The organism is Actinomyces ruminicola (assembly GCF_900103885.1).
In the GTDB taxonomy this organism is placed as follows: Bacteria; Actinomycetota; Actinomycetes; order Actinomycetales; family Actinomycetaceae; genus Actinomyces; species Actinomyces ruminicola.
Window position 1 is genome coordinate 1 of sequence record NZ_FNIM01000007.1, and the last position, 57,671, is coordinate 57,671.

Annotated in this window: 44 protein-coding genes (1 of these 44 running past the window's edge); 27 read left to right on the forward strand and 17 right to left on the reverse strand. The window is 69.2% G+C overall.

Annotated elements, in window-relative coordinates:
- Positions 1-585 precede the first annotated feature (585 nt).
- Together pyrE and BLR49_RS07000 are read left to right on the forward strand one after the other, a co-directional pair.
- Positions 586-1,152, forward strand: a complete 567-nt coding sequence (gene pyrE, locus BLR49_RS06995; RefSeq protein WP_092535812.1) for an orotate phosphoribosyltransferase — start codon at positions 586-588, stop codon at positions 1,150-1,152.
- A complete protein-coding gene (locus BLR49_RS07000) occupies positions 1,145-1,840 on the forward strand; it encodes a TrmH family RNA methyltransferase (RefSeq protein ID WP_245690534.1) in 696 nt (231 codons plus the stop codon). Before pyrE ends, BLR49_RS07000 begins: the two co-directional genes overlap by 8 nt.
- Before the next feature lie 123 nt (positions 1,841-1,963).
- Here the strand turns inward: BLR49_RS07000 and BLR49_RS07005 are convergent, their stop codons facing one another.
- Positions 1,964-2,401 carry an Hsp20/alpha crystallin family protein gene (locus BLR49_RS07005; RefSeq protein ID WP_092535539.1) on the reverse strand — a complete coding sequence of 146 codons (438 nt, stop codon included), beginning with the start codon at positions 2,399-2,401 and terminating at the stop codon, positions 1,964-1,966.
- A gap of 244 nt (positions 2,402-2,645) precedes the next feature.
- Here BLR49_RS07005 and fbaA point away from each other — a divergent pair, with 244 nt between their 5' ends.
- The 13 genes from fbaA (at position 2,646) to BLR49_RS07070 (ending at position 19,701) form a co-directional block, all read left to right on the forward strand.
- Positions 2,646-3,695: a class II fructose-bisphosphate aldolase gene (fbaA, locus tag BLR49_RS07010; protein ID WP_092535542.1), complete on the forward strand. Its 1,050-nt coding sequence runs from the start codon at positions 2,646-2,648 to the stop codon at positions 3,693-3,695.
- Between the two features lie 217 nt (positions 3,696-3,912).
- A complete protein-coding gene (locus BLR49_RS07015; protein ID WP_092535545.1) occupies positions 3,913-4,944 on the forward strand; it encodes a LacI family DNA-binding transcriptional regulator in 1,032 nt (343 codons plus the stop codon).
- Between the two features lie 356 nt (positions 4,945-5,300).
- Positions 5,301-6,932 carry a type 2 periplasmic-binding domain-containing protein gene (locus BLR49_RS07020; protein ID WP_092535548.1) on the forward strand — a complete coding sequence of 544 codons (1,632 nt, stop codon included), beginning with the start codon at positions 5,301-5,303 and terminating at the stop codon, positions 6,930-6,932.
- A 108-nt stretch (positions 6,933-7,040) separates the two neighbouring features.
- Positions 7,041-10,034, forward strand: coding sequence for a glucodextranase DOMON-like domain-containing protein (locus BLR49_RS07025; protein ID WP_092535551.1), 2,994 nt, complete (start codon positions 7,041-7,043; stop codon positions 10,032-10,034).
- Positions 10,035-10,173: 139 nt separating this feature from the next.
- Positions 10,174-11,988: an alpha-glucosidase gene (locus BLR49_RS07030; RefSeq protein ID WP_092535554.1), complete on the forward strand. Its 1,815-nt coding sequence runs from the start codon at positions 10,174-10,176 to the stop codon at positions 11,986-11,988.
- A 16-nt stretch (positions 11,989-12,004) separates the two neighbouring features.
- Positions 12,005-12,943: an ABC transporter permease gene (locus tag BLR49_RS07035; RefSeq protein ID WP_092535557.1), complete on the forward strand. Its 939-nt coding sequence runs from the start codon at positions 12,005-12,007 to the stop codon at positions 12,941-12,943.
- A 12-nt stretch (positions 12,944-12,955) separates the two neighbouring features.
- The gene (locus BLR49_RS07040; protein WP_092535560.1) at positions 12,956-13,906 is read left to right on the forward strand and encodes a carbohydrate ABC transporter permease; all 951 of its coding nucleotides are present in this window, start codon (positions 12,956-12,958) and stop codon (positions 13,904-13,906) included.
- Entirely contained in the window at positions 13,906-14,592 is a 687-nt protein-coding gene (locus tag BLR49_RS07045) for a YesL family protein (protein WP_092535563.1), read from the forward strand. The genes BLR49_RS07040 and BLR49_RS07045 overlap by 1 nt, the downstream gene beginning before the upstream one ends.
- A 188-nt stretch (positions 14,593-14,780) precedes the next feature.
- Complete coding sequence (locus tag BLR49_RS07050) at positions 14,781-15,008, forward strand: hypothetical protein (protein ID WP_092535566.1); 228 nt, start codon at positions 14,781-14,783, stop codon at positions 15,006-15,008.
- 774 nt (positions 15,009-15,782) lie between these two features.
- Positions 15,783-17,132, forward strand: a complete 1,350-nt coding sequence (locus BLR49_RS07055) for an ABC transporter substrate-binding protein (RefSeq protein WP_092535569.1) — start codon at positions 15,783-15,785, stop codon at positions 17,130-17,132.
- 147 nt (positions 17,133-17,279) lie between these two features.
- Positions 17,280-18,125 carry a carbohydrate ABC transporter permease gene (locus BLR49_RS07060; protein ID WP_092535572.1) on the forward strand — a complete coding sequence of 282 codons (846 nt, stop codon included), beginning with the start codon at positions 17,280-17,282 and terminating at the stop codon, positions 18,123-18,125.
- A gap of 44 nt (positions 18,126-18,169) precedes the next feature.
- Positions 18,170-19,030 (forward strand): carbohydrate ABC transporter permease, encoded by an 861-nt coding sequence (locus BLR49_RS07065; protein WP_176760762.1) that lies wholly within the window; start codon positions 18,170-18,172, stop codon positions 19,028-19,030.
- A gap of 20 nt (positions 19,031-19,050) precedes the next feature.
- Complete coding sequence (locus BLR49_RS07070; protein ID WP_092535576.1) at positions 19,051-19,701, forward strand: MusI family membrane protein; 651 nt, start codon at positions 19,051-19,053, stop codon at positions 19,699-19,701.
- A 105-nt stretch (positions 19,702-19,806) separates the two neighbouring features.
- Here the strand turns inward: BLR49_RS07070 and BLR49_RS07075 are convergent, their stop codons facing one another.
- Positions 19,807-21,117, reverse strand: coding sequence for a hypothetical protein (locus tag BLR49_RS07075; protein ID WP_245690535.1), 1,311 nt, complete (start codon positions 21,115-21,117; stop codon positions 19,807-19,809).
- A gap of 490 nt (positions 21,118-21,607) precedes the next feature.
- Here BLR49_RS07075 and BLR49_RS07080 point away from each other — a divergent pair, with 490 nt between their 5' ends.
- The gene (locus BLR49_RS07080; protein WP_092535579.1) at positions 21,608-22,894 is read left to right on the forward strand and encodes an adenylosuccinate synthase; all 1,287 of its coding nucleotides are present in this window, start codon (positions 21,608-21,610) and stop codon (positions 22,892-22,894) included.
- 141 nt (positions 22,895-23,035) lie between these two features.
- Here BLR49_RS07080 and BLR49_RS07085 read toward each other — a convergent pair whose 3' ends face one another.
- Both BLR49_RS07085 and BLR49_RS07090 read right to left on the reverse strand, forming a co-directional pair.
- Positions 23,036-24,037 (reverse strand): hypothetical protein, encoded by a 1,002-nt coding sequence (locus BLR49_RS07085; RefSeq protein ID WP_092535582.1) that lies wholly within the window; start codon positions 24,035-24,037, stop codon positions 23,036-23,038.
- Between the two features lie 126 nt (positions 24,038-24,163).
- Entirely contained in the window at positions 24,164-25,009 is an 846-nt protein-coding gene (locus BLR49_RS07090) for an LppM family (lipo)protein (protein WP_245690536.1), read from the reverse strand.
- A gap of 159 nt (positions 25,010-25,168) precedes the next feature.
- On the opposite strand from BLR49_RS07090, the gene BLR49_RS07095 reads away from it, so the two are divergent.
- From BLR49_RS07095 to BLR49_RS13035, 5 genes are all read left to right on the forward strand, one after another.
- Positions 25,169-27,013, forward strand: a complete 1,845-nt coding sequence (locus tag BLR49_RS07095) for a phosphoenolpyruvate carboxykinase (GTP) (protein ID WP_092535585.1) — start codon at positions 25,169-25,171, stop codon at positions 27,011-27,013.
- A 449-nt stretch (positions 27,014-27,462) separates the two neighbouring features.
- On the forward strand, positions 27,463-28,248 hold the full coding sequence (locus BLR49_RS07100; protein ID WP_245690537.1) for an endonuclease domain-containing protein: 786 nt from the start codon (positions 27,463-27,465) through the stop codon (positions 28,246-28,248).
- A 123-nt stretch (positions 28,249-28,371) separates the two neighbouring features.
- Positions 28,372-28,998 (forward strand): isochorismatase family protein, encoded by a 627-nt coding sequence (locus BLR49_RS07105; RefSeq protein ID WP_092535588.1) that lies wholly within the window; start codon positions 28,372-28,374, stop codon positions 28,996-28,998.
- 166 nt (positions 28,999-29,164) lie between these two features.
- Entirely contained in the window at positions 29,165-30,031 is an 867-nt protein-coding gene (locus tag BLR49_RS07110; protein WP_092535824.1) for a glutathione S-transferase family protein, read from the forward strand.
- A gap of 710 nt (positions 30,032-30,741) precedes the next feature.
- Complete coding sequence (locus BLR49_RS13035) at positions 30,742-31,419, forward strand: hypothetical protein (protein ID WP_143013720.1); 678 nt, start codon at positions 30,742-30,744, stop codon at positions 31,417-31,419.
- Here the strand turns inward: BLR49_RS13035 and BLR49_RS07120 are convergent.
- The 5 genes from BLR49_RS07120 to BLR49_RS13650 form a co-directional block, all read right to left on the reverse strand.
- On the reverse strand, positions 31,397-31,906 hold the full coding sequence (locus BLR49_RS07120) for a GNAT family N-acetyltransferase (RefSeq protein WP_092535594.1): 510 nt from the start codon (positions 31,904-31,906) through the stop codon (positions 31,397-31,399). The genes BLR49_RS13035 and BLR49_RS07120 overlap by 23 nt on opposite strands.
- Complete coding sequence (locus tag BLR49_RS07125) at positions 31,903-32,208, reverse strand: type II toxin-antitoxin system TacA family antitoxin (RefSeq protein WP_092535597.1); 306 nt, start codon at positions 32,206-32,208, stop codon at positions 31,903-31,905. Before BLR49_RS07125 ends, BLR49_RS07120 begins: the two co-directional genes overlap by 4 nt.
- A 61-nt stretch (positions 32,209-32,269) precedes the next feature.
- On the reverse strand, positions 32,270-33,610 hold the full coding sequence (locus tag BLR49_RS07130; protein WP_092535600.1) for a DUF4921 family protein: 1,341 nt from the start codon (positions 33,608-33,610) through the stop codon (positions 32,270-32,272).
- Positions 33,611-33,705: 95 nt separating this feature from the next.
- Positions 33,706-34,275 carry a cyclophilin-like fold protein gene (locus BLR49_RS07135; RefSeq protein ID WP_143013721.1) on the reverse strand — a complete coding sequence of 190 codons (570 nt, stop codon included), beginning with the start codon at positions 34,273-34,275 and terminating at the stop codon, positions 33,706-33,708.
- Between the two features lie 214 nt (positions 34,276-34,489).
- Positions 34,490-35,236: an excalibur calcium-binding domain-containing protein gene (locus BLR49_RS13650; protein ID WP_245690538.1), complete on the reverse strand. Its 747-nt coding sequence runs from the start codon at positions 35,234-35,236 to the stop codon at positions 34,490-34,492.
- A 409-nt stretch (positions 35,237-35,645) separates the two neighbouring features.
- Between BLR49_RS13650 and BLR49_RS07145 the strand changes: the two genes are divergently transcribed.
- The 4 genes from BLR49_RS07145 to BLR49_RS07160 all read left to right on the forward strand — a co-directional run bounded on the left by BLR49_RS07145 (position 35,646) and on the right by BLR49_RS07160 (position 37,938).
- Positions 35,646-35,888: a DUF4244 domain-containing protein gene (locus BLR49_RS07145; RefSeq protein ID WP_092535606.1), complete on the forward strand. Its 243-nt coding sequence runs from the start codon at positions 35,646-35,648 to the stop codon at positions 35,886-35,888.
- A gap of 187 nt (positions 35,889-36,075) precedes the next feature.
- Positions 36,076-36,405 carry a TadE family type IV pilus minor pilin gene (locus tag BLR49_RS07150; RefSeq protein WP_092535609.1) on the forward strand — a complete coding sequence of 110 codons (330 nt, stop codon included), beginning with the start codon at positions 36,076-36,078 and terminating at the stop codon, positions 36,403-36,405.
- Between the two features lie 113 nt (positions 36,406-36,518).
- A complete protein-coding gene (locus BLR49_RS13655; RefSeq protein WP_281241804.1) occupies positions 36,519-36,923 on the forward strand; it encodes an Rv3654c family TadE-like protein in 405 nt (134 codons plus the stop codon).
- A 139-nt stretch (positions 36,924-37,062) separates the two neighbouring features.
- Positions 37,063-37,938 carry a prepilin peptidase gene (locus BLR49_RS07160; protein WP_092535615.1) on the forward strand — a complete coding sequence of 292 codons (876 nt, stop codon included), beginning with the start codon at positions 37,063-37,065 and terminating at the stop codon, positions 37,936-37,938.
- A 145-nt stretch (positions 37,939-38,083) separates the two neighbouring features.
- Here BLR49_RS07160 and BLR49_RS07165 read toward each other — a convergent pair whose 3' ends face one another.
- The 5 genes from BLR49_RS07165 to BLR49_RS07185 all read right to left on the reverse strand — a co-directional run bounded on the left by BLR49_RS07165 (position 38,084) and on the right by BLR49_RS07185 (position 46,196).
- A complete protein-coding gene (locus tag BLR49_RS07165) occupies positions 38,084-40,621 on the reverse strand; it encodes a DEAD/DEAH box helicase (RefSeq protein ID WP_092535618.1) in 2,538 nt (845 codons plus the stop codon).
- A 934-nt stretch (positions 40,622-41,555) separates the two neighbouring features.
- Positions 41,556-43,046, reverse strand: coding sequence for a DASS family sodium-coupled anion symporter (locus tag BLR49_RS07170; protein ID WP_092535621.1), 1,491 nt, complete (start codon positions 43,044-43,046; stop codon positions 41,556-41,558).
- Positions 43,043-43,762 carry a L(+)-tartrate dehydratase subunit beta gene (gene ttdB / locus BLR49_RS07175; protein WP_092535624.1) on the reverse strand — a complete coding sequence of 240 codons (720 nt, stop codon included), beginning with the start codon at positions 43,760-43,762 and terminating at the stop codon, positions 43,043-43,045. Before ttdB ends, BLR49_RS07170 begins: the two co-directional genes overlap by 4 nt.
- On the reverse strand, positions 43,759-44,709 hold the full coding sequence (gene ttdA / locus BLR49_RS07180; protein WP_092535627.1) for a L(+)-tartrate dehydratase subunit alpha: 951 nt from the start codon (positions 44,707-44,709) through the stop codon (positions 43,759-43,761). Before ttdA ends, ttdB begins: the two co-directional genes overlap by 4 nt.
- A gap of 380 nt (positions 44,710-45,089) precedes the next feature.
- Positions 45,090-46,196, reverse strand: coding sequence for an AraC family transcriptional regulator (locus BLR49_RS07185; protein WP_176765807.1), 1,107 nt, complete (start codon positions 46,194-46,196; stop codon positions 45,090-45,092).
- A gap of 229 nt (positions 46,197-46,425) precedes the next feature.
- Between BLR49_RS07185 and BLR49_RS07190 the strand changes: the two genes are divergently transcribed.
- Positions 46,426-48,219 (forward strand): SWIM zinc finger family protein, encoded by a 1,794-nt coding sequence (locus BLR49_RS07190; RefSeq protein WP_143013722.1) that lies wholly within the window; start codon positions 46,426-46,428, stop codon positions 48,217-48,219.
- A gap of 169 nt (positions 48,220-48,388) precedes the next feature.
- Entirely contained in the window at positions 48,389-48,568 is a 180-nt protein-coding gene (locus BLR49_RS07195) for a hypothetical protein (protein ID WP_092535636.1), read from the forward strand.
- 91 nt (positions 48,569-48,659) lie between these two features.
- On the opposite strand, the gene BLR49_RS07200 is transcribed toward BLR49_RS07195, so the two are convergent.
- The 3 genes from BLR49_RS07200 to BLR49_RS13865 all read right to left on the reverse strand — a co-directional run.
- Entirely contained in the window at positions 48,660-49,595 is a 936-nt protein-coding gene (locus tag BLR49_RS07200; protein ID WP_092535639.1) for an Abi family protein, read from the reverse strand.
- A gap of 232 nt (positions 49,596-49,827) precedes the next feature.
- Complete coding sequence (locus BLR49_RS07205; protein WP_092535642.1) at positions 49,828-52,329, reverse strand: UvrD-helicase domain-containing protein; 2,502 nt, start codon at positions 52,327-52,329, stop codon at positions 49,828-49,830.
- A gap of 1 nt (position 52,330) precedes the next feature.
- Positions 52,331-57,671: the 3' portion of a DEAD/DEAH box helicase gene (locus tag BLR49_RS13865; RefSeq protein ID WP_092535645.1), read on the reverse strand. Its footprint extends 1,214 nt past the window's final position; 5,341 of the gene's 6,555 nt are visible here — the last part of the coding sequence; its start codon lies beyond the right edge, outside the window — the gene reads right to left on this strand; its stop codon occupies positions 52,331-52,333.

Here is a 57,671-nt window from a genome sequence, read left to right on the forward strand (position 1 = left end):
GCCCAGATCGGTAGCTATAACCGCCGAGATCGGTAGAAGTCACGTGCCCAGATCGGTCGTTGTGGTGGCTGGCCCCTGTTTGTTCTTGTGGTAGTCGTGCCGGTGGGTCGCGTGGAGCCTGTCCACGGTGTGGGGTCGTCGGCCTGTCCGGGGCGCGTGCCGCCTTTTGCTGTCTGTGACCGCCCCTGCCGGCGGCCGGTGGGCGTAGGGCGTGGTCGGGGACGTCACGAACACGCGTTGGCGTCATCAACACGACTTCTTGGAGGTTTGCACGGCTAATACCCGTGCAAACCTCCAGGATCTCGTGCGCCTGAGCCTTACTCGTGTTCCCGAGGACAACTCGTGCGCTCGAGCCCCGCGGCGGGACGCCGCCCCGCCCCCGGGGGCGGGCGGCCGGGGACGACCGCCGGGGTGAGGGCGCATCCACTCGCGACGACGGTTCGTACCCCCGGGTGCCGAACCTTCAACACGCGCACCGCGGGCGCCCGACCATGACGCCTACAGCCCGCTCCGCGCCCGGGAGTCAATCCATCCTGCAGCGTTCGGCACGGCCGGGTTAGCCTTGGCGGCGTGAGTACCGACGTCATCACCAACGACTCCCACCGCGCCCGCCTGGCCGAACTCATCCGCGAGCTCGCCGTCGTGCGCGGGAAAGTCACCCTCGCCTCCGGGCTGGAGTCCGACTTCTACGTGGATATGCGCCGCGCCACCCTGCACCATGAGGCGGCCCCCTTGATCGGGCACGTCATGCTGGACATGCTGGAGGAGGCCGGCCTGAGCACCGAGGACGTCGACGCCGTCGGCGGGCTGACCATGGGCGCCGACCCCGTGGCCACCGCCATGCTCCACGCCGCCGCCTCCCGGGGGCTCGATCTGGACGCCTTCGTGGTGCGCAAGGCGGCCAAGGACCACGGCATGAAGCGCCGCGTGGAGGGGCCCGACGTCGCCGGCCGTAACGTAGTCGTCCTGGAGGACACCTCCACCACCGGCGGCTCCCCGCTGGAGGCCGTCGCCGCGCTGCGCGAGGCGGGCGCCAACGTGCTCGCCGTCGCCGTGATCGTGGACCGCGCCACCGGGGCCCGGGAGCGGATCGAGGCCGCCGGCCTGCCCTACTACGCCGCCCTCGGACTTGCGGACCTGGGACTTGACTGACCTCACAGGCCGCCCCGGGCCGGCCGATCCGCCCGAGGCCACCGATCCGAATGCGACGTCGGCGCATGCGCGCGAGGTCGGGGTCGGGCCCTGGCCCGGGGGGCCGGCCGCCTGGCCCGACGACCCCCGCTACGACCCGGAGCTGCTGGCCGACGGCGACCGCCGCAACGTGGTCGACCGCTACCGCTACTGGACCATCGAGGCCATTCGCGCCGACCTGGCCGGACGCGCCCACGCGCTGCACGTAGCGGTGGAGAACCTCTCCCAGGACCTGAACATCGGCTCGATCGTGCGCACGGCAAACGCGTTCAACGTCGCCGCGGTGCACATCATCGGGCGCCACCGCTGGAACAAGCGCGGCGCCATGGTCACCAACCGCTACCTGGACGTGCGCCACCACGCGGAGCCGGACGAGTTGCTGGCCTGGGCCGCCGACGCCGGTTACGAGGTGATCGGCATCGACAACGGCCCACGGGCGCAGCTGCTGGAGGAGGCGGAGCTGCCGGAGCGCTGCCTGATGGTGTTCGGCAGCGAGGGGGAGGGCATCAGCCCCGAGCTGCTGGAGCGCTGCTCACGGGTGCTGCGGATCGGCCAGTACGGCTCCACCCGCTCCATCAACGTGGCCGCGGCGGCCGCCGTCGCCATGCACGCCTGGGTGTGCCAGCACGCCGGGCCCGCACCCGACTGAGCGGGTACGGGCCCGGGGAGACGAGGCGACGACGGATCTGCCGCCTCCGCAGCGCCGGGTGATGCGGCGACGCAGGTGCGGCATCCCCCGCCGGGGTGGGCTCCTGTGGGGATGCGTGCCGTGTCAGCTCTGCTCGGCCTCAATGACCGGGTGGTTCGCCGGGGCGTGGGTGACCTCGATCTTGCGCGGCTTGGCCTCCTCGGCCACCGGGATCGTGAGCGTGAGCACGCCGTCGGTGTATTGGGCGGAGATGCGGTCCAGTGCCAGCCCATGGCCCAGTGTCAGCTGGCGGGCGAAGGTGCCGGTGGGGCGCTCGTGGGCGAGCCACTGCACGCCCTCGGCCTCATGCGCCGGGCGCTCGGCGCGCACGGTCAGTGTGCGGTCCTCGACGTCGACGTCGATCGTCGCGGGGTCCACACCGGGCAGGTCGATGCGGGCCACGAAGGTCTCGCCCTCGCGGTACAGGTCCAGGGGCATGCCCACGGACGCGGGAGTGCGTACCAGTCCGCCGGTCAGCCAGCGGTCCAGGTCGCGGAACGGGTCGAAGGATGTTGTTGCCATGTAAACCACCTCCAGTGGTTACGGCCTCGGACGGTCCGAGAGTCGAGCGGTGGGGCGTCCTTGCGCGTCCGACCGCCTGCACTCCAATTGTGGCACCCGCCCCAGCGGAGTGATCAGGGTCATCGCCAACGGTGAAACGGCGTCTCGGAGCCAAACAGGACCATGATCCGGTTCACGCGCGCGTGAATCCGTGACAGAATCAGCACCGCACCACTGACTATTCACTTTCATCAGGAGGCACCCAGTGGCCATTGCAACCCCGGAGTCCTATGCCGACATGCTTGACCGCGCCAAGGCCGGCAAGTACGCCATCCCCGCGATCAACGTCACCTCCTCGCAGACCCTGTCCGCTGCGCTCAAGGGTTTCGCCGACGCCGAGTCCGACGGAATCGTCCAGATCTCCAACGGCGGCGCCGCCTACTGGTCCGGCTCCTCCCGCCTCGACCGCGTGAAGGGCTCCATCGCCTTCGCGGCCTACGCCCGCGCCGTCGGTGACCTCTACCCGGTGACGATCGGTCTGCACACCGACCACTGCCCCAAGAAGATGCTCGAGCCCTGGATCCTCCCGCTGCTCGAGATCGAGGCCGAGCAGGTCAAGCGCGGCGAGCTGCCGATGTTCAACTCCCACATGTGGGACGGCTCGGCGGAGTCCCTGGACGACAACATCGACATCGCCGTGGACATGCTGGCGCGCGCCAAGGCCGCCAACACCGTCCTGGAGATCGAGATCGGCGCCGTCGGCGGCGAGGAGGACGGCATCTCCGGCGACGAGAACGCCAACCTCTACACCACGGCCGACGACGCCTGGCGCGCCATCGAGGCCCTGGGCCTGGGTGAGAACGGCCGCTACATCACCGCGCTGACCTTCGGCAACGTGCATGGCTCCTACAAGCCCGGCCACGTCAAGCTGCGCCCCGAGATCCTCGGCGACATCCAGAAGGACGTCGCCGCCCGCCTGGGCGACCGCCTGTCCACCAAGGTCGGGGACACCGGCTCCCCGTTCGACCTGGTCATGCACGGCGGCTCCGGCTCCACCGACGAGGAGATCGCCACCGCAGTGCGCAACGGCGTCATCAAGATGAACGTGGACACCGACACCCAGTACGCCTTCACCCGCCCGGTTGTTGACCACATGTTCAAGAACTACGACGGCGTGCTCAAGATCGACGGCGAGGTCGGCAACAAGAAGACCTACGACCCGCGCGCCTGGGGCAAGGCCGCCGAGGAGGGCATGGCCGCTCGCGTGGTCGAGGCTTGCGAGCGCCTCGGCTCCGTCGGCTCCGCCAAGCGCTGATCGGCCCGACGCCGACGGCGTGCTCGCAGGCAGCAGGCACGTCGTCGTCCGGCTCGGGCGGGCCGGGAGCGCCCGCGCACAGGTGCGGTGACGCTCCCCGGTGCTGCCTGACCGCGCTGTGAGCACCGGCTGCGGCTCCGGCACCCACGTGGTGTCGGGGCCGCAGTTGTGTGCGGGAGGGTGTATATACTCGCCGAACCTTCTCAACGAATCGGAGATGACGGTGGCAACGCTCGCGGATGTGGCCCAACGAGTCGGCGTCAGTCAGGCGACCGTGTCCCGCGCCATCAACGGCAAGCCGGGCGTATCGGACAGGACTCGCCAGGCCATCCTGGAGGCCATGCGCGAGTTGGGGATGGTGGGTGACTCCCTGCAGCGGGGCACGCCCAGGCAGGTGGCCCTGGTCGCGCCCGACCTGTCGAACCCGATCTTCGCCGCCTTCGTGACGGCGATCAGCACCTACCTCGCCCGCAACAACATGCTGCCGGTGCTGTGCACCTACACGCTCACCGGCGCCTCGGAGAGCTCGCTGCTGGAGATGGTGCTGAAGCAGCAGCCGACCGGCGTCATCTTTCTGGCCGGACGCTACGACACCGAGTTCGCCGACCACAGCGACTATGCCATGCTGCGGGAGCGCCGCCTGCCCACCGTGTTCATCAATGCCGCTGCGCCGCACTTGCCGGGGCACTGCGTCATGACCGACGACGCCGTCGGCACGCGCATGGCGATGCGTCACCTCGCCAGCCAGGGACACACGCGCATCGGCCTGCTCCTGGGCGATCCGCACCACTACCCGAGTCTGATCAAGCACGAGGCTGCGCTCGCCTTCGCGCAGGAGGCGGGACTGGAGCTCCCGGAGGAGGCCACGGCCTGGACCACCTACGGCTTCGAGTCCGGGCGCGATGCGGCGCTGCGCCTCGGCGAGCAGGGCATCACCGCGCTGCTGTGCGCCAGTGACCAATTGGCCCTGGGCGCCATCCGTGCGCTGAAGTCCCTGGGGCTGTCGGTGCCCGACGACGTCTCGGTGATCGGCTACGACGACTCTCCCTGGCTGCCGTACACCTCGCCGGCGCTGACAACGGTGCGCCAGTCGGTCGACGCCATGAGCCGAGCCGCCGTCGCGGCCCTGCTGCGTTGCACCGAGGACCCGGCGCTGCTGGACGTACGCCGGGACCTCCTGTTCGAACCCGAGTTGGTGGTGCGCGAGTCGACGGGGATCTGCCCGACGTGGCGCTCGGGCACCGAGTGACCCGATTGAGTGAGACATCACGCAAATCGGTGCGCAAGGAGTTGCGTAAACGGCTGGCGGTGAGAGCCTGACCGGGTGGCGACGGGCGGGTTCTCCGGGCCTGGTGCGGTGGTGTCCCCGCCCCGCTGCCGCACTGAGCGAACTCGGCACGTAACTTCTACCGATCTGAGCACGTAACTTCTACCGATCTCGGGGAGGGGCGGCGTCGGGAGTGGGGCTGCGGGGGCGTTTACGCAAGTCTGGGCGTAAGTGTTGCGCAAAACTTGTGCTCGCTATAACCTTCTTCTCGACAGAACCGGGGGCTCGCGCAGGAGTCGGGCCCGACGGGAAGCACTCGGCTCGACGAGGAGTTTGGAATGATGAAGACGTCTCGACGCGGTTTCCTGGCACTGGGCACGGTGGCCGCCGCCGCCGGCTTGGCCGCCTGCGGAAGCGGCGGCGGCAGCACCACCGCCGACGGCAAGCCGATCGTCAAGGTGCAGGTGGTCAAGGACTCGCGCACCGCCAAGATGTCCGACCTCGCCTGGACCAAGTCCCTGGAGGAGGCGGCCGGCTGCTCGATCCAGTGGCTGGAGACGCCGTCGGCCTCCTGGGACCAGCAGAAGAAGGCCTCGCTCGCCGCGGGCGACGTCGCCGACATCACCATCGGCGGCTTCGGCTCGGGTGACATGGCGGACTTCGGCAGCCTGTTCATGGACCTCAAGCCGGAGCTCGGCTCCCTGCCCAACGTGCAGGCCATGTTCGACGCCGAGCCCTACGCCCAGGTGGTCTCGACCACCACCGACGGCAAGATCCTCGGCACCCCCACCGTGGCACGCTCCATCACCGCCCGCTCCTCCAACCACATGTTCATCAACAAGCAGTGGCTGGACAACCTGGGCCTGGAGGTCCCCACCACCTGGGCCGAGCTGGAGACCGTGCTGGAGGCCTTCAAGGACGGCGACCCCACCGGCACCGGAGCCGCCGTAATCCCGCTGGACTTCAACGCCCCCGGCACCGACGGATTCGGCCTGTTCAACCCCAACCTGCTGCTGTCCTCCCGCGGCATCACCGTCTCCTCCGGCGCCCTGGGCATGTACGCCAAGGACGGCGTGGTCAAGAACTACCTGACCGACCCCGCCTACAAGGAGCTGATCGTCTTCCTGCGCCGCCTGTGGGAGAAGGGCCTGATCTCCGAGGAGGCCTTCACCCACGACTGGTCCGCCTACACCTCCACCGCCAAGGGCGACGGCGACGTCGCCAAGGTGGGCGTGAGCTGGATGTGGACGCCGTCTGACATCTTCGGCTCCACCCTCGGCCCCCAGTACGTCACCATTCCCGCGCTCAAGGCCGAGGCCGGCCAGAGCGAGAGGACCGTGTGGACCTACAACGGCGACGACCTCGCCTACCAGGCCAACCGGGCCGTGGTCTCGGCCAACCCCGGCAACAAGGAGGCCACGCTCGCCCTGGTCGACGCCTTCTACAGCGCCGACATGACCGTCCAGATGCGCTACGGCGCCTTCGACACCTGCGTCACGCGCAACGGCGACAACGACTACACCGTGCTGGAGCCGGCCGACTCCACCAAGAACGCCTCGGACTGGCAGTTCACCAATGCACTCGCCGACGGCGCCCCCGGCTGGATCCGCCCCGACATGGTGCTGAACCTGCCGGCAGAGCACACCGAGTACCGCGAGGTGGACGCCGTCTACGAGGACAACTACGCCAACATCGACCTGAACCAGGACGTGCTGTACTCCAACATGCCCACCACCCCGGAGCAGTCGCGCACGCTGTCCAAGAACGCCACCGGCATCAACCAGAACGCCATGAGCAAGTTCGCGCAGTGGATCACCCAGGGCGGTGTCGAGGCCGAGTGGGACGACTACGTCGCCAGCCTGGAGGCCAACAACCTGGCCGAGTCGATCGCCGTCCAGCAGGAGATCTACGACGCCTACAAGGCCCAGATGGACGAGCTGGGAGTGGACCTGAACTCGCTGAGCGAGTGAACCGCCCTCCACTACACAACACCTGAAGGCGGGCGGCGCGCGGTCGCGCCGCAGACCCATGCACGCCGTGCACGCGTGCCGCCCGCCTCCCTGGCCGAGGAGAGACCCATGCAGCACCAACGACTCACCCCCGCGCGCGCGGCGCTAAAGGCCTGCGTGATCGCCCTTGCCTGCGCCACTGCACTCACCGGCTGCGTGAAGCCGCACCCGAATGCCGGCAACCGGCCGGCGCCCTCGCCCGCCGCCTCCGCCGCACCGGCCGACGGCGCATCCATCCTCAATCCGGAGGACGCCGCCTCGGCCGCGCCGGTGGACGCCCACACCGGCGCCGTGCACACCTGGGGCCACGAAGGCGCCGTCAAGAACGCCGCGGGCACCATCGCCGACGACCAGGTGCGCCAGTCGCCCTACTACACGGTGCGGGTCGCCCCGGCGCAGTCCCCGCAGGACGCCCAGGAGTCCTTCACCTACCTGTCCATCCCCCGCAACGGGGAGGGCAAGCGCGGCTACACCAGCTCCGACGGCGCCGAGTTCGCCGCCGACGCCGGGGCCAGCATGTCCTGGTCCACCTTCGAGTACGCCACCGACGTCGTCGTCGACGTCACCCTGAACACCGGGGCCACCATCGCCTCCGCCGACGAGGTGACCATCCGCCCCACCTCCCTGAACCTGGGCAAGACGCTCGTGGATGAGCGCACCGTCCGCGTGACGGTGCCCGCCTCCGCGGAGGGCCTGCGCTTCTCGGTGGACTTCGATCCCGAGCTCATGACGGTCTACGCCAACGCCTCCGGGCTGACCACGCAGGCGGACGGCAACACGGTGATCGAGACCGAGCCGCGCAACTCCCTGGTCATCTTCGCCCAGCCGCCCGCGCCCGCCGACACCATCCCCACCGCGGCGGACGGTGCCATCGAGTACGTCGAGCCCGGCGAGGTCAAGGACCTGGACTCCACGACGGCGGAAATCCTCTACTTCAAGCCCGGCACCTACTGGATGGGCTCGGATTACCGAGCCATGCTGCCCGAGAACGTCCGCTGGGTGTACCTGGCGCCGGGCGCCTTCGTCAAGGGCGCCTTCCGCTTCACCGACCCCACCGAGGCCGACGGCGGCCAGACCGACTACCGGGTCACCGGCTACGGGGTGCTCTCCGGGGAGCAGTACCCCTACGAGTCCGACACCGCCAACAGCTACCGGCGCAAGGCCGAGGACGCGGACAACTGCCACGCCACCTGTGTGAAGATGCTGCAGTTCGGCTCCTCCGACGCCGAGCAGACGCTGCGGCTGCAGGGCGTGACCATCAAGGAGCCGCCCTACCACTCCTTCGTGGTCTACGGCAACGAGGACACCTTCCGCATGGACGTGTCCAACTACCAGCAGGTGGGCGGCTGGTACTGGCAGACCGACGGCATTGAGCTGTACTCCGGCTCCACCATGCGCAACACCTTCTTCCACGCCAACGACGACGTCCTCAAGCTCTACCACTCCCAGGTGTCGGTGCGTGACACCGTGGTGTGGAAGAACGAGAACGGGCCGGTCATCCAGTGGGGCTGGTCGCCGCGCAGCATCGACGGCGTGGACGTTGACGGCACCGCCATCATTCACAACCGCATGTACTCCGGCGGGGTCGGCTACAACACCTGCGTGTTCAACTCCTCCTCGCACTGGCAGGACATGAACGCCACCAACACCGCCGATCCCGCCACCACGGTGCGCAACCTGCGCTTCACCAACACCACCGTTGAGGGCGCCGTCAACTGCGCCATGCGCATCTACGCGCTGTCCAACACCGAGAACATCGAGATCGACGGCTTCCACATCGACGCCTGGGGCGGCCAGGACCCGCACCTGCAGCAGAGCGTGCTCAGGCTGCTGACCAGTGCCGACGGCGACCGGGTCACCCTCGGCAACGAGATCACGGACCACAACGGCCTGTACCTGCACAACTACACGGTCGGCGGCGAGGCGATCCTCAAGGCCGGCGACAACTGGGCCAGCTACGAGACCGGCAGGCTCAACTTCGACGCCGAGACCTGGGACGGGTGGAACGCCGAGGCCGACGGCCAGCCCCAGGGCCCTGCCCCCGCGCTGGCCGTGAGCGGCCTGACGGACGGCACCACCCTCGCCTCGCGGCAGGTGGAGCTGAGCGGCACCACCGACGCCGCCCGCGTCGTCGTCACCGTGAACGGCCAGGCGCAGGACGTGCCCGTCACCGCGGGGGCCTTCGACGCAGCGGTGGAGCTGACCGGGATCACCAACACGGTGCGCGTCGCCGCCTACTCCGACGCCGGGGTGGCGAGTGTCGAGCGCTACGTGGTGCAGGCCTACGGCGAGGCCGTCGGCTTCCTGACCGACCCCCAGGGGGACGACCACGGACCCGGCAGCTACACCTACCCCACGGACTCCGCCTTCACCCCCGGCGGCTTCGACCTGACCGCCATGGACGTATACCGCGACGGCGACACCGTCCGCTTCGTGACCAGCGTCGCCAGCGAGGTCACCAATCCGTGGGGCGCCAACGGCATGAGCACCCAGCGGCTGAACCTCTACCTGCGCGCGGCCGGAGCCGCCGACGTCGCGGGCACCGACGAGGTGACGGCGCTGCTGCCGGGAACCAACACCTTCGCCGCGGGCGCCTGGGACTTCGCGATCGTCGGCGACGGGCGCAACGAGGGCGCGGCCTACGGCCCCGGCGTGTACGACGCCGAGGGCACGCGGCTCGGGCCGGTCGCCCTGACGGTGGTGGGCAACCGCATCATCCTCAGCGTCGACGCGGGACTCCTGGGCGATCTGGACCTGGCCCGGGCGGGCTACCAGGTGTCCATGTACTCCTCGTCGGAGGACGGGGAGGCGGTCGGCAACGTCCGGCCCGTCTACTCGCCCGCCTGCTTCGCCGGGCAGACCTGCGAGAGCTGGGTCGCCCAGTACCGCATCGGCGGCGGCAAGGGAGAGCTCACGGGTCAGTCCCCCTACGACACCGATCTGACCGACTCCAATGCGATCGACATGATCACGGGGGACGCCGACCAGGCCGCGGTGATGGACCTGAACCAGGAACGCATCGTCGCCCCCTACGTGACCCTTTCCGCACCCAGCGCCGGGTGACGGGCCTGTGCGGGCGGGGGCTCCTCCGCCCCGCCCGCAGTCACCCGGAGAGCGGCCCGCCCGGCCACGGGCGGGCCGCCGCCGGCCGCGCCGTCGGCCCGTGCATTCGCAAGCAGCACAAGAAAGACAAGCAGACTCAATGACCACCATCCAACGCGCACCGCTCCCGCAGGGACACTCCAACGGCGCCGACCCCCACCCCTGGTGGGCCAACGCCGTCGTCTACCAGGTGTATCCGCGCTCCTTCCAGGACTCCAACGGTGACGGCTACGGCGACCTGCCCGGCCTGATCTCCCGCCTGGACTACCTGGCCGAACTCGGCGTCGACGTGCTCTGGCTCAGCCCGGTGTACGTCTCCCCGCAGGAGGACAACGGCTACGACATCGCCGACTACCAGGACATCGACCCGATGTTCGGCACGCTGGCGGACATGGACGCGCTGATCGCCGCCGCCCACGCGCGGGGCATCAAGATCGTCATGGACCTGGTGGCCAACCACACCTCCGACGCGCACGCCTGGTTCCAGGCCTCGCGCGCCGGCGACGCCGAGTATGCGGACTTCTACTGGTGGCAGCCCGCCCGCGAGGGGACCGTGCCGGGCACGCCCGGCGCCGAGCCCAACGACTGGGGCTCCCTGTTCGGCGGACCCGCCTGGACCTGGGACCCCCAGCGGGGGGCGTACTACCTGCATCTGTTCTCCCCCAAGCAGCCGGACCTGAACTGGGAGAACCCGCGCGTGCGCGAGGCCATCTACCAGATGATGAACTGGTGGATGGACCGGGGCGTGGACGGCTTCCGCATGGACGTGATCACCCTGATCTCCAAGCGGCTCGACGACGCCGGCCGCCTGCCCGGCACGCCCGGCGCCACCATCGCGGCCCTGCCCGCCGGCGGTGACGGGTACTCGTCCGCCATCCCCTTCAGCGCCGACGGGCCGCGGCTGGAGGAGTTCCTGGCGCAGATGCGCCGCGAGGTGTTCGCCGACCGGGACGGCTTCCTCACCATCGGCGAGGCGATCGGCGTCGACTCCGCGCGCGCCGGGCAGATCACCGACCCGGCCCGTGGCGAGCTGGACATGCTGTTCCTGTTCGACCACACCGGCATCGACCAGGGCGGGCCCGCCGGCAAGTTCAGCCTCGCCCCCTGGAAGGTGTCCGACCTGCGCGGCGTGTTCGAGCGCTACGAGCGGGACACGGCCGCAAGCGGCTGGCCCAGCCTGTACTTCTGCAACCACGACCAGCCGCGCGTGGTCTCCCGCTGGGGCGACGACTCCACCCCGCAGCTGCGCGCCCGCTCCGCCAAGGCCCTGGCCCTGCTGCTCCACCTGCACCGGGGCACCCCCTTCATCTACCAGGGCGAGGAGCTGGGCATGACCAACGCCGGCTACACCAGCCTGGTGCAGTACCGCGACGTGGAGTCCGTCAACCTCTACGGCCAGCTGGTGCGCGAGACCGGGGTGGTCGGCCACGAGGAGATGATGCGCGGCCTGGCGGCCATGAGCCGGGACAACGCCCGCACCCCCATGCAGTGGGACGGCTCCCGGTTCGCCGGCTTCACCGCCGCGGGCGGTGCCGGCCCGTGGATCGACGTCAATGACAACCATGTGGAGCTGAACGCCCGGGCGCAGGTCGGTGACCCCGACTCCGTCTTCTCCTTCTACCGGCGCCTGATCGAGCTGCGGCACACCGAGCCGGTGGTGGTGCTGGGGGACTGGCAGGTGGTCGACCCCGAGACGGAGGTCTACGCCTTCACCCGCCGCCTGGGGCAGGAGGGGCTGCTCGTCGTCGTGAACCTCTCCGGCCAGCGCGTGCAGCTGCCCGCGGCGAGCGCGGCCCTGATCGGGCAGCCCTCTCCCGAGCGGGTGCTGATCGCCAATGACGCCCCGGACGACGTCGTCGCCGCCCTGCGGGCCGGACGGCTCGAGCCCTGGTCCGCGCTCGCCTACCGGATCTGACAGGAGGAACGTGCCAATGACCACCCTTCCCCAGACGACGCCGACGCGTGCGCGCCTCGGCCTGTGGGCGCGGCTGCGCCACCACCTGTCCCGCTACTGGCAGCTGTGGGTGATGGTGGCACCGGCCATCGCCTTCATCGCCGTGTTCTGCTACGTGCCGATGTACGGCGTCCAGCTGGCCTTCCGCGAGTACGACATCACCAAGGGGCTCACCGGCGGGGAGTTCGTCGGCCTGGAGTACTTCCGCCAGTTCTTCCGCGACCCCATGTTCACCAGGATCATCGGCAACACGCTGCGCGTCAGCCTGTGGACGCTGGTGATGGGCTTCATCGCCCCGATCGTGCTGGCGCTGCTGATCAACCAGATCGGCTCCAAGCGCACCAAGAGCGCGGTGCAGACCATCACCTACATGCCCCACTTCATCTCCACGGTGGTCATGGTCTCCATGATCAACATCTTCCTGGCCCCGGGCACAGGGCTGGTGGGGCGGCTGCTGGGCGGCACCAACCTCATGGGTGAGGCCTCGGCCTTCACCGGCGTGTACTGGGTGACCGAGGTGTGGCAGCACGCCGGCTGGAACTGCATCATCTACCTGGCGGCCCTGTCCTCGGTGGACCCGGCCCTGTACGAGGCGGCCAAGCTCGACGGCGCCGGACGGCTGCAGCTGATCCGCTACGTGGACCTGCCGGCCATCCTGCCGACGGCGGGAATCCTGCTGATCCTGAACATGGGCTCCGTGCTGGGGGTCGGCTTCGAGAAGGTCTGGCTGATGCAGAACGCACTGAACATCACCTCCTCGGAGGTGATCGCCACCTACACCTACCGGATCGGCATCCTGGGCAGCCAGTTCTCCTACTCCACCGCCATCGGCCTGTTCAACAGCGTCGTGAACTTCATCTTCCTCGTCGTCGCCAATGGCGTGGCCCGGCGCACCAGCAACACCAGCCTGTTCTAGAAGGGATGAGACATGAGCAACACAGCATCTGTGCCGGCTCCCAAGGTCAGGGTTCCGCTGCCCGTAGGCGGGCGGCGCGGCCGCGGCTACCGCAAGCAGCCGATGGACCGGATCATCGACGCGGTCATCGCCCTGATCATCGCGGTGATCGTGCTGGCCGTCGTCTACCCCGTGTGGTTCATCGTCATCGCCTCCTTCTCCGACCCGACGCTGGTGTCCACCGGGCAGGTAACGCTGGTGCCGCGTGGCATCACCTTCAAGGGGTATGAGCAGATCCTGGCGGACTCGCGCATCTGGACCGGCTACCGCAACACGCTGCTGTACTCCTTCCTGGGCACCGCGGTGAACCTGGTGGTGACGCTGCCGGCGGCCTTCGCCATGTCCCGGCGGGAGTTCCGCCCGCGCCGGGTGATCATGTTCTTCTTCGCCTTCACCATGTTCTTCTCCGGCGGGCTCATTCCCAGCTACCTGCTCATGCGGCAGCTGGGGCTGCTGAACTCCATGTGGGTGTTCATCCTCCCGGGAGCCTTCAGCGTGTTCAACATGATCATCGCCCGCTCCTTCTTCGAGAACTCCATCCCGGAGGAGCTGCGCGACGCCGCCCAGGTGGACGGGCTGTCCTACTTCGGCTTCTTCTTCCGCATCGTGATCCCCCTGTCCGGGGCCATCATCGCGGTGATCGGCCTGTACTACTTCGTGGGCCACTGGAACGACTACTTCACCGGCCTGATCTACATCCACAACCAGGAGCTGCAGCCCCTGCAGAACGTGCTGCAGATGATCCTGCTGGCCAACCAGACCCAGGCCGGCTCGGCGGGCATGAGCGCCCTGCAGTCGCAGAACTTCGCCGACCAGATCAAGTTCGGGGTGATCATCGTCTCCACGGTGCCGCTGCTGATCATCTACCCGTTCCTGCAGAAGTACTTCAACAAGGGCGTCATGATCGGGGCGGTGAAGGGCTGATGGGAGGGGTGGCACTCGGCTACGAGCGACTGTGCCGGGTGATCATGCTGGTGGCCACCATCAACGCCGCCTTCGTGGCGCACACGCTGGCTGGGGCGGTGGTGATCGGATTCTTCCCCTCGGTGGGCGCCGCCTTCACCACCTACCGCACCTGGATGCTGGACCAGGACCACGCCTGGAGGGCCCGGCGCGCCTGGCAGGTCTTCCACGCCGCCTGGCGCGCCGAACTGCGCGGGGCCAACCGCTTCGGCTGGGCGCAGGCGGCCGTGGGTGCGCTGCTGGCCTGGGACTACTACCTGGCCAACTGGAACCTGCTGGGCGGGGCCGTGGGCATCGGCGTGTCCGGGCTGCTGCTGGTGATCAACGCCGTCTACGCCGTGGTGGCGCTGGCGGCCTGGGCGGTGCGCGCCCACGCGGAGGCGCCGCTGGGCTGGATACTGCGGGCCGCCGTCGCCGTGGTCTGCCGGGCGCGCTGCGCGCTGAGCATGGTGGTGCTGCTGGGCGTGTCGGCCTGGGTGTGGAGCCGCTGGCCCGGCGTGTTCGTGGCCTTCGGACCGTCCATGGTCGTGGGCGTGGTGGCTGCGTCCGTGTACACCTTCGGCGGCCTGCCGGGGATGGGGGTGTCGGTCCTCGGCGGGCGGCGCAAGGTATCGGCGGGACATCCGGCTGCGGCGTCGGCGCTGTAGGCCTGGAACCACCCCTGCCCTTTGCTACGAGCTTTTGCGCTCTGATCCGATGGGTATACCCGCACACCAGGGTGCAAAAGCTCGCAGGAGGACGCAAAGTGTCGGGGTACATCCGAGTGGTGGGAGCGCCCGCATGTGGTGGTGAGTCGCCGGGTACACTGTGGTGAGCCCGGCCTAAGGAGAGTCCCATGAGCGTCACCGGTGAAAGCGCACGGCGTCGTCGGCCGACGGCTCGGCAACTGGCCGCGCAGTTCCTCTGGAGCCTGCTCGTCGCGCGAGTCCTCCTGGGGCTGGAGAACGGCAACTTGCTGTCTATCGAGGCCTGGCTGACCCCGCGCGTCTGGCTTTACCCGCTCTTCTTCGGGGTCATGGGCGTGTACTCCTACCTGTACTGGACGCGCCACCGGGACGACTGAGACCTCAGCTTGCTTGGACGCGGCCGTGGCGGCGTCCGGATCATTAGGGCTGCGCGGCGCGAGTCCCTGGCCGCGATCGGGCCCTTGGTGGGCTTCTTTGTCATAGCCTGGTTCGGGCATCCGGCGGGCGCGCCTGCGTCGTGGAACTGGGGGCAGGCGCCGGTCACCGAGGCGGGCTCCTGGGTGGTTGCCGTCGCTCTGTTGACGGCGGGGCTTTTCACGTGCGCTCGACGCTGGCGCGGGGAGCTCGGACTGCCGCGTCCCTGACGCAGGAACACGTCCTTTACCTCTGGTACGAGCTTTTGCACCCTGATCCGATGGGTATGCCCGCACACCAGGGTGCAAAAGCTCGTAGTAGGAGACAAAGGGTCGCAGCAGGGCTCGCATTCTGGCATCGCCGCGCTCAAGCGCCAGCAGCGCCCCGGTGTCCAGGGTCAGGCCCATGACCTCGCCGTCCGTGTTCAAGCCAGGTGCGGTACAGGGGAGGGTGGGCCCGGGCGGCGCTGCACACACCCGTCGGCCTGCAATGGGGGCCGTCGTCTTTGCAAAAGGGTTACAGGACTGTGCCGCGAGCCTGCACAAAACCCCGCATAAATCCGCGAATTGCCCGAATCGGGCTTGCAAGGCTTGCAAGGAGGTGGGGCGTCGTGTGTAATGGGGAGGCCAATGCTGCCGTCGCGCGTGGGGCCGCTCCGTGGCTCATGACTCACGATTGGCAGTCGCTCTCTACACGGGCCCTAGGCTCTACAACTCCACGTCCAAGGGAGGACATTCATGCGACCCATTACCCGTCGCTCCATGCTCGGTGGCTCCGCGGCGGTCGCGCTCGCCGCGACGCTCGCCGCCTGCTCCAGCGGGTCCGGCTCCGGCTCAGGCTCCGGCGACTCGGGCACCGGCTCGGTCTACTTCCTCAACTTCAAGCCCGAGGCTGAGGACGCCTTCAAGACCATCGCCGCCACCTACAAGGAGAAGACCGGTGTCGAGGTCAAGGTGGTCACCGCCGCCTCCGGCACCTACGAGCAGACCCTCCAGACCGAGGTCGCTAAGTCCAACCCGCCCACGATCTTCAACATCAACGGCCCGGTCGGCCTGGCGAACTGGCAGGACTACGCGCTCGACATTTCGGACACTGACTTCGTCAAGGACCTCACCGACCCCTCCATGGCCCTGACCGACGACGCCGGCACCGTCTACGGCTCCCCGCTCGCCACCGAGGGCTACGGCCTGATCTACAACGGCGAGATCCTGGACAAGTACTTCGCGATGGACGGTGCCAAGGCCTCCTCCATCGACGAGATCAAGGGCTTTGACAAGCTCAAGGAGGTCGTCGAGGACATGCAGTCCAAGAAGGACGACCTGGGCATCGACGGCGTCTTCGCCTCCACCTCCCTGTCCCCGGGTGAGGACTGGCGCTGGCAGACCCACCTGTCCAACTATCCCGTCTACTACGAGTTCAAGGACAAGGGCGTCACCGACACCCCCGACCTCGAGCTGACCTACTCGGACAACTACCGGCAGATCTTCGACCTGTACCTCAACAACTCCACCGTCGAGCCCTCCGCGCTGTCCTCCAAGAACGTCTCGGACTCCATGGCCGAGTTCGCCCTCGGCAAGGCCGCCTTCGTCCAGAACGGCAACTGGGCCTGGTCCCAGATCTCCGAGGTCGACGGCAACGTCGTCAAGGAGGACCAGATCCACTTCATGCCGATCTACATCGGCGTGGACGGCGAGGACAAGTCCGGTATCGCGCTGGGCACCGAGAACTACCTCTCGATCAACTCCCAGGCCTCCGAGGCCGACCAGCAGGCCTCCATCGACTTCCTCAACTGGCTGTTCATGGACGCCGAGGCGGCCAAGCTGCTCACCGACAACTCCGTGGTCTCCGCCGCCCCCTACGCGGCCTTCGCCGAGCTCGCGCCGGCCGATCCGCTCGGCGCCGAGATCGTGGAGTACCTGAACAACGACGAGCTCTACCCGATCAACTGGGTCTTCCAGACCTACCCGAGCCAGGACTTCAAGGACCAGGTCGGCCAGCACTTGGCCCAGTACGCCGCGGGCAATGAGTCCTGGGACGACGTCAAGACCTACTTCGTCGAGGAGTGGAAGGCCGAGAAGAGCTCCTGATCTCCTGCAGGTGGCCGCTGACTGGCCCCTCGCCTGAGCGAGAAACGACGACGGCGGCGCCCGGTGACACTGCCGGGCGCCGCCCGCCGTCACCAGTCGGCGGCTCGGTGCCGCAGCTCCAGACCCCGTGAACCCCTCGAGACACTCATGACCAAGTCACTCAAGAAGTATTTCCTCGTATTCACCGGCCCCACACTGATCGCCTTCCTGATCGCCTTCATCGTGCCCTTCTTCATGGGCCTGTACCTGTCGCTGACCAAGTTCACCACGCTGACCAACGCCAAGTGGGTCGGCTTTGACAACTACCAGACGGCCCTGACCGGCAACACCGGGTTCGTCAAGGCCCTCGGCTTCACCGCCGTCGTCTCGGCCATCTCGATCATCACCGTCAACCTGGGCGCCTTCGCCCTGGCCTACCTGCTCACCCGCAAGCTGCGCGGCACCAACCTGTTCCGCTCGGTGTTCTTCATGCCCAACCTGATCGGCGGCATCGTGCTGGGCTACACCTGGCAGGTCATGCTCAACGCGATCCTGCGCCACTGGGGTCAGACCATCGTCAATGACTGGCGCCTGGGCATGGCAGGACTGGTGCTGCTGATCAACTGGCAGCTGATGGGCTACATGATGATCATCTACATCGCCGGCCTGCAGAATGTGCCTCCGGAGCTGATCGAGGCGGCGCAGATCGACGGCGCCGGCAAGTGGGGGACGCTGCGCAACGTCACCATCCCCATGGTCATGCCCTCCATCACCATCTGCCTGTTCCTCACCCTGGCCAACACCTTCAAGATGTACGACCAGAACCTGGCCCTGACCAACGGTGCGCCGCTCAAGCAGACGCAGATGGCGGCACTGAACATCGTGGACCTGATGTACAAGCAGGTCGGCAAGCAGGGTATCGCCCAGGCGCAGGCCGTCATCTTCTTCATCATCGTTTCCGTCATCGCCGTGCTGCAGCTGCGCGCGACCCGCGCCAAGGAGGTTGAAGCGTGAGCACCGAGACCCTCGCCCCCATGGGCCCCACCGCCATCAAGCCGATGCGGCCCTCCAAGCCCGCCCGGCGCAAGCAGACCGTGGGCCAGAACCTGCTCACCGGCTTCCTCACGGTGCTGACGCTGATCTGGATCATTCCGCTGCTGTTCATCCTGATCAACTCATTCAAGGGCAAGTTCTACATCTCCGACTCGCCCTTCTCACTGCCCACCGGCGAGACCTTCGCGGGAGTCGCCAACTACATCACCGGTCTGCAGCTGTCCGGCTTCGCCCGGGCCCTGGGGTGGTCGCTGTTCATCACCGTCGGCTCGGTGGCCGTGATCGTGCTGCTGACCGCCATGACCGCGTACTACATCACCCGCGTCAAGACCTGGTGGACCTCCCTGATCTACTACCTGTTCGCGTTCTCCATGATCGCCCCGTTCCAGCTGGTCATGTTCCCGACCGTCAAGATCGCCGACATGCTTGGCCTGGCCACGCCCTGGGGCATGATCGTCCTGTACCTGGGCTTCGGCGGCGGCCTGTCGGTCTTCCTGTTCGCCGGCTTCATCAAGTCCGTGCCGCTGGAGATCGAGGAGGCCGCCTACATGGACGGCTGCTCCCCGCTGCAGAGCTACTTCCGCGTGGTGATGCCGCTGCTCAAGCCGACCGCGGTGACGGTCGCAGTGCTGAACGCCATGTGGGTGTGGAACGACTTCCTCCTGCCCAACCTGGTCATCGGCCAGGACGAGCGCTACAAGACGATCCCGATCGTCATCCAGATGCTCGTCGGCTCCAACGGCAACCGCGACATGGGCGCGCAGATGGCCATGCTGGTGCTGGCCATTGTCCCCATCGTCATCTTCTACGCCTTCGGCCAGAAGTACATCGTCGAGGGTGTTGCCGCCGGCGCCGTCAAGGGCTGACGGCCCCGCCTCCCGTCGTCGTGCCCAGCTTCCTCCGACCCGACTCGGCCTTCTACCGGGCCTGGTCCGCAGCCGCGGACCTCGTCGTCATCAACCTGCTCACCCTGCTGGGGTGCCTGCCGGTGGTGACGGCGGGGTCCGCGCTGACCGCTTGCGCCCGGGTGGTGATGGAGATGGCTCGTGATGAGGACACCTACACGGTGCGCACGTGGTGGCGGTCCTTCCGCACCAACTTCCTGCAGTCCCTGGCCTGGTGGCTACCGGCGCTGGCCGGTGGCGCGCTGGCGGCCTGGATGAACCTGTCGCTGTCTCAGCTCGGTGGCGGTGCCTCGGCCATGACCGGGCTCGTGAACGCCGGGGTACTGGTCGGCGTTGGGGTTCTGGTCTGGCTGGTGCCGCTGGTGGCCTTCTTCGACAACACGGCGTCCGCGCACCTGGCCAACGCCCTCCGCCTGGCCATCGGTGGACTCGGCCGCACCGCCGTGTGCGTGGCGCTGGTCGCCGCCCCCACCGTCCTGGCGCTGGCCCTGCCGGGCGCGCGTGCCGCAGTCGGATGGTTCATGGTGCTGCTCGGGGTGGCCTTCATCGGCTATCTCATGGCGCTGGTGCAGCGGCCCGTCATCGACCGCCTGCGTGAGGCCGCCCGGGTGTCCACGGACGAACAGTCGTAGCCGCCCTTCTCCTCGCCGGACCGGCACTAGCGACTCACCGAGACCGGCACTAGTAGCCGCCATTTCGGGGCGCTACTAGTGCCGGTCTCGGGGGAGGTGCTGTGCTCAGTGCCTCAGTTCGGCGTCGATCACCGTCATCTCGTTGGGCACCACCGACAGGTCCAAGCTGGAGAGCAGCGAGCCGGTGGAGATCTGCACCAGGTGCAGCTTCTGGGTGGCGGGGTCGGTGACGTAGGCGAAGTCGCCGGCCGTCTTCACGTTGGGGCCGGGCTCCTGCCAGTTCTCGTTCTCCGTCCACGGAGTCACCACATCCACCTGCTTGGTCACCGCCGCGGAGGCCGTGTCGATGATGTTGAGCCTGCCGTCGTAAGTCAGCACCACGCCCTCGCCGGCGACGCCCCGGCCGAAGGAGCGGAACCAGTAGGACGAGCCCAGGTCCAAGGTGGTGGTCGTGGCGTCGGCGGTGTTGATGATGCCGACCTTCGTGGGGTGCTCCGGCTCGGCGCCGTCCACGGGCTCCACGGTCTTGTAGTCCGTGAGCACGTAGGGGGAGTCGTGGGAGCCGAACTGGTTACCGCTGCGCTGGTACTCCTCCGGCACCGGCACCTTGTGGAACTGCCCGTCGCGGAACACCACCGACCCGTTGGTGCAGCCGAAGCTGACCACGTCCTCGCCCTGCGCGGTGGCCTCGCCGTGGACGCCGGGGCAGTCGGTGGACTCGGCGCCGATGGAGCCGTCCGCCTTGCGCTCGTGCACCGTATGGCGCTCGTCCTCGGTGCCCTCGGTCACCAGGACGCTGCCGCTGGCCAGGGGGACCGCGACGCCGTGGTGCGGGTTCTCCGTCTGGAAGGTGGTCAGCTCCTCGGCGTCGAGTCGGCCGTCCTCCAGAGCGGCCAGCTCGAACATGGTGACGGTGCCGGTGCCGTCGTCGAAGACGGCGGTCTTACCGGCATTGGTGACGACGTGCCCGGGCTTGTCCGCCTCGATCACGGAGCCTGTGAGTCCGGGGGTGGTGGTGTAGTAGTGGTTGTGGTCTCCGTGGGGCTTGACGATCATGCCCAGGTCCAGGACCTCGAAGCCCGCGGAGGAGGAGACGAGCACGTGCCGCCCGTCCCCGGCGGGGTTGAGGCGGAGGAAGCCGTCCTTCTCGATGTCTGCGACCACGGTGCCGTCGGCGGTGTCCACGATCTGGATGCCGCCGTCGTAGGCGATGGCGGCGCGCGGATCCACGTCGCTGACCTCCATCGGCTTCTCGGACGGCGCTGCGGCGGTCTGTGAGTCAGAGGTTGCCGCTGTCTGTCCGCCTCCGGAGGCGGCGCTGCTCGCGTCGGTGGGGCCGCCGCAGGCGGAGACGGACAGTGCCAGGGCCATGGCGCCGGCAAGGGTGAACACGCGGAGTGGGAAATGGGTTCTCATGCCGCGAACGGTAATGATTATCATTAGAGAGCGCAAGTCCTCGTCCTGGGTAAAGCGTGGGAGCGCCTTCCCGTCGGGCGTCCGAGCGGTGTTGGTCGGCCTCATCATGCGTAAAGCGCGGGAGACGTGGGTCCCTTGCGGTTCGCGGCTCCGGGCTGTGGCTGGTGGGCCGCGAAGGATGGGCGACCTGCCGGCGCGCTGCGAGCTGCGTGGCACCCGGAGCCGCGGCGGCGCCTGTGCCACGGCGGCGCCGTTTCTACCGATCTCGGTACGTGACTTCCACCGATCTCAGCACGTGACTTCTACCGATCTCGGCACGTTACTTCTACCGATCTCGGTGCGTTGACGGTGCTGCCACCGACCCGCGTCCCCGGGGCGTCCGCTAGGCGGGCTCGCCCCGGGGCGGTGCCGGGCACGGGGTAGGCTGACGCGCGGCGCGCCCGCAGGCCGCGCCTGTCCTACGGGGCACTCACTCAGCCAGGGAGTAGCAATGCCAGCCGTCGTCGTCGTCGGAACTCAGTGGGGAGACGAAGGAAAGGGCAAGGCGACCGACCAGCTCGGCCAGGGCGTCGACTACGTCGTGAAGTTCAATGGCGGCAACAACGCCGGGCACACCGTCGTCATCGACGGGGAGGCCTTCGCCTTCCACCTCCTGCCCGCGGGCGTCCTCACCCCCGGGGTCACCCCGGTCATCGGCAACGGCGTGGTGGTGGACCTGGAGGTTCTGTTCCAGGAGATTGATGAGATCACCTCCCGCGGCAAGGACGCCTCCGCACTCAGGATCTCCGCCAACGCCCACCTGATCCCGTCCTACAACCGAGTCATGGACCGCACCACCGAGCGCTTCCTCGGCGCCCGCCAGCTGGGCACCACCGGCCGCGGCATCGGCCCCACCTACGCCGACAAGATGAACCGCGTCGGCCTGCGCGTGCAGGACCTGTTCGACGAGTCGATCCTGCGCCAGAAGGTCCACTCCGCCCTCGCCCAGAAGAACAGCCTGCTGCTGAAGGTCTTCAACCGGCCCGCCATCGACCCCGACGCCGTCGCCGACGAGCTGCTGTCCTACGCCGACCGCGTGCGCCCGATGGTGGTGGACGCCTCCCTGATGCTCAACCAGGCCCTCGACGCAGGCAAGACCGTCCTGTTCGAGGCCGGGCAGGCCACCATGCTCGACATCGACCACGGCACCTACCCCTTCGTCACCTCCTCCAACCCGACCGCCGGCGGCGCCTGCACCGGCACCGGCGTGGGCCCCACCCGCATCGACGCCGTCGTCGGCGTGGTCAAGGCCTACACCACCCGCGTCGGCGAGGGGCCCTTCCCCACCGAGCTGGACGACGCCATGGGGGAGCGGCTGCGCGCCGAGGGCGGCGAGTACGGCGTCACCACCGGACGTCCGCGCCGCTGCGGCTGGCACGACGCCGTCGTCACCCGCTACGCCGCCCGCGTCAACGGCCTCACCGACCTGGTGATGACCAAGCTCGACGTGCTCACCGGCCACGAGACCATCCCCGTGTGCGTCGCCTACGACGTCGACGGCGAGGTCACCTCCGAGATGCCGCTGACCCAGACCGACTTCCACCACGCCAAGCCGGTCTACGAGGAGCTGCCCGGCTGGAGCGAGGACATCACCGGCGTGCGCGACTTCGCGGACCTGCCCGCCGCCGCCCGCGACTACGTGCTGCGCATCGAGGAGCTCGCCGGCTGCCGCGTCTCCGCGATCGGGGTCGGCCCGGGCCGCGAGGCCACCATCACCCGGCACCGGCTGCTCGGCTGAGCCGAGGGCGCCGTGACGCGCAGGCGGCCCCGGTGTGGGGCGTGCCCGACAACTGAATGAACGACGACGGCGGCCGGCTCTCACCAAGGAGACCGGCCGCCGTCCCCCGCTCAAGCGCCTGCGCGCCGCGGGTCGGTCGGGTCAGTACTGGCCATTCGGGCTGTTGGGCTGCTGGCCCTGTCCCGGCTGGGGCTGACCGGGCTGCTGCGGGTAGCCGGGCTGCTGGTACGGCTGCTGCGGAGCACCGTACGCCTGCGGGCCCGGTTGCTGGTGAGGCTGGGGCTGACCGGGCTGCTGCGGGTATGGCTGTGCCTGGTAGCCGGGCTGGTATCCGGTGGGGTAGCCCAGCGCCGGCGCGGCGGCCTTCCGCCTGCTCCTGGCAACGACCGCGGCGATGATGCCGCCCAAGATGGCGACGAGAACCGCCAGGGTGAGGATGATCCACGGCAGCAGCCCCGAACCGGATGACTCATCGGTCTTCGAGTCCTCGTCGGCGGCCTGTGCCGCGGCCGGCTCCGTGGCGGCGGGGCTGCTGCTGGGCTCCGCGGAGGCGGACGGCGTGCTGACAGGATGATCGGCGGAGTCCCAGCCGGTCGCCTGAAGCGAGTCGAGCTCGGCGATGTTCTCCCAGCTGGCCTCTTTGCCTGAGACCTCGGCGTTCTCATCGGCCTCAATGACCTCTCCGGGGAAGGTGATGGTCATGGTGCTGCTGTCATATTCGGCGAAGTCGGTGAATCCGGCGATCTTGACGATGTAGGTGCCGTCCTGGTGCTTGACCGTGAAGTCCTCATCGGTGGAGCCGACGACGGGGAGATCGCTCATGGTCAGGACGCAGCTGTTGCCCTCGGCGGCGAGCGTCACGGCTATGTCGTCGTCGGCGTCCTCGATGTATTTCAACTCGCTGATCTCGAGGACGTCCTCCGTGCAGTAGAGGTCCGGGGTGATGCCGTCGATTCCGATGGACATGATCATGTCGGCGGTCTTGTCCTCGTCCAGCACGAGGTCTATGTGGACGCTGCTGTTAACACCATCGTCGATGTCGGCGACGGCGGCGGGGCCGAGGGCAACGGAGCCGAGCAGGAGCGCGGAACCGGCTACGACGGCGCCGGAGCGGCGCAGCAAGGCGGGGGAGGGGATGCTCATGGCTCGAAGTGTATGAAAACCACTCACCGCGAGTACGCCGGTCTGGAGCGCGTGCTCGGCGCTATTCGGGTGTCCTGAGCGGTTGTCCCGTGTGCTCGACGGACCCGTGTGCGCCCGGGGTCGGGATCAGCGCCGCCCTGGGCGGCGCCGGTGCCGCCGCAGCACGGCCGCGCCCACCGCCAAGCCGGCGGCGGCCACCCCGGCCGCGATCCACGCCCCGTACCGGTCCCAGGCGGACAGGCCTGCTCCCGCGGTGGCACGGCCCGAGGCGGTCACGCCGTCGTACAGGGCATCGGCATCGTCCCAGGTGACGGTGGTGCCCGAGACTCGACCGCCACCGGCGTCGACGACGGCGCCCGGGAAGGTGATCGACAACCTGGCGTCCACAACCGTGTTCAGCGACTCCTCCGTGGCGGCGTCGGTCGCGGGGGAGCCGCCCCCGGCCGCCTCGGCGGGCGCGTCTCCGGCCCCTTCGCCCCCCGCGCCCTCGGAGTCGGCGGTGGCGGCTTGGCCGGCCCCTTCGGGCCCCGCCGCCGTGCTCCCGTACCCGGCGATGCGCACCACGTACAGGTCGCCGTCGCGCACCACCAGCAGATCGGAGGCGTCCCCGGAGTCCGAGGCGGCGGCGTCGGGGATGGGCACGCCGGTCACGTGCACCTCGCAACCCAGGCCGTCGGCGTCGTCGGCGGAGCCCACTGGGGAGGCGGTGACCGTGACACCCTCACCGGTTCCGACCAGGGACTCGGCGGCGAGCTCCTGGCAGTCGGTGTCTGCCGTGAAGACCGTGCCGGTGGTGTCGCGCATGACCAGGTCGACCTCGTAGCTGCCGGAGGCGTCCAGGCGCATGTCCATGTGAGCGGTGCAGCCCGACAGCGCCAGCGCAGCGGTTCCGGCGGCGACCGCGAGCAGGCGTGCCCGAAAAGCGCGCCCGGGTGCGGAACGGTGGCTGAGGATGCGGGTGTCGGCGGCCATGCCTCGACGCTACACGGCGCCGGGTGTGGCAGGAAACACCACCCCGGACGGGCCAAAACGTGCGGACGAGGGACCTTCGGACGTGACCTTCGGCGCCGGATGAGGAAGGATAGGACTTGACCCCGTTGAGTCACGAGAATCGAAGAAAGAAGGACTCACATGACCGTGTCTGAGCAGGATGTCCGGGCGGCTGCACCGGCCAACGCCCCCGAGGACGTCATTGCCTTCGCCGTCCGTCTCGCCGAGCTCGGCAAGCCGGAGGACGTCTACTTCTGCGACGGATCCGATGAGGAGTGGGACCGCCTGACCACCGAGATGGTCGAGTCGGGCATGTTCGTCCGCCTCAACCCGGAGAAGCGCCCCAACTCCTTCCTGGCGCGCTCGCTGCCCAGCGACGTCGCCCGCGTCGAGTCCCGCACCTTCATCTGCTCCGAGAAGGAGGAGGACGCCGGCCCGACCAACAACTGGTACGACCCGGCCGAGATGAAGAAGATCCTCAACGAGAAGTTCGACGGCACCTACGCCGGCCGCACGATGTACGTGATCCCCTTCTCCATGGGTCCGCTCGGCGGTCCGATCTCCCAGCTGGGCATCGAGATCACCGACTCCCCGTACGTCGTCACCAACATGCGCATCATGACGCGCATGGGCGCCAAGGCCATGGACCTGATCAACGAGGGCCGCACCTGGGTCCCCTGCGTTCACTCCGTCGGCGCTCCGCTGGCCCCCGGCCAGGAGGACACCACCTGGCCCTGCAACGACGAGAAGTACATCACCCAGTTCCCGGAGACCAACGAGATCTGGTCCTACGGCTCCGGTTACGGCGGCAACGCCCTGCTGGGCAAGAAGTGCTACGCGCTGCGCATCGCCTCCACGATGGCCCGCCGCGACGGCTGGATGGCCGAGCACATGCTCATCCTGCGCCTGACCGACGAGAAGTCCGGCAAGCAGTACCACGTCACCGCGGCCTTCCCGAGCGCCTGCGGCAAGACCAACCTGGCCATGCTCCAGCCGACCATCCCCGGCTACAAGGTCGAGACCGTCGGCGACGACATCGCCTGGATGCGTCAGGGCGAGGACGGCCGCCTGCGCGCCATCAACCCCGAGGCGGGCTTCTTCGGCGTTGCCCCGGGCACGTCCTACAAGACGAACCCGGTCGCCATGGACACCATGAAGGCCAACACCATCTTCACCAACGTCGCCCTGACCGACGACGGCGACGTCTGGTGGGAGGGCATTGACGCCGAGCTGCCGGAGCACCTGATCGACTGGCAGGGCAACGACTACACCCCCGCCGACGCCGAGGCCGGCAAGAAGGCCGCGCACCCGAACTCGCGCTTCACCACGCCCGCTTCGCAGTGCCCGATCATCTGCCCCGACTGGGAGGCCCCCGAGGGCGTCGCCATCGACGCCATCCTGTTCGGTGGCCGCCGCGCCACCAACGTGCCGCTGGTGGCCGAGCAGTACAGCCCCGCGCACGGCGTCTTCATCGGCTCCTCCGTGGCCTCCGAGGTCACCGCCGCCGCCACCGACGTCAAGGCCGGCTCGCTGCGCCACGACCCCTTCGCCATGCTGCCCTTCTGCGGCTACCACATGGCCGACTACTGGGGCCACTGGCTGGAGATGCAGGAGCAGCTGGGCGAGAACTTCCCGAAGGTCTACCAGGTCAACTGGTTCCGCAAGGACGCCGACGGCAAGTTCCTCTGGCCCGGCTACGGCGACAACTCCCGCGTGCTCGACTGGATCGTGCGCCGCTCCGCCGGCGAGGTCGACGCCATCGAGGGCGTGACGGGCCTGTACCCGAAGTTCGAGGACTTCAACCTCGAGGGCCTGGACATCGACGAGTCCGTCTGGAACCAGATGTACGACATCGACCCCGACGCCTGGGCCGCCGAGATGGACAGCACCGAGGAGTACTACGAGCAGTTCGGTGACAAGGTCCCGGCCGCCATCCGTGAGGAGCTGGCCAAGTTCCGCGAGCGCATCGCCGCCGCCAAGGCCTGAGCGCTAAGCGCTTAGCCGAGGGGTCCCCGGTCCGCTGGGCCGGGGACCCCTCGTCTGTGACGGACGGGTGTCAGAATCGATGACAAACGACGGTACCGACGTCTGAGTCGTCCGGTAAAACGTTGGAATTATGCGGTAGCAGACCTGGCTCCGGCGGGTGCTAGAGGTGTTTGTCATCGTTTTTGACACCCTGCGGGATGTAGGCGGCCGGTCTCCACAGGCGGGGTTCGTGCAGGGTGAATCCACAGGTCTCGTTGGGGCGGGTGGCAAGGCGTCGTCCGCCGACGCATTCTCTGCGCATGGAACGGGATGATGACGACATTCTCGCGCGGGTGCGGGCTTGCCACGGTGCCGTGCGGATACGGGACCTGCATCCGGATCGGACCGAGCGGCGGCACATAGAGAGGCTGATCGATGCCCGTGAGTTGATTGCGCACCCCCATGGAGTGGTGAGTGTTCCTGGCGTGGGCTGGGACTTGGTCCTTGCGCGTATCCATGGCGGGGTGATCACCTGCCTGCACGCCGCCAGTCATTACGGATACCCATGCCCGCGGCTGTGGACGCCGGTGCATCTGGCGGTTCCCCGTGGCAGACCGGTGCCTTCGGTCAAGGGTGAGGTGCTGCACGTTGAAGGCCAGCTTGAACCTCCTCCCCTCACTCGGTTCCCGGTGGCGCCGGTGCCGCTCATGCTGGCTCGCTACCTGCGCTGCGCCCCCGGCCGTGAGGCGCCGCTGATGGCCTGCGACGCGGCCCTGCACCAGGGACATACCGACGCAGACGTCATCGCGGCGCTGCTGCGGGGCCCGGGTTCTCGGCGGGCACTTCAGCGGTTGTCTCTGGCGAGTCCGCGGGCGCGCTCGCCGCTGGAGACGCTGGCCCGCCTGCAGCTGCACGATGCCGGGGTCCCCTTCGAGGACGGTGTGGTAATTCCGCATGTGGGGGAGGTGGATCTATTGGTTGACGGCCGCCTGGTAGTGGAACTGGACGGTTACACCTACCACGAGGACGACTTCCAGTTCGCCAAGGACCGCACCCGCGATCGGGAGCTGGTCCGACAGGGCTATCGGGTTGCCCGTTTCACCCGCAAGGATGTCCACCTCGGAAAGGTAGGCGCGGAGGTCCGGGGTCTGCTGGCCGCACACGACGATCTGCTTGGACGTCCGAGCGGGGACGATGCTCCCATGGTTGTCAAAATCGATGACAAACGGGGCGGTCGACGTCTACAGCGCGTCTAGAAACGGTGAAATCATGCGGGTGCCGAGTCGGTGTACGCGGGCGCTGGCGGCGTTTGTCATAGATCTTGACACCCGCGCCGTTCAGTCTTGTGTCAAGACACCAGGGTGGCTAGGTTGGGCGCCATGACAGCTGCCAACCGCCGCGCCCTGATCATCGTCGACGTCCAGCCCACTTTCTGCGAGGGAGGGGCCCTGCCGGTGCCCGGCGGCAACGCCGTTGCTGAGCGGGTGGCCGCCTACGCCGCCGCTCGCCGCAGCGACTACGAGCTCGTGGCCACCACCCAGGACTGGCACATCGACCCCGGCGACCACTTCTCCGAGACCCCGGACTTCGTGGACACCTGGCCACCGCACGGCGTCGCCGGCACCGCCGAGGCCGAGCTGCACCCCGCCCTGGCGGAGCTGGACCCTGACGTGAGCGTCAAGAAGGGCCAGTATGCCGCCGCATACTCCGGCTTCGAGGGCGTGGACGCCTCCGGCGCCGCCCTGGACGAGCTCCTGCGCGCCCGCGGCATTGAGGCGCTGGACGTGGTCGGGCTCGCCGAGTCCCACTGCGTGAAGGAGACGGCTCTCGACGGCGTACGCGTCGGCTACCGGGTGCGCGTGCTGACAGACCTGACCGCTCCCGTCAGCCCCGAACAGGGGCAGGCGGCCCGCACCGCCATGGTGGAGGCGGGGATCGAGCTGGCGCCCTCCGGCGTCGTCGCTTCCGCTGACGACGGCGCCCGCACCGCCGCTGGTGGTGAGTGAATGGGCGTCGAGGCTGGGCGCGCAGGGCACGCTGCGGGGAGCACAGCCCGCGGCAAGTTCACAATGCGGGTTCGCCTCCGGTGAAGGGGCTGACGGGAGCCCGGTGCAGGGGTCACCATAGGTTCGAGCCCACATGACGTTCGTTTCCATGCTCCGGGAGGCACCCATGGCTATCGCCCACTCGCACCGTTTCACTGAAGGAGACCTGCCAGTAGAGGCGGGCCGCTATCGCCTGGTTGCCTCCGGCTCCTGCCCCTGGTCTCGGCGCGTCCTCATCGCCCGTCGCCTGCTGGGCCTGACGGAGGCGATCCCTGTCTCTTGGTGCTATGGGCGCGGCGTCGACGGCTTCTGGGAGCTGACTGGTCCCGACGGCGAGCCCGGGCCCGACCCGGCCCTGGGGAATGCGACCTCCATTGCCGAGGTCTACGCCGGCACCCCGGGTTACACGCCTCCGCCCACGGTCCCGGCCCTGGTGGACACCACCACCGGGCACGTCGTCGTCGACGACTCCGGGGACCTGCTCTTCGACCTGGCCACCGCATGGAAGCCGCTGCACCGCGCCGGCGCACCAGACCTGTACCCACTGGACCGGCGTAACTCCACTGACGCCTGGGACAAGTGGATCGGCGAGCACATCAACCAGGCGCACGCCACCGCCACCCACTCCAAGAACGCCGAGGAGGCGGCGGCCGCCGCCGACGGCGTGCTGGTCGCCTTCGACGTCGTCGACACCCTGCTGGCCCGCGCCACCAAGATGGAGGCCTCCCGGGAGGCGGCCCTGACCGTGCAGGACGTGCCGCCGCTGTCGGCCGTGGTCTCCGTGGAGCAGTTCCTGTGCGGCGCCGCCCCCACCGGCAGCGACATCCGCCTGTTCACCACCGTGCAGGCCTACGAGTACGGCGGGCGCGCCTACTACCCCGGTGGCGAGGCTCCGTCGATCTCCTTCTGGCCGGCGCTCGCCCGCTGGTTCCGTGCCCTGGAGGGGCGCGTCGGCTGGGTCGGCACCGAGGAGCGCAGCGCGCTCGGGCTGTAGCGCGGATGCCCCTGTAACCACCTGTGTGGAGGGTCTCGCTTTAGAGAGAAGAGCATTTCTTGGTCCCTGGAGGTGCAGGACATGACCCTCGATAAACTTGCCGAGTTTATCGATAACGCTCGCAGAGGCTGTGCTGCCGATGGACACAAGAGTTGTGGAGGCAGTGGCGCATGCGAGACTGCGCGAGCGCTGGTATTGGGGGACTTCAACGGTTTCGATGCTGGTCGAATCGGGCTGGTTCATCGCGACGGCTGGCCATGCCCCTCATGGCCGGCTGCGGCGTTGCTGCGTATGATCAAGGATGATGTTGATGATATAGCGGCGGCCTCTTCACGATATAGGGCAATGCGGTTGACGGAAGCGCTGAGCGAGCTTGCGATGAGGGGCCTTAGTCCTGATGCAGTTATGCGAACCTGGCTAGGGCCGCGCCTAGTTCGACGGGCCCTCGAATCGATTGTCTTTTATTGTCGGGGTGGGCGTGGCCTTGATCAAGGTGAGGCGCCGCTTCGGCTTTGTGCAATGAGGTTTCTCGACGAGTTGACGGAAGATGAGGGCTCAATGCGAGTATTCCTGAACTTATGGTAAGAGTCAATGAGTCCGAAGTTTTTCGTGCGGTGCGCGAGTGGTGTGAATCGGCTTCGGTCGCGGATCTGGTTGACTTTCGGGTCGAGGGGTATCGACGAGCTGAGGTGTTGGATGAGGATCTTGTAGTGGCTGCCGGGGAGGATGCAACGGTCTGGCTGTGTGAACGTCTGGCATCGACCCATCTTGAATCATGGTCCGGCTCGTCGTTGGCATGGGAGCTGGCTTACCTTGATGATCCTGATGGGACCGCTGAGCTCATGGGCGTGAAGAAGGATGTGATTCAAGAGAGAGCAGTGGGATTGGTGCCGGTGCTTGATGAGATTACGCGGCGTCTCCGTGATTTCGGTGTTATCGAGTCGGTTATTGACGGACTAAGTAACAAGCAGGTGGTAGATAGTGTTGTAAGCCTGCTCAGGGGTGGCCTAATTGGGGATGCAGTAGACTTGGCTCGCCGCGCGTTTCGTCGCTCCCCGGGGGATTCGCGGTTGGCTGTGGTTCTGGCGCGTTGTCTGATGGCTGTGGACCCCGAATACGCGCGCTTGATCTTGATGAACATGCTGCACGATGAGGTGCCGCAGGCGGTGCTTGTCGACTTAGCTACGCTGGAGCTGTCCGAGGGTAATGTAATGGACAGTATGCGTTATCTTGGACCAGTAGATGTCGATGATGTGGACGGCTGGTATTGGGATCCGCTCGACTACTGCGAGCACCGTATGCAGTTTAGATACTTTGCGGGGAATGAATGGTATGAGCGGGCGGCCCCCGCCTTAGAAGGTGCGGCTAGCCGGTTGGCAGATTCCTGATCGCCTTCATGGGCAGCAGCAGTTGCATGTCGTCTACGGGCGAGGGGACAAAGTCTCCGTTGGCCAGGTAGAAGGACCTAGCCACATCGTCTCGGCAGTGGATGAGAAGCGCGCGAGCCCCCACGATCTCGCTGACCTCAAGGCTTCTCGCTAGAGCGTCTCTCAGGAGCGCCGCGCCGATGCCCAGTCCTTGCGCACGCCGATCAACCGCGAGACGTGCGAGCAGAATGCAGGGAACCTCGCGCGGTGCCTGCTTGGCAATACGCGTCGGCGCATCCGTTCGGGCGATGCAGGCGGTCGCGAGTGCGTAGTAGCCGAGCACCTGACCGTCCAAGACGGTCACGTAAGTCACCGCGTTGTCCGCCTTCTGGTTCTGCCATGCGAAACGATGCAACCAGTCATCCAGCTCCTCGGCACCGCTGCGGAACTCGCTTCGGGCGTCTCCGCGGGCAAGGCGCCGAGGAGCCTCCAGGATGCCGGTGCTCACGCCTCCCCCGGATCCTCTGAAAGCACGATAGGAGTTCCGAAGGGAGAGGGGCGGTTCCAGAGCCGCTCGAAGCGTGAGGTGTCAGCCAGTGGCGCGTCAAGCACCTGCATGACGCGCTCGAATGTGGCGTCATCAACGGTGAACCAACGACGGTTTGTCATGACTCGCTCGGCTTCCATGGTTGCTGATGAGAGTATGAACTCGCTGACGGTGCGGTCGGTCTGGGCGGCGGCTTGCTGGATCAGTGCCTCTTGGCGCGGCGTGGCGCGCAGGTCGATCCGCCGGGTCTTGGCGGGTGGCATGATGTCTCCTCCTCGTACGGATAATGTACGTACGATGGCGCCGGAGCGCAAGTGCTGTGCCTCACCGCCCCAGCACCGGGTTGTACAGCAACCGGTTCGGCGTCGTCGGGCACTCCTCGCCCACGGCCATCGGCGCGATCAACCGGTCGGCCCGCAGATCCTCCAGGCTCGCCACCACCCGGTCGCGCAGCGTCCACGGGTCGATCGTGTTCAGGTACACCTTGGTGCCGCCCTCAAAGCCGGCCAGGGTGGACACCCGCCACTTCAGGGTGATGTGCCAGGGCATCGGCTGGTCGACGTCGATCGGCTTGTGGTGCCACTCCTCGTTGCTGGGCACATCCGCGCCCGTGGCCGCGTGCAGCGCGTGCACCAGGTCGGAGACGGCGTCCACCTCGTCGCGGCTCATCAGCCACGGCTCGCAGGTGGCCGACGTCGAGTACACCTCCAGCGTCGGGTAGCGGTGCCCGAAGCCGGCGAAGGCGACGGCGTGCTCGTTGGAGGCCACCAGCAGCCCCCGGTAGGCGGCGTAGTCCACGCCCATCTCGTTGTACAGGTTCGGGTTGGCGCGCACCCGCTGCAGCTCCAGCTCGGCGGACACGCCTCGCTCGTCGATCGCCACCAGCTGCTTGTGCAGGTGGTCGAAGGAGGCTCCGGCCGGCCGCAGCCAGTTCTGGAACACCGCTACGTAACGCACCCAGCGGTTGGCCTGGTACAGGTCGTGCGCGGCCTGCACGGACAGGCGGATGTAGGCGCGGTGCTCGGCCGGGGTGAGGGTGCCCGAGCCGGCCAGGCCGGAGGAGTCGACGGCGTCGTCGGTGTAGTGCCGCCGCGCCACGATCACGTCGTGTCCGCCGGCGAAGAAGGCCGCCAGGTACTCGCGGCGGGCAGCGGCGCCCATGGTCTCCCAGGCCTCCGGGTTCTGGCCCGAGGCGCGCAGCTTGGCGCGGGCCACCCGGGCCACGTGGGCGGCGCCGGCCGGGTCGGCCAGGTATGCCTCCATGCGCTCGCGGGCGGCGTCGGGCACCTCGTAGCCGTGGTTGGCGTGCCAGTAGTCGTAGGAGAGGATCTCGAACAGGTTCGGGATGCGGCGGAACTCGGCGACCGTGTCGAACAGCTCGGCGGCGGGCAGGGCGTCGATCCGCTCGAAGCCGCCGTCGGGTGTGGCCACCACGCGGGACTTCTCCGGCGGAGTCTCGGTGTAGTGGGCCGGGCAGAACTTGCAGGCGCGGGTGCGTTCGGCCTGCGTGAGCTCATGCACCTCGGCGACGGGGTGGGAGATGGGGCGGTTGCCGCGCCCGGGCACGGTCCACACCTCGGTGCCGGTGAAGGGACTGATCTGCTTGACGGTCCCGTCCGCCATGCGGGTCAGCGGCTCGGCGGAGGGGGAGTAAGGCTGCAGCATGCCCTCAAGTATCGCGCCGCCGCGGCCCCGGCCGGGCCGATATCGACGGCGCATTCCCCGCGGCATATCCGCGTGCGGGCGGCTCCGCCCGCGTGTCACTGCGCCCGGGTGATCGAGGCCGGCAGGTCGGCCTGCCTGGCGAGGAGGACGACGTCGTAGTCGGTGTGTCCGATGACGTACAGGCCCGGCCAGGAGCCGACGGCCGTGTAGTACAGGACGAGCACCTTACCGGGCTCGTACCAGCCGATGTCGCCCGGCTGCGGGGCGCTGGCGCTCATGCCCGCAGTGTCCAGGTCCTGCGGCAGGGAGGCGGTCAGCTCCTGCCCGCCGTAGTCGGAGAAGCTGACATCCAGGGGTAGCTGAGCAAGCAGGGAGCGGGAGGCGGCGTTGTCGTCGAGAGTCGCCTCCATGACGGTGCCGTCGAAGGCGTTGCCGAGGCTGATGCGGATCGGGGTCGCCCCTGTTTGGGGCATGGTGGCCTCCGATGAGGGTTGTGGGCTGCTGGTGGGTGCGCCTGTAGGAGCCGCCGTCTCACGGCCGGTTGCCGACGACGATGTGTCGCCGCTGCTCCGGGAGGCGCAGGCCGTCAGGGCCAGGGCGCCCAGGGCGGTGGGCAGGGCATGAAGCAGGCGACGGCGGGACGGCCTGTGGCTGAAGAGTGACACGGTGCTCCTTCCGGCTGCGCGCGGGGCCTGAAGACGGGGGGCTGGCGGCTGCGCCTTGACCAGTCTGAACCCGACGGCGCTGTCTCCGGGAGGCGCGGACAGTGCCACCCGGAGACGTGTTGCGCGGGCGCCGCGCCATCGGCATCCTAAAACGCTGAACGGCGTTTGCAGCTATCAATCCCAGGAGGACGGGGAGGCCGACTCGGTAGCTCCGCTACTCGCAGGCAATGCCGTCGTTGTCGCGGTCAAGCGCGCCGCGGTAGCCGGGTTCGCCGGCATAGATCGGCGCGGCTCCCGCTTCCCGGGCCTCGGTGCAGTTCTGGTAGTAGACGTTGGTTTCCTGCTGAGGCGCCCAAGGCGCGGGCAGAGACTGCTCGTTCTCCTGGGTCTGCTGCTCGGCCTGGCGCGCGGCCTCCTCCTGGGCGGCCTGCTGGCGTGCGGCCTCCTCTTGGGCCGCTCTCTCGGCCGCCGCTGCGGCAGAAGCAGACGCCGCGGCCGATGCAGAGGCCTCTGCCTCAGCCTTCGCCGCCGCAGCTGAAGCCGAGGCCGAGGCGGACGCGGCGGCGTCGGCCGCATCGTGATTGACGGTGAGGGTGACGACCTGGTCTGCCGGTACCGCAGTGCCCGCTTCGGGATCCTGCGACCGGACCGACCAGTTCGCCGGAATGATGACGGTCTCCTCCGCGTCGATATCAGTGAAGGCCGGGCGCTCGGTGAACCCCGCCTGCTCCAGCGCCTCAGCAGCTTGCTCGCCGTCCATCCCAACCAGGTCCGGGACGGTTACCGTCGCGGTAACGGTCTCCACGGTCATGGACTCTGCGGAGGACTCGTCGCATCCCGTGAGGGGGATGCAGACAACGCACAGTGCCAGGATCGCGATCAGGAATGCCGACTGCCTGCGGCGGTGAAGCGGCGAGGGCGTGGGGTAGACGGATGACAGTCGGCCGGGCGCTGCTGGCATATGCGATTCCTAACGGATTGTCCTACGGCGGCATGTGAGGGAAGTGAACGCTCAGGACCGTATCCGGAGCGTGGAGCCGTAGGTATGTGGTTGTTTGAATCGCAATCACAGGTCAATGCAATGTAGAGCAACGTGACCGGAGTGCAGCACCAGGCGACCAGGCGGGCAGCGCAACAGCGCGCCTACTAAGAGGGGGTGTCGCGCCACCGGACCGTGCGCGCCTGAACGGGAACACAAGTAGATGATCCCCCACCACCATCCACAGGCATGGTTCGTGCACCCCTAATCCACAGGACTCGAAGGGCCCGGATGCATGGGCGGGGCGGTTGCCCGACGCTGGTGATGCGGGCACGGCGCCCGCGGGGTGCGGCCAAGGCCGGCCCACCCCCGACCCCTCAAGGAGGAGACCATGAAGTACACCCTGCGCACCTTGCGCAACGCGTGGGCCCTCGCCCACGGCACGCCGCCCGACCTGCGCGGCCCGGACGGCCTGCCCGACTCCGACGGCGAGGCCGGCATGGCGACCGCGGAGTACGCCATCGGGACCCTGGCCGCAGCGGCCTTCGCCGGGCTGTTGCTGGCCATCATGCGTTCCGGGAGCCTGACCGGCGTCCTGCAGGGCATCATCGAATCCGCGCTTTCGGTGGGCTGAGGCGGACATGTGGATGCCGCCAGCCATGCGGGAGGCCGAGCCCGCGAACCGCCCCGCCGGTGTGCCCGCCCCACCACCTCGGCCCCGGACGCATCCGAGCCGGAGCGATCGGGACGACCCGACAGATGAGGGCGACCGATCGCTGCGACGACGGCGCCATCGCCGGGCCGGTCTGCTCGAGTCGGGCATGGTGACGGCGGAGCTGGCCGTGGTCATGCCGGCCGTCGTCCTGGTCCTGCTGCTGGTGCTCGCCGCCGTCAGCGCCGGCCTCACCCAGCTGCGGGTCACCGACGCGGCCCGGGTCGCCGCCCGGCAGGCCGCGATCGGATCCAGTGACGTAACCGGTGCCGCCCAGCGCGCGGGCGGCCCGGTGACGGTGAGCGTGGAGTCCGGTGAGCTCACCTGCGTGACGGCGAGCCGCCGGGTCCCGGGTCCGCTGGGCGGACTGGGGCTCACGGCACGTTCCCGCGCCTGCGCCTACACCGAGCCCACCTCCGCCGAGGCGGGCGCGCCATGAGCGGGCGCGCCATGAGCGGGCGCGCCGGTTCGCCACTCGCGTCGCCTGGAGGCCCGCGGACGGCCGGTGAAGTACCGGAGCCGGAAGCGGCGTCGTCCCGTGCTCCCGGCGCGGTGACCGCACCGTCACCGGCCGGGGCCGGGACGGCGGCACCAGGGCTCACCTCCGGGGCGGAACGCGGCTCGGGGACGGTCATGGTGCTGGGCATTATCGCCGTCGTCCTGTGCCTGGGCCTTGGGGCGACCGGCCTGATCCAGGCGCAGGCCGCCGGCGGGCGGGCCCGTTCGGCGGCCGACCTGGCGGCGCTCGCCGGGGCGACGGCGCTGACCTCGGTATTCGCCCCGGCCGACCCCTGCGCCACCGCCCAGCGGGTGGCCCGGGCCAACGGTGCCGAGCTGGGCGCGTGCACCATCAACGGCGAGGACGTCACCGTCACCGTCGTGGTGCCGACCCGGATCCTCGGGATTCCGCGCCGGGCCGAGGCAGCTGCCCGCGCCGGACCGGTCAACCCGCTGTGAGCGGCCGACAGGCGTGTGTCGGCCGGTGGCGGCATACCGCGGATGCCGCCACCGGGCCGGGCCCGGACTCGGGGCGAACGCCCCGGCTGATTGGGGCGTCGCGGGCCGGTGCCCGGGTCCTGATGCATGAGAAGGTGGGATGGTGAACGCAGCGACCGTTTTGCCCATGGTGGCGGCCTATGTCTCGGCCGCCGTCTCCGTAGCGTTGGCTGCTGGCCCAGCCTCCGGCTTCGCTCGGGGATACGTCGACCGACTGGAACACGCCGGGGCCGATGACGCTAAGGACGTGGCCGAGGTCGATGCCCCCGGTGGGGGCACGGCCGAACAAGCCGCCGCAGGCGCGGTCGGCTTCGATGCCACCGGCGGCGAACCGACCAGCGGGGACAGGGGCCGAGCCGACGCCGACGTGCAGGTGCGCATCCATGAAGTGCGTGTGCGCGCCCGGGGCTTGCTGGGCGGAGTCCCTCAGGGAGCGCTCGCGGTGCTCCTGTGCGGGGCGACCCTGGTGTGGGGGCTCAGCCGCGGCGCGGAGCTGGACACGGCCTTCGCCTTGCCGGTGGTGGCGCTGCTCGGCGTGGCCGGCAGCGTCGACGCCGTCTGCCACCGCCTGCCCGACCGGCTGCTCGGCTCCGCCGCGCTCTGGCTGCTCGCGGTCACGGCCCTGCGCCCGGTGGCGGCCCTGATCGCGGGGATACCGGCGTCGGCGGCGCTGTGGCCCGCCGGCCGGGCGGTGTTGTGCGCACTGGGCGCCGGGGCTGCGGTCTTCGTGATGTGGCTCATTCCCGCGTCCGGCATGGGGCTGGGTGATGTGAAACTGTGCGCCCTGCTGGGACTGTGGCTGGGATATGCCGCGGTGGAGTATGTGGTCACCGGTCTGGTACTGGGCTTCGTGCTCGCCGGGCTGGTGGCGATCGGGCTCATGCTCACCCGCCGGGCCGGGCGCAAGGACATGCTCGCCTTCGGCCCCTACCTGGCCGTGGGCGGCTGGCTGGCCTGGCTGCTCGCCGTCGCCTGACCCCGCGTCCCGGGGCCACACGGCGCGGAGCGCCGCGCGAGTCTGCCGCGTGCCGGCCCCGGGCGCCCCTGAGCCGGCCGCGGCGGTGGCCCCTCGCGACGCCGTCTAGGGTTGGTCTATACCTTGCCTATACCTCGTATATGCCTCACGGCACCGGGGAGTCGTCGGGAATCGCGTCCAGCAGCAGGTGCAGCAGCGCGATCGCACCCGCCTTGTTGAGCGGCTCGTTGTTGTTGCCGCACTTGGGCGACTGCACGCAGCTCGGGCAGCCGGACGTGCACTGGCACTCCTCGATCACCGTGAGCGTGGCCGCCAGCCACTCGCGCCCGGCCCGGAAGCCGCGCTCGGCGAAGCCGGCGCCGCCGGCCTGGGCGTCGTGCACGAACACGGTGGGCGCCAGCGTCTGCGGGTGCAGCGCCGTCGAGAGCCCGCCTATGTCCCAGCGATCGCAGGTGGCCAGCAGCGGCAGCATGCCGATCAGCGCGTGCTCGGCCGCATGCAGGGCGCCCGGCAGCTCCGCCGCCTCCAGCCCCGCCCGGACGGTTAGCTCCACCGGCACCGTCCACCACACGGCCGCCGTGGGCAGCACATGCTCGGGCAGGGACAGCGGCTGCTGGGAGACCACCTCCATGCCCGGCAGCGCCAGCTTGTTGTAGCCGACCACCTGGCTGGCGACCTCCACCGAGCCGAAGGCCCACACCACGCCGTCGGCCCACCGCTGGCTCTCCCGCTCGGCCACGATGCGTATGCTGCTGCGCTCGCGGGACCGGGTGCGGTAGTCGAGCGCCGTCTTCCGGGTGACGACGGCCGCCTCCTCGGTGAGCTCCTCCACCAGGTAGGTCCGGCCCTGGTGGATGTAGACCGCGCCGGGATGGACGGTGGAGTCCGCGGCCGCCCCGGACACGGTGCCGACGACGGCGCCCGTGGCCGCCTCCACCACGGGCACGTCCGGCGGGCCGTCGCCGCGCAGGGAGGTCAGGTCCTGCGCCCGACCCGGCAGGTTGGTGTTCCAGAACCAGCCGGTGGGGCGCCGGCGCAGCGCCCCGCGGGCGGCCAGCTCCGTCAGCAGGGAGTCGTCGGACAGGCCGAACAGGTGCAGGTCCTCCTCCCGCAACGGCGACTCCGAGGCAGCCGCGCACAGGTGCGGGGCCAGCACGTAGGGGTTGGCGGGGTCGAAGACGGTGGCCTCCGGGGCGGCGAACACGGCCTCGGGGTGGCGGACCAGGTAGGCGTCCAGCGGATTGTCGGAGGCGATCAGCACCGCCACGCCGCGGCCGCCGGCGCGCCCGGCCCGCCCCGCCTGCTGCCACAGGCTCACCCGCGTTCCCGGCCAGCCGGCGATGATGACGGCGTCCAGGCCGGTGACGTCGATGCCGAGCTCGAGGGCGTTGGTGGTGGCCAGCGCCCGCAGGCGCCCGCGGCGCAGGTCCTGCTCCAGCGTGCGCCGCTCCTCGGGCAGGTAGCCGCCCCGATAGGCGGCGACCGTGCCCGCCAGCTCCGGCTGGGACCGGCCGAGCGTGTGCCGGGCGCGCTCGGCGACGATCTCAGCGCTGCGACGCGAGCGCACGAACACCAGGGCGCGGGCGCCCACGCTGAGCAGGTCCACGAGCAGCTCGGCGGCCTCGATCACGGCGCTGCGACGCGCCGCCGGATCCTCGGTCGGGTCGAGCGTGTCCGGGCCGGCCGGTTCCGGCCGGTTCAGGTACGGGTCGGCGGCGGGGAAGTCGTGCGCCTGGGCCAGGGCCGCCACCGAGTTCTCCCATACCGCCCAGGGGTCCAGCAGGGCCGGCTGCCACAGGGCGAGGGTCCGCTCCCCGGCGGGGGCGGCGTCGTCGGTGACGGCGGTGACGGCGTCGGGAGACACCCCGATCATTCGGGCCGCCGTGAGGGCAGGCTCGGCCGCCGTCGCCGAGGCGCACAGCACTACCGGCTCGGGGCCGTCCGGGCGCAGGCGCCGCACCAGCCGCAGCAGCCGGCGCAGCACCAGCGACACGTGCGCGCCCAGGATCCCGCGGTAGGCGTGGCACTCGTCGACCACCACGTAGCGCAGCGAGCGCAGCAGCCGAGTCCAGCACTCGTGGCCGGGCAGCAGGGAGAAGTGCAGGAAGTCGGGGTTGGTCAGCACCACGTCGGCGTGCGCGCGGGCCCAGTCGCGCTCGGGCAGGGGGGTGTCGCCGTCGCAGGTGCTCACGTGCACGGTGCGCAGCGAGCCGCCTGGGACGCCCGCCTCGCGCTGGACGGACTCGAGTTCGGTGATCAGGCGGTTCAGGGTGGCCGCCTGGTCGGCGGCGAGCGCCTTGGTGGGGGACAGGTACAGGGTGGTGGGGCGGCGCCCATAGGCGGAGATGCGGGTTCCGGCGTCGGCGCGCTGGGAGGCGAGCACCGCCGAGAGGGCGGGCAGCCAGGCGGCCAGGGACTTGCCCGAGCCGGTGCCGGTGGCGATCACCGTGTGGTGGCTGGCGTGTACTGCCTCGGCGGCGGCGACCTGGTGCGTCCAGGGGCGGGACACGCCCAGGCGGGTGTAGGCGGCGAGCAGGTCCGGGTCGGCCCAGGCGGGCCAGTCGCCGTGGCGGCCGGGGCGCGCCTGGGTGCGTTGCAGGTGGATCAGCCGGCCGTCGCGCGCGCCGACGCTCTCGAGCAGGTCGGTGAGGTCGCGCGCGGGCGAGTGCGGTCGGGCGGTCATGGCCCCAAGTGTGCCGCAGGGCTCTGACGGGAACCGACAGCTGGGTGGTCGGGAGGGGAGGGCGAGCCGGTGCCGAGCGGAGCCGGTCCGAGTCGCACACCGGAGCTGTCAGGACAAACTCGGACAATCGCGTTTTTTGGCTGAAATCATGCGGAGATGACGGTTAGGGGTGGAGCCCCGTGATGAGGCTCCCGTGTGCGGCGAAGTGCTTGGCGCACACGGGAGCCCTCCTCATCGTCCCGGCGGTTTTAGTGAAACCGCGGAATCATGCGGAATTGGGAGTCGGTGCCTGGACGGCCGTGTGCAAACCACCCCTGTGGGTGATCGGTGACCTCGAGGCGTGGACGCGCGACCCCTGTTTTCGAGGACTCGGCGGCGCGCTCGACTCGCAGCCGGGTGCTCATGGGTTGGACTGCCTACCGCGTCATCTAGGGTCGGGGTTCTACTGGCTTTGCGTATCGGCCTCTTTGTGTTTCCCCTAATGCCTATGCCGATGCCGACCGCCCCTCCACCCCGTGCGTGCACCTACTTGGACCGCGTTCCTCCACTTGGACCGCGTTCCTCCGCTTGGACCGTCTCAGAGCGCCTCTAGGACGGTCCAACTGGCGGCAGGCGGTCCAACGGGCGGTAGGCGGTCCAACTGGCGGCAGAGGACCCGACCGCTCAGGTCCGCCGACGTCACACGGGTGGCGTAGAGCCGCCGCCGTTGCGCAGACGACCAGACTCGCCGCCCCGGTACGTGAGATCCGCCGCCCCGGCACGTGGGGGGTGCAACCGGCGCACCCTACGCTCACACCAGCATCCGCACCCGCTCAGATTCACCGCTCCACGCACACACCGCACCTGCAAACACGAAGAGCCGTATATCCCGTGATCGTGGGGCTGTGGATGTCTGCCCGAAGGTGAGGCGGCCCGTGTCGGCCCGCTCACGCCCTCACCACACGCCGATGACGTTCCACCAGAGCGGTCCGACCACCAACCAAATGACCAGGTGGACCACGCCCACCACCAGTCCGGTGCGCCACCAGGTGCCCAGCTCCACGAAGCCGCTGCCGAAGTACAGCGGCGCGGGCCCATTGCCGTAATGGGTCAGGCAACCCATTAGGGTGGGGATCGCCCCCAGGAACACCGTCAGCGGCATGCCCGGCAGCCCGAGCGCCAGCCCAACGCCGAGGAACACGCTGAACATGGAGGCGGTGTGCGCCGTCCCCGAGGCGAACAGGTAGTGGGTGAGCGCATACACCCCGGTCAGCGCCGCGAAGGCTGCGAACTTCCCCAGCCCGCCCATCATGGTGCCCACATGGTCCCCGAGCCAGCCGATGAAGCCGAGCTCATTGAGGTAGGTGCCCATCATCACCAGGGCCGCGAACCAGGTCAGCGTGTCCCAGGCCGACCGCTCCGCCTTCATCTGCTCCCAGGTCAGCGCCCCGCTCAACAGCAGCGCCCCCAGTCCCAGCAGGGCCACGGTGGTGGCGCTCATGAACGAGTCGCCGATCACCCACAGGGCGATCATCCCGATGAATACGCCCAGCGTCACCCATTCGTGGTGCGTGACCGGCCCGAGCCGACGCAGCTCGCGGGCGGCCATATCGGCGGCGTCCGGGGTGCGGCGAATCTCCGGACGGTTGAGCGCGTAGATCACCAGCGGCACCACGATTACGCCGATCAGGCCGGGCACCACCGCCGCCATGAACCAACCCGGCCAGTTCACCGTCACACCCGCGGACTCGGCCAGCCGGGAGGACATGGCGTTCGGGGCGGCACCGGTGAAGAAGATGACCGAGACGGCCAGATTCAGGTTGTAGGTGGTCAGCGCCAGGTAGGAACCCAGCCGGTGGTGGCTGGACTTGTCGCCCGGCTCCGAGCCGAAGGCCCGCGCCACGCTCATCATCACCGGATACACGTACCCGGACCGCGCCGTGTTGGACGGGATGGCGGGCGAGGTCACCAGATCCGCCAGCCCCAGCCCGTAGGCCAGGCCGAGCGTGGAGCGCCCGAACACCCGGACGAACAGGTAGGCGAGCCGCTCGCCCAGGCCGGAGGCGATCACGGCGCGCGCGGCGAAGAACGCGGAGACGATCAGCCAGATCGTCGAGTTGGAGAAGCCGGACAGGGCGGCGCCGATCCGGTCCCCGGAGTCGCCGTCGGGCGCCAGCACCCCGGTGGCCGCGCACACCGCCATGGCGATGATCGACAGCGCCCCCATCGGCGCCGCCTTGAGGATGATGCCGATGATCGTCGCCAGGAAGATCGCGAACAGGTGCCAGGCCGCACTCTCCAGCCCCGACGGCGTCGGAATGAGCCACAGCCCTAGCCCGACGGCGAGGCTCACGGCCAGTGGCACCGGCCGGGTCTCGCGCCCGAAGCCGGTGCGGATCGGCGGTGCGCCCTTCGACGGCGGCCGGACGTCGTCGGCAGCGCTCATTTGATGTACCGCACCTTCTGGTAGAGCTCGGTCAGCGCCTGCTCCTTGCGCTCGTTGTAGAGGCGCTTCTGCTGCTCGAACAGGTTGTTGCCGTGGGCGTCGATAGAGACGATCAGGGGGCCGAAGTGCTTGACCCGGAAGGTCCACAGGGTCTCGGGCATACCCAGGTCTCGCCACTGGGCATCCTCGACCTCCTCGACGGCGGTGGCGGCGATGACCGCATTGCCGGCCGGGAAGACACAGTGCAGGGCGCCGTACTTCCGGCAGCCCGCCTCCGTGCCCGGGCCCATGCCGCCCTTGCCGACGATCAGCCGCACCCCGGTCCGTTCGATGAACTCCTCCTCGAACTTCTCCATGCGCATGGAGGTGGTGGGGCCGACGGCAACCACCTCGAACTTGTCGTGTTCCTCGCCGACGACCCGGATGATCGGGCCGGCGTGGAGGATGGCGCCCTCGTGGATGTCGACGGGCAGCTCGCGCCCGTACTCGATCAGGCGGCGGTGGGCCACGTCGCGGCAGGTGGTGATGTGACCGTCGAGGAAGATTACGTCGCCGACGCGGATGTCCTCGATGTCTGCGCGCTTTATGGGCGTGGTCAGGGTGATGGCGCGGCCGGAGCCGGTCTGCCCCGGGGCCTGCCGTGCGGCGGCCGGGGCGGCCGGGGTGGACTCCGGCCCGGCGCTGCGGACATCGTGTGTTTGGGCTGCGGTGCTCATAGTTCGACTCCCTGGTGGGTCAGGAGCTCATAGCTCAGGTCGGGGGCAAAGTGGATGGTGCCGCGGCGGTGGGACCAGCAGCCGGTGTTGACGGCGACCGACAGCACCGAGGGGTGCCGGGCGGAGTTCTCGATGTTGACGCCCATGGTGGAGCGGGTGCCGCCCAGGCCCTGCGGGCCGAGCCCGATGGAGTCGATCGCGGCCTGCAGCTCGTCCTCGAGCGCGGCGACCTTCGGATTGGTAGCGTGCGAGCCGACCGGCCGCATCAGCGCCAGTTTGGACATGTAGGAGGCGGCGTCGATGGAGGAGCCGATGCCCACGCCCACCAGCAGTGGCGGGCAGGCGTTGACCCCGTAGGAGGTCATCACGTCCAGGACGAACTTCATTGCCGCCTCGTAGCCCTCCCCGGGCATGAGGGTCTTGCCCTGGCCGGGCAGCGAGCAGCCGCCGCCGGCGAGGTAGACGTGCAGGGTCAGGTCGTCGCGGCCCTCGGCGATCTGCCAGTAGATCCACGGCGACTTGCTGCCGACGTTCGTGCCGGTGTTGTACTCGTCGAAGGTCTCCACGGTGTTGTGGCGCAGCGGCGCGAGCCGGGTGGCCTCGGCAACGGCACTCTTGAGCGTCTCGGCCAGGCCGTCGGTGTAGGGGAAGTGGCTGCCGACCGTGGCGAAGATCTGTACCAGCCCGGTGTCCTGGCAGGAGGGCCGCTTGAGCTCCTCCGCCAGCGCCTGATTGCGCTCCATGGTCTGGTAGATCATCGTCGCCATCGGGTTGGTCTCCTCGCGCGCCAGCCGCTTGAGTTCGGCGGTGACGTCGTCGGGCAGGCGGCGGGAGACGACGGCGGTGAAGCGGGCGATGACGTCGGCCAGGTCGGCGAGCTTGGCGGTGTTGGCGCTGGGCGGGGCGGTGGCATCGGTATGGGTGCCGGCGATGTCTATGGCGGTCACGGTGACTCCTTCGTCGTACTGGTTATGTCTTCAAGGATTCGCCGTGGCGCGGGCGCGGTCCTTCCGATGGGTCAGGCATCCCAGTGGGACTCAGGTCCCGCAACGGCGTATGGACGTGGGCCGGTGTCCACCGTGCGGCCTGAAGATCAACCCGGTTGGTGGAGCGGCAAGATCCGCTGCGCGGTGCGGATTCAGTGGATGTGCGCGGGTGTCCGGGGTGGTCGGGACGGAGCCGAGGAACCGAAGATTCGCCCGGTCTGGGTGGGGCGGTGAGGGCCCGTCGGGCGGATGCGTCGGCTGCCGCCCGTCTGCCCGTCTGCCGGGCCGACTGGGCGCGGGCCCGGTGTCCGCGCCGGGTGCGGACCCCGGCGCGGGGCCGTTCAGCGCTCCTCGCCGTCGGCGAGTTGCTGGAGGCGGGACGCCAGGGCGCGGCTGAGTTCGAGAGCCTCGTCCACCGGGGAGGACCGGGCGAGGCGGGCCGCCGTCTGGCAGGGGGCGTCGTCGTCGACCAGCTCCTGGGTGGAGACCGACCAGCCGCGCAGCACCCGCATGACCGTCTCGTCGGAGCGGGGCACGTAGGTCTTGTGGAAGATCGAGTCGGCGGCGGCCGTGTCCTCGGTGAGCAGCTGCCGGTAGGCCGACGGCGTGCGCCCGAAGGTGCGGCGGAAGGCGGTGTTGAAGGCCTTGACGTCCGGGAAGCCGACGTCTGCGGCCACGCGCGCGATCAGGTGATCCGTCTCGCTGAGGTCGCGCACGGCCTGGCGCAGCCGCACCCGGGTGAGGTACTCGCTGAAGGTCATGCCCACCTGCTGCGGGAAGATCTGGGAGAGGTAGCCGGGGGAGAAGCTGACGTGGCGGGCCAGCCGGGCCAAGGTGATGCGCTCGCGGAAGGAGCCGTCGATGTAGTCCACCGCCCGTTTGAGGGCGCGGCGGTCCGTCGCGGCGGGGCCGGGGGTGCCCGGCTGGCTGCGTGTGGGCGGGAAGTGGTTGAACAGGACGGCGATCACGTCCAGCAGGCGCGACTCCCAGGCCGCCTCGGCGCCCGGGCCGGTGCGGTGGGCGTCGAGCATCATGCGGGCCAGCAGGGTGCGTAGGCGGGCGAAGCCGGGCTGGTCGCGCGTGGTCGGGGTGGAGCGGCAGTCGAAGTGGGGGACGGTGCCGTCGGCGGTGAAGGAGGACAGGTAGTCCGCCTCCACGTGTAGGCACATGACGGTGGAGCGCGGCCGGGTGGCCAGGGTGGCGTGACCGGCGTTGGCGTTGATGACCACGACGTCCCCGGGCTCGTAGTTCTCCACGCCGCCCGCCACGCACACCTCGATGCGGCCGGTGACCACCACCAGTATCTCCAGGGAGGGGTGCCAGTTGTAGTGGTAGGAGCCGATGGAGTAGACGTACTGCTCCGCGCTGATCCCGCGGACGGGCGAGATGTGCTCGTGGCGCAACTCGCCCCGCAGTCCGGGGGCGAGGGCGGGGTCGGCGGTGACCATGGGGCCATGGTAGGCGGGGCGAAAAGTGTCCATCGGTGACCACTTTGAGCGATGGCCTACGTGTCGCGCTGTGAACGGATGGCTCCAGGACGGGGAAAACTCGATGCGGCCGAATAGCTTCTGGGCGCTCGCTGGATGAAAGTGGTCACGGATGGACACTTCTGGGTTCGGCGGGAGCGCGGGTGCCAGCTCGGTTGGCGCGTCAGGCGGTGTCTGACACGATGGACGCATGCGCATCGAATCACTCGGCTCGCTCACCGCGGCGGCCCTGGCCGCGGCCGCTGATGGTGCCGTCTATGGGCGTGGCCAGGGCATGGTGGATGCGGTTGGCGAACTCCGAGTTGCCGACGGTGAGGCCATCGCCACGGTTTCCGGCACCTTCCCCTATTCGGTTCGGCTGACCTGGGAGCAGGATGAGGATGGCGGGGTCGCGGGCGACTGCAACTGCCCGCATCACGCTTCGGGTGCCTTCTGCAAGCACCTGGTGGCTGTCGGCCTGGCCGTGCTGCAAGCGGCCGAGCGTTCCGGCGCCCGCGTGGAGGTGGAGCCAACGGGGGCGGAGGAACCGGCCACTGAGGACGACGCTGTCACCGCCGTCGAGGCCTACTTGAACGGCCTGGGTGCGGACCAGCTGCGCGAGCTGATCCTGAGTCTCGCCGAGTCCAACGCGGAGGTGTTCCGCTCGCTGAGCACGACGGCGTCGCTGTTCTCCGGAGATGTGGAGGCGGTGGCCGGGGACCTGTTGGCGCGGGCGAAGTCCGTCACCGGAGTGCGCCGCTTCCTCGGTTACCGAGACGCCATGGACTACGGCAAGGACGTGGGCGACGTGCTGAACGAGCTCGAACCTCTGCTTGAGAGCGCCGAGGGCGCTAAGGCAGCGGCGCCTGCACTGCTTCATATCACCACCCGCCTGCGCAAGCAGATGGAGAGGAACATTGACGACTCCAGCGGCTTGGTCGGTGATGTCTGCCAGCGCGCCGTGAGGCTCTACGCTCGTGCCTGCTGTGCCTGCCCGCCGGAGTCGGGCAAGCTCGGGCGCTGGCTGGCGAAGTTCCGCCTCGACTCACCAGGCTGGCCCGCGGTCACCCTGGCGGAGTTCCTGCCGGCACTGGGGAATAAGGGCCTGGCCGTTTACCGGCGTGCGGCGGCCAAGGCGGAGGCCGCCGCCGAGGCCGAGGGGAAAGACCCGGACTTTGAGCTGAAGCGGATGCTGCTGGAGCTCGCCGATCACGACGGCGATGTCGACCGCGCCATCCACCTGCTGAGCCTCGGCGAACACGCCCAGTATGGGGCGATTGTGGAGCGGCTGCTTGCGGCGGATCGTCGTCGTGAGGCGATGGCCTACCTGGACCGGGCGGTCGCCGAGGGGCGTGTGTCCACCAGCAACCTGGACTACTGGCGCAGGCGAGGTGGCGGGTACTGGATTGATCCGCTGCGTGCGGCCGAGCTGTACCGCGAGGACGGCCGCGACGAGGACGCGCTGGACATGGCTCGCGTGCTGTTCCGCCGCGCACCCACGCCGGAGATGCTCGATGTGCTCACCAAGGTCGGTGCCTGGACGGGCCGGGAGGATGCGGAGCGGGATGAGGCGCTGGCCTGGGCCGAGCAGCAGTCCTGGCGCAGCGGCGACCCGGTGATCGAGTTGGCGCTGCACGTGGGCGACGTCGAGCGGGCCTGGGCCGCCGCCGATCGCTGGGGCGTTGGCTACGCCTGGCGGCAACTCGCCGACGTCAGTCCGCAGCCGCGCCCGGACGACGCCATCGCCCTGTACTGTCAGGCCATTGAGGAGACGCTCATTCCTGTCGGGCGGAAGGCGGCCCGCGAGGCGGCGGCGCTCGCCACCCATATGATGGCGCTTGCCGCGGCCGCCGACGGCGTGGCAGGCGGCGGGGCGACGGAGCCTAATGATGCAGCTTCGGAGGGAAGCCGCGTGGCGGGCTGCCGCACGTGGCTCGCCGATCTGCGCGAGCGGTACCGGCGCCGCCCCACCGTCCGTGAGGAGCTCGACCGGGCCGGGCTGTGAGGTGAGTGGGCGGATCGGAGTGCTTCCCGCGCCGCCTCGACGGAGGCTCGCCACTGCTATTACGTACTCTTACGCCAGGCGTTAGAGCGCGTAAGAGTGGCTGCGGCTGGCGTGGCATCATTCTGCGATAACGCCGAAAGCGGGATGAGGCAGACCGTCGCGGATCTAGATGGAGCGCAGCCGGGTCCGGCTCGCCGATATTGTCGCGTACCAGCAGCAGTGTGCTCAGGAGCGCGGCGATGTTCTGGACGCCATGACACGCGAGGCCACCGATCTCGGTCTGTATGACGATACCGCCGCGGACTACACAGCCGCCTTGCGTCGCGCGCGAAGGGTGAGGCTGCCGTGACGCTTGGAGAGCGTCCTTTCATCCGGACTGTAGTCTCCTCAAGTCTCCTGGCGTTGTGCAGTCGGGGTGTGTAGGACGTTGAAAGTGCGTGCTAGGTGACAGTCAAGTCCATCTGCCCGTATTTTCTTGGCGTCAGGAGTCCCCTAGCGGTCAAAGGGCTTCTTGCAAGGAGAGGCCAGATGTCTTCGCGCAGCCATGTAGTGGAGATCCCGGATTCTCTCTGGAGTTTATCCATTATCACGAAAATGGTGAATATCGACCGTGGCTCGAAGTTGCCGTAGTTCTGCTTGGCCCTCCGCTTAATGTTCATGGGGAGCGGTGGTGCATCGAGAACTGAGTGATTCCAGATGCGGGCGTGGTGAGCGACGCGGTTGCGCAGGTATGCCAGAGAGCGTATTTGGTTTGCCAGAGGGGCTCGGGCGACTCCTAGGGATGAGGCGATATGGTCAAGGATCAGTGTTCCGCTGCATGCTTGGATGCACCTCGAGAGTGTTCCGAATGACAGCGCTTCGGATATTGCCCACACGGGCATGTGGTCGTATGCCTCCGCCAGGTACTTGCCCTGCGGGCCCTTCTTCGACTCGTCGCGGTAGTGAGATACGTAGGCTTCTTTACTTCGATCAAGATCGCGAAGGACGTGCTCTTCGATCGGTTCCTCGTTTGGGTTGGGGGACTGGGTGAGCCCCATACCACGGGTAAGCGCGCCCTCTGGTGAAGTGTGCTGGGCGTAATGATGTGCGAACGTTGTTCGTAGTAGTATCTCAAGCTTTTGTATGGCCTCAAAGGCGAGTGTGGCGACGGCCTGCTCGGTTTCGTAGGTCTCCCGAATTGTGGAGAAGTTTGCGCCTTTGATGAATCTGTTGTCGCCGTTTTCAGGGGACCGTTGCCAGTATCGGAAGTATCCGGAGAAGCGGTAGTAGCTGACTTGCGATAAGAACCTGAGGCAAGCCTCGTCATCGTCGATGATGAGGCCGCGGCTGTGAAGTCGTGCCACCTGTTCTTGTAAGCTGAGCCAGGTTTTCGACATTGAACCTGATCCGTCCAGAGTAGAAAAGGCCCCAGCCATTTGGGCGTGGCTGCGATGAGTCATAGGCCTGGCTGGGGGGCGATTGAACCCATTGTAGGCACCAACGTGCCCGCGGTGCATGCGTTTGCGTGTGTGAGTTGGGTATCGTCACGCTCATGGTTTCGCTCCGGCCCGCCGGCGACGAACAGGTGGCTCTGGATGGCCGCGAACCGGCCGGCAGCCGAGCGTTCGTTCACGCTGCCCCGTGCACCCCTTCCAGCAGGGGGCTGGCCTGTCCGGACCAGGAGATGGCGAGTTGGTCGCGGGCGCGGGTGGCGGCAACGTACAGCAGCGAGCGCTCGCGCAGCAGCGCATCATCGTGATCGGCCTCGGAGTATTCCTGCTCCCGTAGGGAGCGGGGGATAGCCTCAACGGACACGTCGAATAGCAGCACCTTGCGGAACTCCAACCCCTTGGCGCGGTGCATGGTCATCACCACCGGTCGGCCCCGGCCCACCGCCTCCCGGTCCACGGGGCGTACCTCCACACCCCGGTGCGCCAGGCCGGTGACTACGTTGTCCCGCTGGTAGCGGTCGCGCACCAGGACGGCGATGGACTCCGGGGCGTCGACCCCGGCGGCACGGTCTTCATCAAGCCACAGGTTCAGCAGCGCCGCGGCATCATCGAGCTCGGCGGCGTGGTCCTTGGCGTGCAGCAGCAGCGGCTCGGGACCGGAGCGCGGAGACACATAGTGGTGCTGCTCCGCCTGCCCCTCCAGGTCTTCGAACTTGCCGCGCTCCAGGATCTCGAAGGCCAGATCGAGGTTCTGCCGGGTGGTGCGGTAGTTGCGCGTGAGCCGCCGTGATCTGCCCCGCACCTGAATGCCGTAGTGGCTGAGCGTGATCTTCTTGCCGTAGATCCGTTGGTGGGAGTCCTCCGCCAGGAACAGGTCATCGGGCCCGGGCTCGACCAGCGCGCGCAGCAGCTGTAGGTGCGCCGGGGTCAGGTCTTGCGCCTCATCTACCAGCACATGCCGGTACGGTCGGGGCACTCCGCGCGCAGCCTCCGCATCCAGCCAGGCGGCGGCCAGCGCCAACAGCTCGGCGAAGGAGGCGACGCCGAGTTCGGCACTGCGGTCCCGGTACTTCTCGATCACGTTCCACACGGCCGCCCGCTTGCGCCGGTCCAGCGCCACGCCCCGACCCGGCCGCCGGATGCGCAGGTACTGCTGGAGCGTGGTCACCCGCTGCGGCAGCACCACCAGCTCGTACTCCGACTCCAAGAAGTCCGTGGAACGCAGGTTCTCCGGCAGATCCTCGCCGGTGAGGGTCAGGGCGTCGTCCCAAAGGTTCTTCCGGGTCACGGTCAGCACGTTGGTGCGCCGCCTGCCGAGCACCTGCGTGGCGGTGTCGGCGATGGCGTCCCCGGCCCGCTGGAGGATCGCCCGGGCCACCTTGTCCAGACCGCTGACCATCAGTCCGGGCTGCCCGACGCGTTCGGTGAATTCGAGCGACGGATCAAGCTCCGCCACCTGCCGGCGCAGGTCATCGGCCAGGTTGCGCGTATAGGTGGTCAGCAGGATGTGCGGCTCCTGCTTCGCCGCGGCGTCACGCCTGGCCAGCTCGACGGTACGGTGGACGGCGACGACGGTCTTACCCGTACCGGCACCGCCGGAGATACGCATAGGTCCGTTCGGGCGACTGTCCACCAGTGCTCGCTGCTGGGGGTGGAGGAAGACCTGCCACTGTGCGAAGGTGAGGCCGTCGATGGCGCGGCGCAGGTCCTCATCGTTCTCGATCCAGGTGAAGGAGGAGCGGGCGGCGCGCGTGCGCAGTCCCTCAATGAGCTCCGAGTCGGAGGAGTCGGCGGCCACGTGCTCCGGGCGGCGCAACTGGAAGTCGTCGCGGACATCATCGATTGTGGAGCCCGTGGCCAGGGCGAGCAGCGCCTCCCCCTGCCAGGGCACCTCCGCGGTGGCGGCCAGGTCCAGCAGTTGGGACTCACGGGTGGCGGCCAGCGCCGCGGCGGCGAGCCGCACGTCGATGCCGAGCTCGTCGCGCAGCACCTCAATGCTCAGGCCCTGCGGCCAGGTGGGGGCGGCGTCCCGGCCCTTGACGACGACGGCGTCCGGCAGGGGCTTCGGCGTGGCATCCGGGGCGAGCGCAGTGGTGCCCCCCGTTCCGGTGGCGGCCCCGGCCCCCGTTGCCGGACCGCCCTGCACCGCCCCCGCGGTCGGCTGCACTGGCGATCCCGACGTCGCGGCGGAAGCGGCGTCCTGACGCGCCTGCGCGTTGGCGGCCTGGAGGCGGGCGGCCTCACGCGCGATCTCGGCCGCCTCCCGCTGAGCGGCATCGAGCTTGGCTTGGGCCTCCCGCCGGGCCTGCTCGACGGCGTCGGCCCCCTGTGCGATGGCGTCCTGAATCCGGGTCACCTCGGTGGTGCCGTTGGCGGGGTTGATGCGGACGGTGACGGACTCGGCGATCTTGATCGCATCGTCGTGCGGCCAGATGCCGTGGAAGACGTATACGGGTTCGGTTCCCGCGTTCAGTTCAAACAGCACTGCCCGGTAGAAGCCGGTCACCCGGGCGGTGCGTACGCGCTTGTCCCGGGCGTTCCGGATCGGCTCCACGTGCAGCCCGGAACTGGTGGCGTCACTGGCGAGCTTGTTTAAGAACGAGCCGACCTTCGCCTGCAGGGACGGATCTTTCGCGGTCGCGTCCTTGACCTTGCTACTGGGCCAGACGATTGCGGGCATATCAGTGTCCCTTCAGGAGCGCGGAGACTTCTGCGGCGGTGGCTGCGGAGTCATCCCCGGTGACGACGACCCTCCAGCCGGCCGCCTGCAATACTGCCACGTTGCCTTCGGGGGGCTGGGAGACGACGGCGACCCGCTGCGATGCCCACGACAGCTCGGTCATGACGCCGTCGGCGACCTCCTGGCCCTCGCCGTCGCGGGCAATGCCGTCCCGGGCCAGGTGGGGCACCAGGGCCAGGACTTCATCGGGCATGAGTGTGGTGTCGACGGCGTCCCAGCCGAGCTCATGCATGGTTTCGGCGGAGACCCCGCTGCCGCTGACGGCGGCCTCGGCAGCGGCCCGCTCCTGCAGCTCGGTCAGGGCCAGGGAGGTGGTGGTGATGGTGACGGGCGCCTGCGCCAGGGCCAGCACGTTGCTCAGCCGCAGCCAGGTGCGCCAGGAGTCGGCGTGCGCGGGGGAGGCCACCGCGTCGTCGGAGTCGTCGAGGACGAGCGCCATGCCGGTGGTGGCGGTGCCGGTGAGCTGTATTGCCAGGGACAGGTGATCGGCCACGAACACCGAGCAGGAGGTCTGGGCGGAGGTGGTGGTCGGCTCGGGGAGCCGGCTGCCGGGCCGCAGCGCCCGCAGCGCCTCCCACAGGGGGTCATTGTTAGGGCTGGTGGCGGGCGTCCAACTCATGGCGGCGCCCCCGGCCAGGGGCAGGTGCCGGGTGGCGCCAAGGATGAGCGGGCTCCAGATGGAGTCGGCCAGGGCGCTGAGGGCCGTGCCGGTGGGGCCCTGGCCGTCGGCGTCGTCCAGCAGCATGGTCACCAGCAGCTCCATGGGGCCGCCCCGCCAGGCGGTCAGGGCCTGGTCGGTGACGGCGCCCGCGCGGGCGGGGCGATGCTTCCCGGTGCGCAACTGGGCGACGGCGGGATCGTCGAGCCAGGCGGGCTCCCACGTGCCCGCCAGGTCCTCAAAGCCCAGGGAGATGACCCGGTAGCCGTGTGCGCGCAGACGAGCCCGCTTGGCGGCGTCGTCGGCGAGCCGGTTGTGGGATGGGCTGGCGTGGTAGCCGCGGCCGTCGGTGTAGACGGCGATGGGGGAGCGGCCCAGCGGACGCTGGCAGGTGAAGTCGGGGCGGGTGCCGTGGGCGTCGAGCTGTGGGCGGATGCGCCAGCGGCCGCCGTCCAGGTCGAGCGCGGGCGCGCCGGAGGGGCTGGGCACGGTGGTCACATTCATGGTCTTGCTCAGGCGCCGCGCTAGCACGGTGCGGAAGCTGGCCTCCAGGGGGCTTTCGCCGACGCCGGCGTGTACGGCCTCATCGGTGACCGTCCAGGTGGGCACGTGCGGCTCGAGGTCGGCGAACAGTTCCTCCTCATCCATGCCCAGCAGCTGCCGCAGCGCGTGCAGCGCGGCCACGCGAGTCACCCCGGCGGATGTCGCATGGGGCTGCAGGCAGCGGTGGCACATGGCGGTGTCCTCGCCGCGGCACGGGCATTCCTCCAGGTGTCGGCCGGTGGTGACGATCAGCTCCCACAGTCGTTCGGGGCCGTCGAAGTCGGTCAGGTAGCCGGTGCCGCCGGGAACCGCGTCGTGCAGGAGCAGGGCGGGTCGGGTCTCCACGGCCTCGCCGTCGGCCACGGGGTAGGGGACGGCGGTGATCTCCAGGTGGTCGGGGGCGCCGCCGGTCAGCAGTTCCAGGCCGAGCAGGATCGCGGAGGCGAGGGAGCCCAGGCCCTCCTGGTAGCCGGCCAGCCCCACGGGGAGCACCAGGGCGATGGCCTCGGTGGTCAGCTCCCGCATCAGGTCCACCTGGATCACGTGCTCCTTGGGGTCGGTGCGGTGCTCGCACCAGGGCCGGTGCTCGGAGGGGCTGGAGGCGCCGGTGTCCGTGTCGAGCTTGCCGCAGGCCTCGCACAGGCGGAAGTCACGGGAGGAGACCGGCAGGGAGGCGACTTGGTCCACCGCCTGCCCCGCCAGGGCCCGCCCGGTGTTGAGCCAGCGCAGGGCCAGGCCGCGGTAGCGGACCAGTCCGAAGCCGGAGGCGCTTACGCTCCACTCGCGCTTGACCCGTTCCGGGTTGAAGTCGGCCAGGGGCAGCACCTCGAAGCTGGTGCGGATGCGTTCGTCGTTGCCATCCCCGATGCGGGCGTCGTCCTTGGAGACGTCGGCGAAGACCCGGTCCAGGTGCAGCACCCGGCGGGCGCGCCCCACGTCGGCGATGGCGGTGTCATGGCAGCGGGGGCACTGGGCGGGGGCGGTGGGCCGCTCCTCCTGCGGGGGCCGGACGTCCACGTAACCGCAGGCCTGGCAGCACAGCCACCACTGCGCCTGCCCACTCAGCCCGGAGCCGTCCACGCCCTGAATACCCATCTCCATGCCGTGGGTGTAGAAGGTGGCGCCGGGCGCGAACTCGCTCAGGGCGTGGACGGAGGGACGGTCGATGTCGTAGGGCTCGGAATGGAACTCGTCGGTCTCCGGGTTGCGCCAGGACACCCGGGCGGACAGGCGCACCATGTCGTCGATCAGGGCGTAGTTGGGCAGTACCCCGTGCCGTTCCAGGGCGGAGACCCAGTGCTCCTGCTCCAATTCTCGCAGGCGGGTCTCGATGGCGGTTAGGGTGCCGTTGGCGGCGCGCAGGGCCCGCTGGTCCTCCTCGGTGGGGTTGGGGCGGAGCGTGGCGGCCCGCAACTCGTGCAGGGAGTCATCGACCTGCTTGTGCTGGCGGCGCAGCTGCTCGGCCTCGGTCCGGTGCTCGGCCACGGCCCGCTGCAGCATCTGCTTTGGCCCGGCGCCGTCGTCGTGCCGGATCCAGGTCTCCAGGCGGGTCAGTGCCGGGGTGGGGTCGGCGAAGGTAGCGTTGAAGGTGCGCGCCAGGATCGCCCCGTCGCGGGTGATCCGCTCGCATACGGCATTGATGAAGGAGTCGTCCTTTGCGCTCAGGGCGGCGCGAGCGTCGCCGCTGTGCCGGGCGGAGGGCACAGCGGGGTGGTTCTCCCGGGTGAGCACGTCAATCACGTAGGCGATGAACTGGCGGCGCAGTATCTCCTCCGCCCCCAGGTAGGTGGACGGCGGCCTGACCGCGCCGTCCAGCAGGTTGGCGGGGTCCTTGAGCAGGGGCAGCTGCTCGCGCCTGCCGGGCACGTACGCCAGCGCCAGGGCGGAGCCGTTGCGCCTGCCCGCACGCCCGACCCGCTGCACGTAGGAGGCGACCGTCTCCGGCAGGGAGCCGAGCATGACGGTGGACAGGTCCCCGATGTCGATACCCATCTCCAGGGTGGGGGTGGCCACCAGCACGTTAGGGTCGCCGGGCCGCTGCACGGGGCGCTTGAAGCCGGCCTCCACGGCGGCGCGCTCATCGGAGTCGAGCAGTGAGGTGTGCTCGTGGGCGTCCACGCGCCGCACATGCGCCCCGGCATACATGTCCCGGTAGAAGCTCTCCGCCTGGTGCGCTCGGGCCTGAAGGGTGCCGGGGCAGTCCGCGGTCAGGCAGTGGGCGCCGTCGAGCTGGTCCACGGTGGCGACGGCGGCCGGCAGCTGGCTGCGGCAGGTGTCGCACACCAGGAGCAGTTCCTCACCGGTGGCGTCGTGCAGCGGGGAGACGATGACGCGCTCGGCGGGGATGCCGTAGACGGTGCCGCCGGTGTCGGTTGCGGTGGCGGAAACGATCTCCGCCTTGGCCAGGTCCGCCAACAGGGCGCGGGCGAGCCGGGCGGCGTGCGTGGGGGTGACGTGCAGGCACTTGCGGGTCCAGGTGGCGTACCAGGACTGCAGGGAGCCGACCGGCGCGAAGGCGGAGCGGCGCGTGTCCACGCTGCCGCCGACCTCCGGGAAGGCGGGGGCGCTGCGGCCGACGGGGAAGGCGGGCTGCCCCTGGCGCCGGTTGCGCTTGTACCAGATCCACAGGCGCTTGCCGTTGTCGCGCTTGTAGCGGGTCAGCCATTCGTGGTCGATGGCGCCGTCCCGGCGCATGTGCTCCAGCGTGCCGCGCACCCAGGCGAGCAGGTCACTGTCGCCGACGCCGTCGAATCCGGGCAGGGCCAGTTGCTCGCCGCCGTGCTCCCCCAGGACCGCGCGGGCCAGGCGGGTCAGGGCGCCGGCGCGCCCGGCGGACACATGCACGGTGACGGAACCGGTTGCTTCCAGGGTGCGCCCGTAGGTGGACTGGAGTCCGACCTCCAGGGCGATGTCGAACAGGAGCCGACGGCGTACGTAGCCCTGAGCAGTGTGCCGTCTGCTGTCGGTGGCCTCCGGATCCCAGTAGGGCTTGAAGTGCTCGTGCTCGGCCAGGGCGGAGGGCACCAGCCGGTAGCGGTCGAAGGCGCTGGATTCGGCGGCGTCGAGGGCGGCATCCGTCCAGGCGTCGATCGGCATGTCCGCCCGCAGGGCGCCGCGCAGGGCGGAGCGCAGGCTCATGGTGTGGGAGCGCTGGTCCACGAAGCCGGCCCGGTGGGCGGCGTCCTGCACGGAGTCGGTGAAGATCAGGGCGCGCTTCTCGGAATCGTCGAGGGCGTCGTCGCCGAACAGCGTGGTCAGGGAGACCGACAGCAGGGTGGCGACGGCGGAGCCGAGGAAGCGAATGGAGTCGGTGGCGCCGCAGGAGGGGCACACGTCGTGGGTGGAGGCGTCGGCGACGGCGCGCTCGTCCCCGGTGAGGGTGAGCACGGGCAGGAAGCGGCCCTCCCGGGTTTCCAGGTCGGCGTCCTGCGGCGGGCGGGTGAGTAGTTCGCGGCCGTCTACGGAGTACCAGCGCAGGCCGGGGTGGCGGGTCTCGGGGCTGAGGTCGTCGGCGTCGAGGCGGGCGCGGTAGTCGGCCTCCTCGCCGGGGGCGTGCAGGAGGGCGCGGAAGCGCGTGTCGCCCAGTAGGTGGTCGCGGCGGACGGTGGACTGGTCGTGCTTTTCTCCCTGCCCGGTGGGTGCCAGGACGATGCCCCAGCCGGAGCGGCCGCAGGAGCGGCAGTACACGGCGGGCCGGGCAGCCGGGCGCTCGTCCTCGTCGGTGGGGGCGGGGGCGTCGTCGGACCAGCTGAAGGCGGGGCGGGCGTCAAGGGCCCGGTCCACGCGGGTGACCTCCCTAATCCACATGGTGACTTCGACGCCGACGGCGCTGCGGTCCGGGGTGCCGTCCAGGCCGGCGCGGATGGTGGACAGCGCCGCGAGGATGGTGGCCAGGGCCAGGCGGGTGGTCTCCGGATCGGGGGCTGGGCCGAACAGGCGGTAGGCGAGGTCGCTCAGGGCGGTGGCGTGCTCGGCGGCGCGGATCAGTTCCACCACGTCGGGGTGGGAGTGCAGGGCGGCCGCGAGGACCGGGGCGTCGGGGAGCGCCTCGGTTGGGTCTACCGGATCGGCCGGGTCAGCC

Coding starts and splice junctions, on each gene's coding strand:
- BLR49_RS07055 (WP_092535569.1), top strand. CDS start 15,783: ATGCGACCCATTACCCGTCGCTCCATGCTCGGTGGCTCCGCGGCGGTC.
- BLR49_RS07025 (WP_092535551.1), top strand. CDS start 7,041: ATGCAGCACCAACGACTCACCCCCGCGCGCGCGGCGCTAAAGGCCTGC.
- BLR49_RS07105 (WP_092535588.1), top strand. CDS start 28,372: ATGACAGCTGCCAACCGCCGCGCCCTGATCATCGTCGACGTCCAGCCC.
- BLR49_RS07020 (WP_092535548.1), top strand. CDS start 5,301: ATGATGAAGACGTCTCGACGCGGTTTCCTGGCACTGGGCACGGTGGCC.
- BLR49_RS07040 (WP_092535560.1), top strand. CDS start 12,956: ATGAGCAACACAGCATCTGTGCCGGCTCCCAAGGTCAGGGTTCCGCTG.
- BLR49_RS13650 (WP_245690538.1), bottom strand. CDS start 35,236: ATGCCAGCAGCGCCCGGCCGACTGTCATCCGTCTACCCCACGCCCTCG.
- BLR49_RS07190 (WP_143013722.1), top strand. CDS start 46,426: ATGCGCATCGAATCACTCGGCTCGCTCACCGCGGCGGCCCTGGCCGCG.
- BLR49_RS07085 (WP_092535582.1), bottom strand. CDS start 24,037: ATGAGCATCCCCTCCCCCGCCTTGCTGCGCCGCTCCGGCGCCGTCGTA.
- BLR49_RS07200 (WP_092535639.1), bottom strand. CDS start 49,595: ATGTCGAAAACCTGGCTCAGCTTACAAGAACAGGTGGCACGACTTCAC.
- ttdB (WP_092535624.1), bottom strand. CDS start 43,762: ATGAGCACCGCAGCCCAAACACACGATGTCCGCAGCGCCGGGCCGGAG.
- BLR49_RS07110 (WP_092535824.1), top strand. CDS start 29,165: ATGGCTATCGCCCACTCGCACCGTTTCACTGAAGGAGACCTGCCAGTA.
- BLR49_RS07075 (WP_245690535.1), bottom strand. CDS start 21,117: ATGAGAACCCATTTCCCACTCCGCGTGTTCACCCTTGCCGGCGCCATG.
- BLR49_RS07165 (WP_092535618.1), bottom strand. CDS start 40,621: ATGACCGCCCGACCGCACTCGCCCGCGCGCGACCTCACCGACCTGCTC.
- BLR49_RS07185 (WP_176765807.1), bottom strand. CDS start 46,196: ATGGTCACCGCCGACCCCGCCCTCGCCCCCGGACTGCGGGGCGAGTTG.
- BLR49_RS07060 (WP_092535572.1), top strand. CDS start 17,280: ATGACCAAGTCACTCAAGAAGTATTTCCTCGTATTCACCGGCCCCACA.
- BLR49_RS07205 (WP_092535642.1), bottom strand. CDS start 52,329: ATGCCCGCAATCGTCTGGCCCAGTAGCAAGGTCAAGGACGCGACCGCG.
- BLR49_RS07090 (WP_245690536.1), bottom strand. CDS start 25,009: ATGGCCGCCGACACCCGCATCCTCAGCCACCGTTCCGCACCCGGGCGC.
- BLR49_RS07125 (WP_092535597.1), bottom strand. CDS start 32,208: ATGCCACCCGCCAAGACCCGGCGGATCGACCTGCGCGCCACGCCGCGC.
- BLR49_RS07170 (WP_092535621.1), bottom strand. CDS start 43,046: ATGAGCGCTGCCGACGACGTCCGGCCGCCGTCGAAGGGCGCACCGCCG.
- BLR49_RS07015 (WP_092535545.1), top strand. CDS start 3,913: ATGACGGTGGCAACGCTCGCGGATGTGGCCCAACGAGTCGGCGTCAGT.
- BLR49_RS07195 (WP_092535636.1), top strand. CDS start 48,389: ATGGAGCGCAGCCGGGTCCGGCTCGCCGATATTGTCGCGTACCAGCAG.
- BLR49_RS07080 (WP_092535579.1), top strand. CDS start 21,608: ATGCCAGCCGTCGTCGTCGTCGGAACTCAGTGGGGAGACGAAGGAAAG.
- BLR49_RS07050 (WP_092535566.1), top strand. CDS start 14,781: ATGAGCGTCACCGGTGAAAGCGCACGGCGTCGTCGGCCGACGGCTCGG.
- BLR49_RS07005 (WP_092535539.1), bottom strand. CDS start 2,401: ATGGCAACAACATCCTTCGACCCGTTCCGCGACCTGGACCGCTGGCTG.
- BLR49_RS07130 (WP_092535600.1), bottom strand. CDS start 33,610: ATGCTGCAGCCTTACTCCCCCTCCGCCGAGCCGCTGACCCGCATGGCG.
- BLR49_RS07160 (WP_092535615.1), top strand. CDS start 37,063: ATGGTGAACGCAGCGACCGTTTTGCCCATGGTGGCGGCCTATGTCTCG.
- BLR49_RS07045 (WP_092535563.1), top strand. CDS start 13,906: ATGGGAGGGGTGGCACTCGGCTACGAGCGACTGTGCCGGGTGATCATG.
- BLR49_RS07150 (WP_092535609.1), top strand. CDS start 36,076: ATGGTGACGGCGGAGCTGGCCGTGGTCATGCCGGCCGTCGTCCTGGTC.
- BLR49_RS07030 (WP_092535554.1), top strand. CDS start 10,174: ATGACCACCATCCAACGCGCACCGCTCCCGCAGGGACACTCCAACGGC.
- BLR49_RS07095 (WP_092535585.1), top strand. CDS start 25,169: ATGACCGTGTCTGAGCAGGATGTCCGGGCGGCTGCACCGGCCAACGCC.
- BLR49_RS07065 (WP_176760762.1), top strand. CDS start 18,170: ATGCGGCCCTCCAAGCCCGCCCGGCGCAAGCAGACCGTGGGCCAGAAC.
- BLR49_RS07145 (WP_092535606.1), top strand. CDS start 35,646: ATGAAGTACACCCTGCGCACCTTGCGCAACGCGTGGGCCCTCGCCCAC.
- BLR49_RS07035 (WP_092535557.1), top strand. CDS start 12,005: ATGACCACCCTTCCCCAGACGACGCCGACGCGTGCGCGCCTCGGCCTG.